53 protein-coding genes (2 of these 53 running past the window's edge) are annotated in these 56,260 nt (G+C 68.2%); 35 read left to right on the forward strand and 18 right to left on the reverse strand.

Going from position 1 to position 56,260, the window contains the following annotated elements:
* Positions 1-1,360: the 3' portion of a primary-amine oxidase gene (locus ACFYRU_RS15985; protein WP_387658716.1), read on the forward strand. The gene continues 512 nt to the left of window position 1, outside the view; the window shows 1,360 of its 1,872 coding nt (coding positions 513-1,872); its start codon lies off the left edge, out of view; the stop codon is at positions 1,358-1,360.
* Here the strand turns inward: ACFYRU_RS15985 and ACFYRU_RS15990 are convergent.
* Positions 1,353-2,519 (reverse strand): ROK family protein, encoded by a 1,167-nt coding sequence (locus tag ACFYRU_RS15990; protein ID WP_387658718.1) that lies wholly within the window; start codon positions 2,517-2,519, stop codon positions 1,353-1,355. The two genes, ACFYRU_RS15985 and ACFYRU_RS15990, sit on opposite strands and share 8 nt — an antisense overlap.
* A gap of 131 nt (positions 2,520-2,650) precedes the next feature.
* On the opposite strand from ACFYRU_RS15990, the gene ACFYRU_RS15995 reads away from it, so the two are divergent.
* The 11 genes from ACFYRU_RS15995 to ACFYRU_RS16045 all read left to right on the forward strand — a co-directional run bounded on the left by ACFYRU_RS15995 (position 2,651) and on the right by ACFYRU_RS16045 (position 15,280).
* A complete protein-coding gene (locus ACFYRU_RS15995; RefSeq protein ID WP_387658721.1) occupies positions 2,651-3,598 on the forward strand; it encodes a sugar phosphate isomerase/epimerase family protein in 948 nt (315 codons plus the stop codon).
* A gap of 13 nt (positions 3,599-3,611) precedes the next feature.
* Positions 3,612-5,075: an aldehyde dehydrogenase family protein gene (locus tag ACFYRU_RS16000; protein ID WP_387658723.1), complete on the forward strand. Its 1,464-nt coding sequence runs from the start codon at positions 3,612-3,614 to the stop codon at positions 5,073-5,075.
* Positions 5,075-6,019: an aldo/keto reductase gene (locus ACFYRU_RS16005; protein ID WP_387658725.1), complete on the forward strand. Its 945-nt coding sequence runs from the start codon at positions 5,075-5,077 to the stop codon at positions 6,017-6,019. Before ACFYRU_RS16000 ends, ACFYRU_RS16005 begins: the two co-directional genes overlap by 1 nt.
* A 76-nt stretch (positions 6,020-6,095) precedes the next feature.
* Positions 6,096-7,073, forward strand: a complete 978-nt coding sequence (locus ACFYRU_RS16010; RefSeq protein ID WP_387658728.1) for an ABC transporter permease — start codon at positions 6,096-6,098, stop codon at positions 7,071-7,073.
* On the forward strand, positions 7,074-9,017 hold the full coding sequence (locus ACFYRU_RS16015) for a dipeptide/oligopeptide/nickel ABC transporter permease/ATP-binding protein (protein WP_387658731.1): 1,944 nt from the start codon (positions 7,074-7,076) through the stop codon (positions 9,015-9,017).
* Positions 9,001-10,056: an ABC transporter ATP-binding protein gene (locus ACFYRU_RS16020; RefSeq protein ID WP_387658733.1), complete on the forward strand. Its 1,056-nt coding sequence runs from the start codon at positions 9,001-9,003 to the stop codon at positions 10,054-10,056. Before ACFYRU_RS16015 ends, ACFYRU_RS16020 begins: the two co-directional genes overlap by 17 nt.
* The gene (locus tag ACFYRU_RS16025) at positions 10,056-11,720 is read left to right on the forward strand and encodes an ABC transporter substrate-binding protein (RefSeq protein WP_387658735.1); all 1,665 of its coding nucleotides are present in this window, start codon (positions 10,056-10,058) and stop codon (positions 11,718-11,720) included. The genes ACFYRU_RS16020 and ACFYRU_RS16025 overlap by 1 nt, the downstream gene beginning before the upstream one ends.
* Entirely contained in the window at positions 11,717-12,397 is a 681-nt protein-coding gene (locus ACFYRU_RS16030) for a ThuA domain-containing protein (protein ID WP_387658737.1), read from the forward strand. Before ACFYRU_RS16025 ends, ACFYRU_RS16030 begins: the two co-directional genes overlap by 4 nt.
* Entirely contained in the window at positions 12,394-13,416 is a 1,023-nt protein-coding gene (locus tag ACFYRU_RS16035) for a Gfo/Idh/MocA family protein (protein WP_387658740.1), read from the forward strand. Before ACFYRU_RS16030 ends, ACFYRU_RS16035 begins: the two co-directional genes overlap by 4 nt.
* The gene (locus tag ACFYRU_RS16040; protein ID WP_387658743.1) at positions 13,413-14,531 is read left to right on the forward strand and encodes a Gfo/Idh/MocA family protein; all 1,119 of its coding nucleotides are present in this window, start codon (positions 13,413-13,415) and stop codon (positions 14,529-14,531) included. Before ACFYRU_RS16035 ends, ACFYRU_RS16040 begins: the two co-directional genes overlap by 4 nt.
* A complete protein-coding gene (locus ACFYRU_RS16045) occupies positions 14,528-15,280 on the forward strand; it encodes a sugar phosphate isomerase/epimerase family protein (protein ID WP_387658746.1) in 753 nt (250 codons plus the stop codon). Before ACFYRU_RS16040 ends, ACFYRU_RS16045 begins: the two co-directional genes overlap by 4 nt.
* A 10-nt stretch (positions 15,281-15,290) precedes the next feature.
* Here the strand turns inward: ACFYRU_RS16045 and ACFYRU_RS16050 are convergent, their stop codons facing one another.
* A complete protein-coding gene (locus ACFYRU_RS16050) occupies positions 15,291-15,614 on the reverse strand; it encodes a hypothetical protein (protein WP_387658748.1) in 324 nt (107 codons plus the stop codon).
* Positions 15,615-15,674: 60 nt separating this feature from the next.
* Between ACFYRU_RS16050 and ACFYRU_RS16055 the strand changes: the two genes are divergently transcribed.
* Positions 15,675-16,136, forward strand: coding sequence for a MarR family winged helix-turn-helix transcriptional regulator (locus ACFYRU_RS16055; protein WP_387658751.1), 462 nt, complete (start codon positions 15,675-15,677; stop codon positions 16,134-16,136).
* 15 nt (positions 16,137-16,151) lie between these two features.
* On the opposite strand, the gene ACFYRU_RS16060 is transcribed toward ACFYRU_RS16055, so the two are convergent.
* Complete coding sequence (locus tag ACFYRU_RS16060) at positions 16,152-17,489, reverse strand: MFS transporter (RefSeq protein WP_387658754.1); 1,338 nt, start codon at positions 17,487-17,489, stop codon at positions 16,152-16,154.
* A 69-nt stretch (positions 17,490-17,558) separates the two neighbouring features.
* Here ACFYRU_RS16060 and ACFYRU_RS16065 point away from each other — a divergent pair, with 69 nt between their 5' ends.
* Entirely contained in the window at positions 17,559-18,053 is a 495-nt protein-coding gene (locus tag ACFYRU_RS16065; protein ID WP_387658757.1) for a MarR family winged helix-turn-helix transcriptional regulator, read from the forward strand.
* A gap of 9 nt (positions 18,054-18,062) precedes the next feature.
* Here the strand turns inward: ACFYRU_RS16065 and ACFYRU_RS16070 are convergent, their stop codons facing one another.
* Both ACFYRU_RS16070 and ACFYRU_RS16075 read right to left on the reverse strand, forming a co-directional pair.
* Complete coding sequence (locus ACFYRU_RS16070; protein ID WP_387658760.1) at positions 18,063-18,737, reverse strand: class I SAM-dependent methyltransferase; 675 nt, start codon at positions 18,735-18,737, stop codon at positions 18,063-18,065.
* A gap of 4 nt (positions 18,738-18,741) precedes the next feature.
* A complete protein-coding gene (locus tag ACFYRU_RS16075) occupies positions 18,742-19,674 on the reverse strand; it encodes an aldo/keto reductase family oxidoreductase (protein ID WP_387658763.1) in 933 nt (310 codons plus the stop codon).
* Positions 19,675-19,903: 229 nt separating this feature from the next.
* On the opposite strand from ACFYRU_RS16075, the gene ACFYRU_RS16080 reads away from it, so the two are divergent.
* Complete coding sequence (locus ACFYRU_RS16080) at positions 19,904-20,842, forward strand: SGNH/GDSL hydrolase family protein (RefSeq protein WP_387658766.1); 939 nt, start codon at positions 19,904-19,906, stop codon at positions 20,840-20,842.
* 52 nt (positions 20,843-20,894) lie between these two features.
* Here the strand turns inward: ACFYRU_RS16080 and ACFYRU_RS16085 are convergent, their stop codons facing one another.
* Entirely contained in the window at positions 20,895-22,619 is a 1,725-nt protein-coding gene (locus tag ACFYRU_RS16085) for a hypothetical protein (protein WP_387658769.1), read from the reverse strand.
* 149 nt (positions 22,620-22,768) lie between these two features.
* A complete protein-coding gene (locus tag ACFYRU_RS16090) occupies positions 22,769-23,677 on the reverse strand; it encodes a helix-turn-helix domain-containing protein (protein ID WP_387658770.1) in 909 nt (302 codons plus the stop codon).
* A gap of 135 nt (positions 23,678-23,812) precedes the next feature.
* Here ACFYRU_RS16090 and ACFYRU_RS16095 point away from each other — a divergent pair, with 135 nt between their 5' ends.
* The 6 genes from ACFYRU_RS16095 (at position 23,813) to ACFYRU_RS16120 (ending at position 31,702) form a co-directional block, all read left to right on the forward strand.
* Entirely contained in the window at positions 23,813-24,946 is a 1,134-nt protein-coding gene (locus tag ACFYRU_RS16095; protein WP_387658773.1) for a glycoside hydrolase family 99-like domain-containing protein, read from the forward strand.
* Positions 24,946-26,739, forward strand: coding sequence for a DUF2264 domain-containing protein (locus tag ACFYRU_RS16100; protein WP_387658775.1), 1,794 nt, complete (start codon positions 24,946-24,948; stop codon positions 26,737-26,739). Before ACFYRU_RS16095 ends, ACFYRU_RS16100 begins: the two co-directional genes overlap by 1 nt.
* Before the next feature lie 109 nt (positions 26,740-26,848).
* Entirely contained in the window at positions 26,849-27,820 is a 972-nt protein-coding gene (locus tag ACFYRU_RS16105) for an ABC transporter permease (RefSeq protein ID WP_387658778.1), read from the forward strand.
* On the forward strand, positions 27,817-28,710 hold the full coding sequence (locus tag ACFYRU_RS16110; protein WP_387658781.1) for a carbohydrate ABC transporter permease: 894 nt from the start codon (positions 27,817-27,819) through the stop codon (positions 28,708-28,710). The genes ACFYRU_RS16105 and ACFYRU_RS16110 overlap by 4 nt, the downstream gene beginning before the upstream one ends.
* A gap of 22 nt (positions 28,711-28,732) precedes the next feature.
* Positions 28,733-30,364 (forward strand): hypothetical protein, encoded by a 1,632-nt coding sequence (locus ACFYRU_RS16115; RefSeq protein ID WP_387658784.1) that lies wholly within the window; start codon positions 28,733-28,735, stop codon positions 30,362-30,364.
* 15 nt (positions 30,365-30,379) lie between these two features.
* Positions 30,380-31,702 (forward strand): TIGR01777 family oxidoreductase, encoded by a 1,323-nt coding sequence (locus ACFYRU_RS16120; protein WP_387658787.1) that lies wholly within the window; start codon positions 30,380-30,382, stop codon positions 31,700-31,702.
* A gap of 6 nt (positions 31,703-31,708) precedes the next feature.
* Here ACFYRU_RS16120 and ACFYRU_RS16125 read toward each other — a convergent pair whose 3' ends face one another.
* Both ACFYRU_RS16125 and ACFYRU_RS16130 read right to left on the reverse strand, forming a co-directional pair.
* Positions 31,709-32,431, reverse strand: coding sequence for an HD domain-containing protein (locus tag ACFYRU_RS16125; RefSeq protein WP_387658789.1), 723 nt, complete (start codon positions 32,429-32,431; stop codon positions 31,709-31,711).
* Positions 32,428-32,784 (reverse strand): DUF4345 domain-containing protein, encoded by a 357-nt coding sequence (locus tag ACFYRU_RS16130; protein ID WP_387658791.1) that lies wholly within the window; start codon positions 32,782-32,784, stop codon positions 32,428-32,430. The genes ACFYRU_RS16125 and ACFYRU_RS16130 overlap by 4 nt, the downstream gene beginning before the upstream one ends.
* A gap of 95 nt (positions 32,785-32,879) precedes the next feature.
* On the opposite strand from ACFYRU_RS16130, the gene ACFYRU_RS16135 reads away from it, so the two are divergent.
* Positions 32,880-33,863, forward strand: coding sequence for a cytochrome c oxidase assembly protein (locus tag ACFYRU_RS16135; RefSeq protein WP_387658794.1), 984 nt, complete (start codon positions 32,880-32,882; stop codon positions 33,861-33,863).
* Between the two features lie 6 nt (positions 33,864-33,869).
* Here ACFYRU_RS16135 and ACFYRU_RS16140 read toward each other — a convergent pair whose 3' ends face one another.
* From ACFYRU_RS16140 to ACFYRU_RS16150, 3 genes are all read right to left on the reverse strand, one after another.
* On the reverse strand, positions 33,870-34,082 hold the full coding sequence (locus tag ACFYRU_RS16140; RefSeq protein ID WP_387658796.1) for a hypothetical protein: 213 nt from the start codon (positions 34,080-34,082) through the stop codon (positions 33,870-33,872).
* Positions 34,079-34,849 carry a COG4280 domain-containing protein gene (locus ACFYRU_RS16145; protein ID WP_387658799.1) on the reverse strand — a complete coding sequence of 257 codons (771 nt, stop codon included), beginning with the start codon at positions 34,847-34,849 and terminating at the stop codon, positions 34,079-34,081. The genes ACFYRU_RS16140 and ACFYRU_RS16145 overlap by 4 nt, the downstream gene beginning before the upstream one ends.
* A gap of 70 nt (positions 34,850-34,919) precedes the next feature.
* On the reverse strand, positions 34,920-35,489 hold the full coding sequence (locus ACFYRU_RS16150; RefSeq protein ID WP_387658800.1) for a Chromate resistance protein ChrB: 570 nt from the start codon (positions 35,487-35,489) through the stop codon (positions 34,920-34,922).
* Between the two features lie 43 nt (positions 35,490-35,532).
* Between ACFYRU_RS16150 and ACFYRU_RS16155 the strand changes: the two genes are divergently transcribed.
* The 4 genes from ACFYRU_RS16155 to mmsB all read left to right on the forward strand — a co-directional run bounded on the left by ACFYRU_RS16155 (position 35,533) and on the right by mmsB (position 40,238).
* On the forward strand, positions 35,533-36,141 hold the full coding sequence (locus ACFYRU_RS16155) for a TetR/AcrR family transcriptional regulator (RefSeq protein ID WP_387658802.1): 609 nt from the start codon (positions 35,533-35,535) through the stop codon (positions 36,139-36,141).
* Positions 36,142-36,320: 179 nt separating this feature from the next.
* On the forward strand, positions 36,321-37,457 hold the full coding sequence (chvE, locus tag ACFYRU_RS16160; RefSeq protein ID WP_387658805.1) for a multiple monosaccharide ABC transporter substrate-binding protein: 1,137 nt from the start codon (positions 36,321-36,323) through the stop codon (positions 37,455-37,457).
* 10 nt (positions 37,458-37,467) lie between these two features.
* Complete coding sequence (gene mmsA / locus ACFYRU_RS16165) at positions 37,468-39,006, forward strand: multiple monosaccharide ABC transporter ATP-binding protein (RefSeq protein WP_387658808.1); 1,539 nt, start codon at positions 37,468-37,470, stop codon at positions 39,004-39,006.
* Positions 39,003-40,238, forward strand: a complete 1,236-nt coding sequence (gene mmsB / locus ACFYRU_RS16170) for a multiple monosaccharide ABC transporter permease (RefSeq protein WP_387658811.1) — start codon at positions 39,003-39,005, stop codon at positions 40,236-40,238. The genes mmsA and mmsB overlap by 4 nt, the downstream gene beginning before the upstream one ends.
* 1 nt (position 40,239) lies before the next feature.
* Here the strand turns inward: mmsB and ACFYRU_RS16175 are convergent, their stop codons facing one another.
* Genes ACFYRU_RS16175 through ACFYRU_RS16190 form a run of 4 tightly spaced genes read right to left on the reverse strand, consistent with a single transcriptional unit; the run spans position 40,240 to position 45,105 of the window.
* A complete protein-coding gene (locus ACFYRU_RS16175; protein ID WP_387658813.1) occupies positions 40,240-42,168 on the reverse strand; it encodes a glycoside hydrolase family 127 protein in 1,929 nt (642 codons plus the stop codon).
* Between the two features lie 8 nt (positions 42,169-42,176).
* Complete coding sequence (locus ACFYRU_RS16180; RefSeq protein ID WP_387658816.1) at positions 42,177-43,001, reverse strand: carbohydrate ABC transporter permease; 825 nt, start codon at positions 42,999-43,001, stop codon at positions 42,177-42,179.
* A complete protein-coding gene (locus tag ACFYRU_RS16185) occupies positions 42,998-43,858 on the reverse strand; it encodes a carbohydrate ABC transporter permease (RefSeq protein WP_387658819.1) in 861 nt (286 codons plus the stop codon). The genes ACFYRU_RS16180 and ACFYRU_RS16185 overlap by 4 nt, the downstream gene beginning before the upstream one ends.
* Positions 43,855-45,105 (reverse strand): ABC transporter substrate-binding protein, encoded by a 1,251-nt coding sequence (locus tag ACFYRU_RS16190; protein WP_387658822.1) that lies wholly within the window; start codon positions 45,103-45,105, stop codon positions 43,855-43,857. Before ACFYRU_RS16190 ends, ACFYRU_RS16185 begins: the two co-directional genes overlap by 4 nt.
* 207 nt (positions 45,106-45,312) lie before the next feature.
* Between ACFYRU_RS16190 and ACFYRU_RS16195 the strand changes: the two genes are divergently transcribed.
* From ACFYRU_RS16195 to araA, 5 genes are all read left to right on the forward strand, one after another.
* Complete coding sequence (locus ACFYRU_RS16195) at positions 45,313-46,332, forward strand: LacI family DNA-binding transcriptional regulator (RefSeq protein WP_387658825.1); 1,020 nt, start codon at positions 45,313-45,315, stop codon at positions 46,330-46,332.
* A gap of 48 nt (positions 46,333-46,380) precedes the next feature.
* A complete protein-coding gene (locus ACFYRU_RS16200) occupies positions 46,381-47,403 on the forward strand; it encodes a LacI family DNA-binding transcriptional regulator (protein WP_387658828.1) in 1,023 nt (340 codons plus the stop codon).
* A gap of 82 nt (positions 47,404-47,485) precedes the next feature.
* The gene (gene araB / locus ACFYRU_RS16205) at positions 47,486-49,150 is read left to right on the forward strand and encodes a ribulokinase (protein ID WP_387658831.1); all 1,665 of its coding nucleotides are present in this window, start codon (positions 47,486-47,488) and stop codon (positions 49,148-49,150) included.
* Positions 49,147-49,824, forward strand: coding sequence for an L-ribulose-5-phosphate 4-epimerase (locus tag ACFYRU_RS16210; RefSeq protein WP_387658834.1), 678 nt, complete (start codon positions 49,147-49,149; stop codon positions 49,822-49,824). Before araB ends, ACFYRU_RS16210 begins: the two co-directional genes overlap by 4 nt.
* A gap of 25 nt (positions 49,825-49,849) precedes the next feature.
* Positions 49,850-51,343, forward strand: a complete 1,494-nt coding sequence (araA, locus tag ACFYRU_RS16215) for an L-arabinose isomerase (protein ID WP_387658836.1) — start codon at positions 49,850-49,852, stop codon at positions 51,341-51,343.
* Here the strand turns inward: araA and ACFYRU_RS16220 are convergent, their stop codons facing one another.
* The gene (locus ACFYRU_RS16220) at positions 51,344-51,868 is read right to left on the reverse strand and encodes a pyridoxamine 5'-phosphate oxidase family protein (RefSeq protein ID WP_387658839.1); all 525 of its coding nucleotides are present in this window, start codon (positions 51,866-51,868) and stop codon (positions 51,344-51,346) included.
* A gap of 128 nt (positions 51,869-51,996) precedes the next feature.
* On the opposite strand from ACFYRU_RS16220, the gene ACFYRU_RS16225 reads away from it, so the two are divergent.
* Positions 51,997-52,620 (forward strand): glyoxalase, encoded by a 624-nt coding sequence (locus ACFYRU_RS16225; protein ID WP_387658842.1) that lies wholly within the window; start codon positions 51,997-51,999, stop codon positions 52,618-52,620.
* Between the two features lie 19 nt (positions 52,621-52,639).
* Entirely contained in the window at positions 52,640-53,098 is a 459-nt protein-coding gene (locus ACFYRU_RS16230) for a GyrI-like domain-containing protein (RefSeq protein WP_387658844.1), read from the forward strand.
* On the opposite strand, the gene ACFYRU_RS16235 is transcribed toward ACFYRU_RS16230, so the two are convergent.
* Positions 53,079-53,915 carry a ZIP family metal transporter gene (locus ACFYRU_RS16235; protein WP_387658846.1) on the reverse strand — a complete coding sequence of 279 codons (837 nt, stop codon included), beginning with the start codon at positions 53,913-53,915 and terminating at the stop codon, positions 53,079-53,081. The two genes, ACFYRU_RS16230 and ACFYRU_RS16235, sit on opposite strands and share 20 nt — an antisense overlap.
* A 213-nt stretch (positions 53,916-54,128) precedes the next feature.
* On the opposite strand from ACFYRU_RS16235, the gene ACFYRU_RS16240 reads away from it, so the two are divergent.
* Both ACFYRU_RS16240 and ACFYRU_RS16245 read left to right on the forward strand, forming a co-directional pair.
* Entirely contained in the window at positions 54,129-55,709 is a 1,581-nt protein-coding gene (locus ACFYRU_RS16240) for a flavin monoamine oxidase family protein (RefSeq protein WP_387658849.1), read from the forward strand.
* Positions 55,706-56,260 carry the 5' portion of a Rid family hydrolase gene (locus ACFYRU_RS16245; RefSeq protein WP_387658852.1) on the forward strand. It continues 99 nt past the right edge of the window, so the window shows 555 of its 654 coding nt (coding positions 1-555); the start codon lies at positions 55,706-55,708; its stop codon lies beyond the right edge, outside the window. The genes ACFYRU_RS16240 and ACFYRU_RS16245 overlap by 4 nt, the downstream gene beginning before the upstream one ends.

Consider the following 56,260-nt stretch of genomic DNA (forward strand, 5'->3'; position numbering starts at 1 on the left):
GGCGGCGTACGTCGATCTGGTCGAGGGGCGCGTGTACCGGCTGATCGACGAGGCGGTCCTGCCCGTTCCCGGTGAGTCCGGTGACTACAGCCAGGTCGAGCCCCGCACGACGCTGCGGCCGATCGAGATCACCCAGCCCGACGGGCCGAGCTTCCGCCTCGACGGCAACCTGCTCGAATGGCAGGGATGGTCGGTGCGGATCGGCTTCGACGCCCGCGAGGGTCTGACCCTGCACCAGCTCAGCGTCGACGGACGGCCGGTGATCTATCGCGCCTCGGTGCCCGAGATGGTCGTCCCGTACGGCGATCCCGGCCCGGCGCGGTACTTCCAGACGTACTTCGACAACGGCGAATACCTGATCGGCAAGTTCGCGAACTCGCTCGAACTCGGCTGCGACTGCCTGGGCGAGATCACGTACCTGGACGCGACGGTCGCCGACGACCACGGCCGGCCGCGGACGATCCGCAACGCCGTCTGCCTGCACGAGGAGGACGTCGGCATCGGCTGGAAACACACCGACATCTTCGACGGCTCGTCGCGGACCCGGCGCCGCCGGCGGCTGGTGATCTCGTTCTTCACCACGGTCGGGAACTACGACTACGGGTACTACTGGTACCTGTACCTCGACGGCACGATCGAGCTCGAGGTGAAGCTGACCGGGGTGATCTGGACCTCCAGTCATCCCGGCGGCGACTACCCGTACGCCACCGAGGTCGCTCCTGGGCTCGGTGCCCCGGCCCATCAGCACCTGTTCGGCGCCCGCCTCGACATGATGGTGGACGGTACGGGCAACGCGGTCGACGAGATCGACGTCCACGGGCTGCCGATCGGCCCGGACAATCCGTACGGCAACGCGCTGACCCGGACGATCACGCGGCTGTCGCGGGAGTCCGGCGCGACCCGCCTGGCCGACCCGGCGCGCGGACGCGTCTGGCGGATCGCCAGTACCGAACGGAACAATCGGTTGGGGCAACCAACGGCCTACGTGCTGCATCCACAGCCGGCGCCGGTACTGCTCGCGGCCGAGGGTTCGACGCTGCACGGCCGGGCCGGGTTCGCGACCAAACACCTGTGGGTGACGCGGTACGACGAGGCCGAACGCTATCCGGCGGGCGACTACGTCAACCAGCATCCCGGTGGCGCGGGCCTGCCCGGCTATGTCGCGGCCGACCGGGATGTCGACGGGCAGGACATCGTGGTGTGGCACACGTTCGGGCCGACGCACTTCCCACGGACCGAGGACTGGCCGGTGATGCCGGTCGAGAGTTGTGGCTTCACGCTCCGGCCGGCCGGGTTCTTCGACCGCAACCCGACGCTCGACCTACCCGAGCCCGACCACTGCCACCGCCATGTCACGTAAGGCGATCCAGAGCCCGGGTGATGGCGAGGTGAACCGCGCCGAGCACGGTCGCGTGCTCGCCGAGCGCGCCGACGGTGATCTCGGTGTCCCAGGCCAGCGCCGTGGTCGCCCGCCGGACGCCGGGGAGGATGAGCTGGTTCTGGCCGACACCGCCGCCGAGCACGACCAGGCCCGGGTCCAGGACGCTCATCACGCCGACGGCCAGCCGGCCGATGTCGGTGGCGTGCTGGTCGACGAGCCGGCGCGCCGTCGTCTGCCCGCGGGCCGCGGCCTGGAACAACGCCTCCGCGTCCTTCGGTACGGGGCCGTTGCTGCTGGTCCAGACCTCGGCGCAGCGGGCCATCAGGGCCTCGGAACCGAGGTACACCTCGAGACCGGCGCGGGCCGGCTGCTCGTCCGGCGACCAAGGGAATGGCATCATCGCGACCTCGCCGGACGCACCGTGCGCGCCGTGCATCAGCTTGCCGTCGATCACGATGCCCAGGCCGATCTTCACGCCGACCTGCAGGTAGACGAAGGTGTCCTGGTTCTGGGCCGCGCCGAGACGGTGCTCGGCGATGGCCGCACAGTTCACGTTGTTCTCGACGATGACGGGTACACCCTCGGGCACCGGAAGCGCGGCCGCGAGTTGCTCGACGCCGTCGGGTTGCAGCCCGCTCGTGCTGACCGTGGCCGGCTTGTCGGTCGGCTTGGTCGGCGCGGCCACGACGACGTCGCGCAGGGGGCCGTGGTCGTGGCCGACCTCGGCCAGCACCTTCTCGCAGAGCTCCATCGTGGTCGACACTGCCGCGTCGGTGATGGTGCGCCGCCGGGCCGAGACGCGCTCCTCGCTCGCGGTGATCTGCTCACCGTCCAGCGAGTGCGCCACCACCCGCGCCCGGGTGGCACCGACCTCGACGCCGAGGACATGGCCGGCTCCGGGGGCCAGCGAGTACAGCACAGCGCTGCGGCCGGTGGCGCCGCGCGAGGAGCCGCTGCTGCTGACCAGGTCGAGGTTCATCAGCTCGGGCATGACCGCGGACATCGTCGGGCGGGACAGTCCGAGCACCTGGGCCAGCTGTGGCCGGGTCGCAGGTCCGTGGGTGGCCAGCCGCCGGAGCACACCACGCGAACTGTCCGGCAGGTCCAGTCGGCTCGGGGGCGTCGGCGCTGGGTTCACAACGGGCTCCTGACATCGAACGTCGGCAGGCACAGAAAAGCAGGCACTGAAACTTCATGTTAACGCAGGATCCGGCCATTGCTGCGACCGGCTGAGTTTGTTAAGCTACCGAACATTGAGCCTGGAGGTTCATGATGAAGACCGGAGTGTTCCTGGACTGTCTCCGCGGCTGGGCGCTCGACGACGCACTCACCTTCCTTGCCGGGCAGGAGATCCACTGCCTCGAGGTCGGGACGTTCGGTGAGCGGGTCGCCTTCGAGTACCGGCTGGACGAGTTGCTCGTCGACGGGAAGCAGCGCAAGCAACTGCTCACCCGGGTCGAGGCGGCCGGGCTCGAGATCACGGCGCTCGGTTGCTACGGCAATCCGTTGCACCCCGACGCGGGCCGGGCCGCGCGTCAGCAGAGCCTGTTCCGGAAGACGGTCGAGCTCGCGGCGCTGCTCGGCGTACGGACCGTCACGGAGTTCGCCGGCTGCCCCGGTGATTCGGAGCAGGCGCGGTTCCCGAACTGGATCTCGATGCTGGCGCTGGACGACTTCGCCCAGATCCTCGACTGGCAGTGGTCCGAGCGCGTCCTGCCGTACTGGGAACGGGCCGCGGCGTTCGCCGGCGAACACGACGTCAAGGTCGCGCTCGAACTGTATCCGGGCAGCGTCGTGTTCAATCCGCGCACCTTGATGCGGCTCCGGGACGCCGTCGGTCCGGCGGTCGGCGCGCTGGTCGATCCGAGCCACCTGTTCTGGCAGCAGATCGACATCCCGGCTGCCGTCCGGTACCTCGGTGCCGCTGTGCACCGCGTACACCTGAACGACAGTCAGCTCAAACCGCAGAACCTGGCCGTGGCCGGCGTCCTCAACCCAGTGGCGGGCCAGGACTGGGCGGACAAGACCTGGGTGCACCGCACCATCGGCTTCGGGCACGGACTGGACTTCTGGACCGACTTCGTGGCGAGCGTGCTCGAGGCCGGGTATGCGGAGGACCTCTGTATCGAGCAGGGCGATGCACTGTTCAAGGACGCCGACGGGATCGCCAAGGCGGCCGAACTCATCCGATCGATTGCCCCCAGCAACGAGTACTGACAGGGAGACGAGTGTGACGACCCAGGATCCGCGCTGGCAGCAGAACGTGTTCGTCGGCGGGCAGTTCCGGCGGCCGGCCGGCGCCGCCGCGATCGGCGTCCGGGACAAGGCGTCGGACGAGGTGTTCGCGACCGCCGGACTCGCCGAACCGGCCGACGTCGACGACGCAGTCGAGGCGGCCACCGCCGCACAACAGGTCTGGGCGCAACGAACGTACGCCGAACGCGCCGAGGTGCTGCGGCGGATCGCTGCGACCCTGATCGACCGCAGGCCGTACCTGCGCGAGCTCCTCATCCGGGAGACCGGGTGTATCGCGGGGAAGGCGGACTACGAGATCTCGGCGGCCGCGAGCGAGCTGATGGAGGCGGCGGCGCTGGCTTCGCGGCCCTCGGGTGAGGTGCTCGCTTCGAACCATGCCGGCCGGCTGTCGCTGTCGGAGCGCGTCCCGGTCGGGGTGGTCGGGGTCATCACCCCGTGGAACTTCCCGCTGGTACTGGGGATGCGCGTGATCGCGCCTGCGCTCGCGCTCGGCAACGCCGTCGTCCTCAAGCCGTCACCGGAGACCCCGATCAGCGGTGGGCTCGCGATCGCCGACGTCTTCGCCGCGGCGGACGCGCCCGCCGGGCTGCTGAACGTCGTACCGGGGGAGGAGAAGACCGGCCGCCGGCTGGTCGAACACCCGGGGATCGCGATGGTCCACTTCACCGGATCCACCAAGGTCGGACGCGAGATCGCCGCGACTGCCGGCGCTCTGCTGAAGAAGGTGTCGCTGGAGCTCGGCGGCAACAACGCGCTGCTCGTGCTGGACGACGCCGAACTCGAGCAGGCGACGATGATCGGGGCCTGGTCCAGCTTCCACTACCAGGGGCAGACCTGCATCACAGCCGGCCGGCACATCGTCCGGCGGGAGATCGCCGACGCGTACGTCGCGGGCCTGTCCGCGCGCGCCGCGGCGATCATCGTCGGGAATCCGCTCGATCCAGCGGTCGGGCTCGGGCCGATGATCAACGCCCGGCAACGGGCCCGGGCCGCGGAGTTGCTCGCCGACGCCGTCGCCGAGGGGGCGCGGATCGTGACCGGCGGCCCGGGTACGGCGCCGTACTTCGAACCGACCGTCGTCGTCGGCGTGACCGAGCGGATGCGGTTGTGGACCGAGGAGATCTTCGCGCCGATCGCTCCGGTGCTCGTGGTCGACGACGACGCGGAAGCGCTGCGGGTGGCGAACGACACCGGGTACGGCCTGGTCGACTCGGTGCTGACCGCCGACCTGGCGCGGGGTCTCGCGATCGCGCGGCAACTGTCCGCGGGGATGGTGCACGTCAACGACGCGACGCCGCAGGACGAGGCGCTGGCGCCGTTCGGCGGGACCGGCCAGTCCGGTCTCGGCGGCCGGGCCGGCGGCGACTCGAATCTGGACGAGTTCACCGAACGCCGCTGGCTGACCGTGGCCGGCGGCCCGGCGCACTATCCCTACTGATGGAGTACCAGGCGCTCGGCCGATCCGGCCTGCTCGTGTCGGAGGTCGGTCTCGGCTGCCTCAACTTCGGCAGCCGGATGGACGTCGACGCGAGCCGCAAGGTCGTGGACAGGGCGATCGAGCTGGGCGTGACGCTCTTCGACACGGCCGACATCTACGGGCCGGACGGTGGTTCCGAACGGGTGCTGGGGGAGGTGCTGGCCGGGCGGCGGGACCAGGTCCTGCTGGCCACGAAGTTCGGGCATCCAGGCGTGGACATGGGGTTCGGTCCCGCGGCCGGCGCCAAGGGCAGCCGGTCGTACGTCCGGCGTGCCGTGGAGGGGTCCTTGCGCCGGCTGCGAACCGACTACCTCGACCTGTACCAGATCCACCTGCCCGACCCGGCGACGCCGGTCCTGGAGACGATGGCGGCGCTGCACGAACTCGTTGTCGAGGGCAAGGTTCGCTACCTCGGGCATTCGAACTTCAAGGGCTGGCAGCTCGCCGAAGCCGATCATCTCGCCAGGGAGAACGGGCTGACCCCGTTCGTCTCCGCGCAGAACAACTGGTCGTTGCTCGTCCGCGACGCCGAGTCCGAACTCGTGCCGGCCGCCGAACACTACGGCGTCGGCGTGTTGCCGTACTACCCGTTGGCCGAGGGTCTGCTGACCGGGAAGGTCCGGCGCGGCGAACCGCTGCCCGGCGGCACCCGGATCGCGGACCGCAGTCACCTGGTCACCGAACACCGGCTCGACCAGGTCGACAGACTCGCGAAGTGGGCCGAGACGAACGGCTGGACCCTGCTGGAGCTGGCGATCGGCTGGCTCGCGGCTCAGCCCAGTGTCGGTTCGGTGATCGCTGGAGCGAGTACGCCGGAGCAGCTGGGCGCGAACGTGGCGGCGGCCGGCCGGCGCCCCGGGTCGGACGAACTACGGGCCGTCGACAACGTTCTGCGGACGGCCTGAACGCTGGGCCCAGAGTCTTGTCCTCACGTTCGGGAGTTTGTTAAGCTACCGAACACAGAGATGCAGGGAGGACCGAATGCGGTACCTTGCTCGGCGCTTCGCCTTCTACCTCGTCACCGCCTGGGCGGCGCTCACGCTGAACTTCCTGATCCCCCGGTTGATGCCGGGGAATCCCGCGCAGGCGCTGCTGTCGCGGTTCCGGGGCCGGCTGGACCCGCGGGCGACCGAGGCGCTGACCGCGATGTTCGGGCTGAACGACCAGTCGATGTGGTCGCAGTACCGGACCTATCTGGCGGACCTGGGCAAGGGTGACTTCGGACTGTCGTTCACCTTCTTCCCGACGCCGGTCTCGACGGTGATCATGGACAGCCTGTGGTGGACGATCGTCCTGGTCGGGATCTCGACCGTGGTCAGTTTCGTGGTCGGGACGCTGCTCGGGATCGTGGCCGGCTGGCGGCGCGGCTCGCGCTGGGACCACCTGCTGCCGATCACGACGTTCTTCTCGTCGATCCCGTACTTCTGGTTCGGGCTGATCGTGTTGTTCGTGCTCAGCGGCCAGCTCCGGCTGTTCCCGCTGTCCGGCGGGTACTCGTCCTGGCTGTCGGTGGACTTCTCCTGGGCGTTCCTGTCCAGCGCGTTCAAGCACGCGATCCTGCCCGGGCTGACGATCGTGATCGCTTCGGTGGCCGGCTGGCTGATCCCGATGCGGAACATGATGGTGACGACGATGTCGGACGACTACGTCGTACTGGCCGAGGCGAAAGGCCTGTCACCGCGCCGGGTGATGCTGAACTACGCGGCCCGGAACGCGATCCTGCCGTCGGTCGCGACGTTCACGATGTCGCTCGGGTTCGTCGTCGGCGGCGCGGTGCTGACCGAGATCGTCTTCGGCTACCCGGGGATCGGCAACAACCTGTACCAGGCCGTGATCAACGAGGACTTCCCGTTGATGCAGGGCATCTTCCTGATCATCACCTTCGTCGTGCTGCTGGCGAACTTCCTCGCCGATCTGGTCTACGTCTGGCTGGATCCGCGGACCCGGGTGGAGGCGTAGATGACTGCTCAAGCCCTGACCGACGCGGTGCCGGAGCCGGCCGCGCAGCCCAGTCCGCAGGCCGCCGCCCGTTCCCGGTTCGCCGGGTTGCGCTCGGCGAAGACCATGACCGGGCTGATCATGTTCGGTGTCTTCGTGGTGGCCGGCGCGGTCGGCCCGCTGCTCTGGCGCAAGGACCCGTCGGCGCTGTCGAACGACGTACTCCAACCGCCGTCCGGCGCGCACTGGTTCGGGACCACCCAGACCGGGCAGGACATCCTCGCCCAGGTGCTGGTCGGGACCCGGGTCTCGTTGCTCGTCGGCGTGACCGCGGCGGTCCTGGCGACGGCGCTGTCGCTGCTCGTCGGGTTGACCGCCGGCTACCTCGGCGGCCTCACCGACGAGCTGTTCTCCGCGCTGGCGAACGTGTTCCTGGTGATCCCGGCGCTGCCGCTCGTCGTGGTGCTGGCGGGCTACCTGCCGACCCGTGGCTCGTTGACGGTCGCGGTGGTGATCAGCCTGACCGGTTGGTCCTGGGGCGCCCGGATCCTGCGGGCGCAGACGTTGTCGATCCGGCGGCGTGACTTCGTCGAGGCGGCCCGGGCCACCGGCGAGCGGCCGATCCGGATCATCCTGTTCGAGATCCTGCCGAACGAGCTGGCGATCGTGGCCTCGAGCTTCCTGTTCACGATCGTGTTCGCGATCCTGACCCAGGCCGGCCTGGCGTTCCTCGGGTTGTCCGACGTCACCACCTGGTCGTGGGGCGGGATCCTGTACTGGGCGCAGAACAACCAGGCACTGCAGTCCGGCGCCTGGTGGTGGTTCGTGCCGCCGGGTTTGTGCATCGCGCTGATCGGGATGGCGCTCGCGCTGATCAACTTCGGCATCGACGAGTTCGTGAATCCCCGGCTCCGGGTCCAGAAGCGAAAGCGGGTCGCGCCGCTCGCCGCGGCGGCGCCCGAGATCCAGCGACGCGACGGTGTGGTGCTGGAGGTCTCCGGTCTCCAGGTGCATTACGGCGACGTACGTGCCGTGGACGGGGTGGACCTGGTCCTGCGTCGCGGCGAGGTACTCGGTGTCGCGGGGGAGTCGGGGTCGGGCAAGTCGACGCTGGCGTACGCGATCACCCGGCTGCTGCGTTCGCCCGGGGAGGTCGTCGCCGGAACGATCCGGTACTGGCCGCGGGACGGCGCGGAGCCGGTCGACGTACTGCGGATGTCGCCGGACGAGCTGCGCGCGTTCCGCTGGGCAGAGCTGGCCATCGTGTTCCAGAGCGCGCTGAACTCCTTGAACCCGGTGCTGACGCTGCGGGTGCAGATGGCCGACGCGCTGACCGCGCACCGTCCCGGGACGACCAGCGCGCAACGGGAGGCCCGGGTACGCGAGGTGATGACGATGGTCGGTCTGCCGGCCGACCGCGCCGATGCCTATCCGCACGAACTGTCCGGCGGTATGCGGCAGCGCGCGCTGATCGCGATGGCGCTGGTGCTGGAGCCGGACATCCTGGTGCTGGACGAGCCGACCACTGCGCTGGACGTCGTCGTCCAGCGGCAGATCCTGAACCAGATCATGAACCTGCGCGAGCAACTCGGGTTCGCGGTCGTGTTCATCACCCACGACCTGTCGCTGCTGATCGAGGTGGCCGACCGGATCTCGATCATGTACGCCGGTCGCGTCGTCGAGACCGCGTCCGCGGCGGAGCTCTACCGGGCGCCCCAGCATCCGTACAGCGACGGACTCTTGCACTCGTTCCCGCATCTGACCGGCCCGCGTCGCGTCCTGACCGGGATCCCCGGCGCCCCGCCCGACCTGCGGCTGCGATCCCCGGGCTGCCCGTTCCAGCCGCGCTGCGCCAAGGCGATGACGGCGTGTACGACGACCATTCCGTTGCTGTCAGCAACGAAGCCCGAACATCTCGTCGCGTGTCTGCTGCACCAAGGGAGTAGCGATGCGGAACAACACTGACAACACTGACAACACTGACGTTCCCGTCCTCGAAGCGCAGGGCCTGGTCAAGCACTTCCCGGTGCACCGGATCCGGCAGCGGCTCCGCGGCCGTGGCGAGGTCGTGCACGCCGTCGACGACGTCTCGCTGACGCTGCGGTCCGGCGAGGTCACCGCACTCGTGGGCGAGTCGGGGTCCGGCAAGTCCACGGTCGCCCGGCTGCTCGCCGGCCTGTACCCGGTCACCGGCGGCACGATCGCGGTCGGAGGTGTGACCGTACGGGCGACACGGGGCCGGCTGTTCCGGGAGCACGTCCGCCGTGTGCAGTTGGTGTTCCAGGACCCGTTCGGCTCGCTGAACCCGATCCACACGATCGCGTACCACCTGCGCCGGCCGCTGAAGGTGCACGGCCTGGCCAAGACCCGCGCCGAGGCCCGGGCGGCGACGGTCGAGTTGCTCGAACAGGTCAACCTCACCCCGCCGGAGCAGTTCCTGGCGAAGTACCCGCACGAGCTGTCCGGCGGTCAGTTGCAACGGATCGCGATCGCCCGCGCGCTCGCGGCCAGGCCGCGGGTACTGCTCGCCGACGAACCGGTGTCGATGCTCGACGTGTCGATCCGGCTCGGCATCCTCAACCTGCTCGCCGGGCTGGTCAAGTCGCTCGGCCTGGCGATGCTGTACATCACCCACGACATCGCCTCGGCCCGGTACTTCGCGACGACGACGCTCGTCATGTACGCCGGCCGGGTGATCGAGGGCGGCCCGTCGGAAGAGCTCGTCCGGCGTCCCGCGCATCCGTACACGCAGTTACTGCTCGCGTCCGCCCCCGACCCCGATCGCGCCGGCCGCGATCCGGACCTGGTCGACGCCGGCGAGCCGCCGAGCCTGGTCGACCCGCCCGCGGGTTGCCGGTTCCACCCGCGATGTCCGCACGCGATGGACATCTGCCGCACCGAGGCGCCCGGCACAACCGAGCTGCGTCCCGGCCATTGGACGAGGTGCTGGCTGTACAGCACAGGCGCCGAGACCACTTCAGCAGCCAGCAAGGAGTACCTGTGATGAAGATCCGACGTACCAGAACAATCGCCTGTCTTGCCGTCGCGGCGGCTCTCGCGCTGGGCGCCGCCGCGTGCACCGAGGAAGCGCCCGCGGCCAAGGCCGGTTCGCTGCCGACCCTCGAGATCACCGGCACCGGTGGCGGTCCGGCCGCCAACTTCAACCCGTTCCTGCCGACCAGCGCGCTGAACGCGTACAGCGCGGTGAACATGATCTACGAGCCGCTGGTGCAGTTCAACATCCTCAAGGAGGGCAGCACCTATCCCTGGCTGGCGACGGCCTGGAGGTGGTCCGACGGCGACAAGACGCTGACCTTCAAGCTCCGCGACGGCGTCAAGTGGTCCGACGGCCAGGCGTTCACCAGCGCCGACGTGGTCTTCACGTTCGAGCTGATCAAGAAGTACGCCGCTCTCAACGTCAACGGTGTGCAGTTCCAGTCGGTCACCGCCCCGGACGACAAGACCGTGGTGATGACCTTCGCGACACCGGCGTACACGCAGCTGTACGCGATCGCCGGGCTGACACCGATCGTCTCCAAGCACGAGTGGGAGAAGGTGCCGGATCCGACCAAGTTCCTGGATCCGAATCCGGTCGGCACCGGGCCGTTCGTCTACAAGTCGTACAACCCGCAGCTGCTGGTGCTGACCAAGAACGACAAGTTCTGGCAGCCGGGCAAGCCCGAGGTCCAGCAGCTGAACTACCACGGCCTGAGTTTCGAGACGGCCGGCATCCAGTTGCTGTCCGGCGAACTCGACTGGGCCGACTACTTCTACACGACCGGCAGCAACAAGGAGTTCGTGAACAAGAACAAGGACAACCACTTCTGGTACCCGCCGACCGGCGTCGTCTCGCTGGTGCCGAACAACACCGTCTGGCCGTTGAGCGAGCTGCCGGTACGGCAGGCGATCAGCGCCGCGCTCGACCGGCAACAGATCTGCGACCTAGGCCAGTACACCTTCAACCCGCCGGTGAAGACGCCGACCGGTCTGTTGCTGCCGAACTACGACTCGGCGCTCGATCCGAAGTACAAGGACCTGCGGATCGTCGAGGACAAGGCGAAGGCGAAGCAGCTGCTCGAGGGCGCGGGCTTCACGCTGAACAAGTCCGGCATCTACGAGAAGAACGGGAAGCCGATCTCGCTCACGCTCACCGTGCCGTCGGGCTACAAGGACTGGATGAACAGCTCCGGCATCATCGCCCAGCAGCTCAAGACGGTCGGCATCTCGGTCACCGTCAAGGGTGTCTCGGGTGACGACTGGTCGCAGCGGGTTGCCCAGGGCCACTACGACCTCACCCTCGGATCGTCCAACACCGGTGCGTCGCCGTTCGTGGCGTACCAGGGGTGGCTCGACAACAGTCAGTCCGGCCCGGTCGGGTCGAACGCGACGACCAACGTCGAGCGGTTCAACGACCCGGCCACGCAGAAGCTGCTGACCGACTACGAATCGGCGGGCACGGACGACGCACGGCTCACGGCGTTGCACGGCCTGCAGGGCGTCATGGTGGACAAGACGCCGATCATTCCGCTGGTCTACAGCGTCGACTGGGCGATGTACCGGTCGGCGAAGGTGACCGGGTGGCCGACCGCGGAGGATCCGTACGCCCCGGCCGCGCCGTACACCCCGGGTGCGGAGATCGTCGTCCTGCGACTGAAGCCGGCCGCATGAGAGTCCTCGTCTGGAACGAGAACGTCCACGAGTCCAAGGGCGAGGGCGTCTATCCGGAGGGCATCCACGAGGTGGTTGCCGACGGCATCAGGACCGGGCTGGGTCCGGATGCCGTCGTCCGGACCGCCACGCTGGACCAACCCGAACAGGGTCTGCCGGCCGAGCTGGTCCGGCAGACCGACGTCCTGGTCTGGTGGTCGCACATCGCGAACGACCAGGTCTGCGACGAGGTCGTCGACCGGGTGATCGCGCGGGTGGAGGCCGGAATGGGACTCGTCCTGCTCCACTCCGGGCTGTACTCGCGCGTCAGCCTCGAGCTGCTCGGCACGAGCTGCGCGCTCGACCACTGGGAGCCGAACAACGAGCAGCGGGTCTACACGGTCAAGGCCGGGCACCCGATCGCGGCGGGAGTGCCGTCGCCGATCGTCGTCCCCGCGGACGAGCTGTACGCCGAGCCGTGCGACTTGCCGGAACCGGATGAGCTCGTGTTCATCAGCTCCTACAGTGGTGGGGCAGTGTTCCGCAGCGGCTGTTGTTTTCGTCGCGGCAACGGGCGGATCTTCTACTTCAGTCCGGGAGATCAGCAGTACCCGGTGTACCGGCAGCCCGAAGTACGCAAGGTGATCGCGAACGCGGTCGGCTGGGCCGCACCTCGAAACGATGCGGAGGACGGATGACCGAACTACGGGTCGCCCTGGTGGGCATGGACCACTGGTATTCGGCTCTCCCGATCGCAGAAGGCGCACACGCGCGGGACCGGTTCAGCCTGGCCGGCGTCTGGGACAGCGATCCGGCCCGCGCCGCCTACGTGTCGGAGCGGTATGGCGGCCAGGTCGAGGCAGACTGGCGCACCCTGGTGGAGGATCCCCGGATCGACGCGGTGCTCAGCTTCGTCAGCCCGGACCTGAACCCCGAGGTCTGCGTCGCGGCCGCGAAAGCAGGCAAGCACATCATCGCCAACAAACCGATGGCCCTGCGACTGGAGGACGCGTCGCGCGTGGTCGAGGCCGTCCGGGCAGCGGGGGTCACGTTCTTGCCGGCCGAGTCCCGCCAACGACTCGGGCCCGGTCCGCAACAGCTCCGGCAATGGCTGAACGACGGACGCATCGGGCGGCTGATCAGCGCCTCGATGACGACCTGGGCCGGGTTGCCCCGGCAGTGGCCGGACGATCCGTCGCCCGGCTGGTTCGCCGATCCGGCCCGGACGGTCGGCGGCGGGTGGGTCGATCACTCCATCTACCAGCTCGATCTGCTGCGCTGGCTGCTCGGCGAAGAGGTCGTCGCGATCAGTGGGCAGACGGCGAAGCACCTGCGTCCGGACCTCGAGGTCGAGGACTACGGGGTGGCGACGGCGACCTTCTCCGGGGGAGCGGTGGCAACGCTGGAGGACACCTGGACCGCGCCGGACGGCGGGTTCCAAGCCAGCTACACGATCGTCGGCAGCACCGGCGCCGTACGACTGGACGGCGTCCAGGGCAGGTTGCTGATGATCGACGGCAACGGGCCGGTGGAGCTCGATCCGCCTGGAAAGCACGACCAGGCGGCCGACCTCGATCACTGGGCCGCCGTCATCGCCGGCGAATCGGTGCCGGTGGCAACGGTCGAGGACGCCTGGCACAACCTGGCCGCCTGCCTCGCCTTCTACGAATCGGTCGACGCGGGCCGGACGTTGAGCCCACAGGAGGGACCCGCATGAGCCCGTTGCGGATCGGCGTACTCGGTGCGGGCATGATTGCCACCGGGGCCGGTGGGGTGCTGCCGAACCTGGACCCGATCCGGGACAAGGCCGAGGTGGTCGCGATCGCCGACGTGGTCCCCGGTCTGGCAGCCGCTGTCGCCGAGCGGTTCGGGATCCCGTACGCCTTCACCAGCCTGGACGCGATGCTGTCCGGGGCCGAGTTGGACGCCGTCGTCAACCTCACGCCGATCCCTGTGCACGGCGAGACCTGCGCCCGGATCCTCGCGGCGGGCAAGCACCTGGCGACGGAGAAGCCGCTGGCGACCACCATGGCCGACGCCGACCGGATCTGCGCGCTCGCGGCCGAACGCGAGCTGACGGTCGTCTGCGCGCCGTTCAACATGCTCTATCCGGACCGGGCCGAGGCGCGCCGGCTGATCCAGGACGGTGCCATCGGCAAGGTCGCGTTCGCGCGGGTCCGGTCGTCCCACGGCGGTCCGGCCTCCGGAGCGTGGCCGGCCGATCCGACCTGGTTCTACCAGAAGGGTTCCGGCCCGCTGTTCGACATGGGCGTGTACGGAATCCACGAGATCACCGGGATCCTCGGCCCGGCCCGGCGGGTGACCGCGTTCGCCGGGATCACCGAGCCGACCCGGACGGTCCGTGGCGGGCCGTTCCAGGGCAAGACGATCGACGTCACCGCGGACGACAACGTCCTGATGCTGCTCGACTTCGGCGGATCCACGTTCGCCGTCGTGGACGGGACGTTCAACGTGAACGCCGCGCGCGGGCCGAAGCTGGAGATCTACGGCCGGGAGGGAACGCTGAACCTGAGCGGCCGGCCCTTCGGTGGCGACGGGCCGCCGCTGGAGATCTTCCGGCTGGACGCGATCGGCGGGCTGCGCGGCTGGACCGCGCCCGAACTGCCCGACGGCGACGCGCCGATGCGGCGGCTGATCGACCTGCACCGCGCGGTCCTGGTCGATCACCTCGCCGACTGCGTCGCCACCGGCACCCGGCCGCTGCTGAATCCCGACCACGCCCGGCACGTTCTCGAGATCATGCTCAAGGCCGACGAAGCGGCACGGACCGGCCAGGCGCAGGACCTCACGACGACCTTCTCACTGTCGTGAAGCGCCCGATCGCAGTACAGCTGTGGTCGGTTTTCGCGCTGGCCCAACAGGACTTCCCAGGGGTACTGCGGCAACTCAGCGAGATCGGGTACGCCGGCGTGGAGGCGTTCGGGTTGCACGGGATGGCACCTGCCGCCGTACGACGATTGCTCGACGACCTCGGACTCGAGCTGTGCAGTTCGCATGCGCCCTTCCCGGCCGGACCCGAGGCGCGGCGAATCCTGGACGAGCAGAGCGAACTGGGAGCTCCGGTGCTCGCGTGGAGTCTGGAGGCGGAGGAGTTCGCCACCGAGGACAGCATCGCGCGCGGGGTTCAGCGGGTGAACGAGGGCGCAGCGAACGCGGCGGCATACGGTCTGCGGATCGCGTACCACAACCACTGGTCGGAGTTCTCCCGCTTGCCGGACGGACGACGTGCGTACGACGTCCTGCTCGACCGGCTCGCCCCGGAGGTGCTGCTGGAGGTCGACGTGTACTGGGCCGCGCTGGCGGGGGTGGATCCGGCGGAGGTGGTCCGTGACCTCGGTGACCGGGTCCGGTTCCTGCATGTCAAGGACGGCCCCGCCACGGCACCGGAGGACGCGATGGTGGCCGTCGGCCAAGGCAGCCTGGACATCCCGGCGATCCTCGCGGCGAACCCCGCGGTGGCCTGGCACATCGTCGAGCTCGACCGCGCCGAGACCGATCTCATGACCGCCCTTTGTGACAGCTACGACTTCCTGTCGTCCCTCAACCCTGCAGAGCGGTGACGGCGGTCGGTCAGAAGATGTAGAAGCCGGTGACCGCGGTGGGGAGGATGCCGAGGAGGAGCCACGGGGAGAGAGCGCTGCGGCGGTGGATGGCGAGGATGCCTGCGGCGGTGAGGACGCCGATCACGCCGGACATGAACCACAGGCCGACGCCGCGGCCGAAGTCGCCGGACGCGACGCCGATGCTGTAGACGGCCAGCGTGACGGCGGGCACCGTACCGACGTGGAACAGGACGGCGGAGACGACCCAGCGCTGAACGGTCTCGATGTTCATCGGCCGAGGGGTGCGCCGCCGTCGTACCTTCCGCGGTTCGGCGTTCTGCGCCTGGTCCATCGTCTCTCCAATAGTTAGTGTACTAATCGTTAGTCTACACACGGTTGGTACGCTGATCGGATGGCAGCGACGAAGATCACGCCGGCGGACAACCCGTTGGCGCTCGAGCACCAGGTCTGTTTCGCATTGGCGGTGGCCGCGCGGACGGTGATCGCGCTGTACCGTCCGGTGCTGGAGCCGATGGGCCTGACGCATCCGCAGTACCTGGTGATGCTGGCGTTGTGGGAGTACGAGCCGGTGTCGGTGAAGGACCTGTCCCGGATGCTCCAGCTCGAACCGGCGACCCTCTCACCGCTGCTGAAGCGCCTCGAGGCCGCGGGCCTGGTGAGCCGCGGCCGCTCGGCGACCGACGAGCGTTCGCTGGCCGTCGTCCTGACCGAGGAAGGCCGCGCACTCCGCAACCAGGCGCTGAAGGTGCCACCCGCGATCGTCGACAGCCTCGGCATGGACGTCAACGAACTAATGGACCTGCACACCCGCCTGACCAGAGTCATCGCGGCGGCCACGGACGGCCGCGACTGAGGGTCGGTGAAGGGGTCAACGACTGATCACTCGGCCGGTCAGTGCTACCGCGGTCAGGCCCAGGGCCATCGATGCGGTTGCGGCGAAGGGGAGGCTTGCGTTGCCGGCGGCGTAGGTGGTGCCGGTGAGGGCGACGCCGAGTGCCGTGCCGACCTGGCGGCCCGCGTTGAGGATACCGCTGGCGAGGTTCTGTGTGTCCTGGGGTGCGGTGGCCATCACGGTGCTGACCTGCGGTGCGACGACCAGTCCGACTCCTGTTCCGATCAGCGCGAGTCCGGTTTCGAGGCCGGCCAGGGAGCTGCTCAGCGGTGTCGCCAGCAGGAGGCATCCGATGCTGAGGATCACGGCTCCGACGAGCATCAGCCGCGCGGGTCCGATTCTGATGCTGAGCGGTGCGCTGATCGCCGGCAGGGCGAAGATCGGCAACGCCGAAGGCAGGAACGCCAGTCCGGTGTCGAAGGCACTGAAATGGTGGGCCTGTTGCAGGTCGAGGGTGATCGCGAACACAAGGCCGTAGTAGGCGGCGAAAAGCATTGTCCCGCAAAGGATTCCGGAGCTGAAGCGGGGTGCTCGAAGTACCTGTACCGGGATCGGTGGGTTGCTCGACCGCTGCGTTGCGACGAAGACGGCCAATCCCAGCGCACCGATTGCTGCCGCGGACACCGTGAAGCTGGGGCGACCGCTTCGTGCCTCGATCAGCACGGCGATCACCGCGGCGCAGGTGACCACGAGAGAGCCTTGCCCGACAGGCGTCAGAGGCGTCGACCGCCGCTGGTCGCGAGGGAGTCGACGGCGAGCGAGCAGGAGCGTGCCCGCGGCGAGCGGCACGTTGATCCAGAACACCGCGCGCCACCCCAGCGCGTTGACGAGAAGTCCGCCGAGGACGGGCCCGAAGGCCTGCGGGCTTCCTGCGGCGGTGACGAAGATCGCTGTGGCTCGAGCCCGCGATGCCTGGTCGGGAAAGGCCTGCGAGATCATCGCAACGGCCGCAGGCGCGAGCAATGCCGCACCGATGCCCTGCGCAGCGCGAGCCGTGATCAGCGCGCCGACGGTCGGGGCCAGCGCGCAACCGACCGAGGCAGCCGTAAAGGCGATCATCCCGCCGACGAAGGTCCGGGCCGATCCCAGCCGATCTCCGAGCGCCCCGGCGCTGACGAGGAGCGCCGCGAAGACCAGTACGTACGCATCCACGACCCACTGCAGCGAACTCGATCCCGCGTGCAAGCTCGAACCGACCGACGGCAGCGCGACGTTGACCGCAGTCGTGTCCACCACCACGACGGCGTACCCCAAGGAGACCGCAGCCAGCACCGTGCGGGCCGACTGTTCGGAGCGGCAACTCGACGCCTGCATACCGGGACACTATCATTGGGTACCCAAGTATTGGAATCCCCTTCATAGGGGTTCGGTAGGATGGCGGTCATGGAACGCAGTCATCACGTCGAGCCGGGGCCGGCCGGTCCCGGGAGCAGCGCGGAGTCGCTGGTCCCACCCGAACTGCACGACCGTCTGGACTACCTGCTGTGCAAGCTCGCCGACGTCACCAAGAAGCGCGCGGATGACAGCTTCCTGGCCGCGACCGGGATCCGCGGTGCGCACCACGCCGTGTTGCGGGTCCTCAAGACCCAAGGCGGCATCTCACAACGCAACCTCGCGCAAGCGTTGTTCGTGGACCAGAGCACGATCGTCGATCTGATCGACCAGCTCCAGCGGCAGGGACTCGTCGAACGGGACCGGGACCCCGCCGACCGGCGTGCCTATCTGCTGCGACTGACCACCAACGGCACCCGGACCCTGCGAAAGGCGGATCGGACTGCTGTGTCGATCCAGGGCGAGACGTTCGGTGGGCTCGACGATGCGCAGCAGGCAGCGCTGCGCGAGGCCATCACCTCACTGCTCAGCCGCAAGCCCTCCTGACGGGCCTCGTTATCCGGGGTTCGTCCAGGCAATGGTGTGGCGGAAGCCGAGCTGGTGCCGCATCTTCGCACCTGGCATGACGGTGTCGACGAGAGTGCGCAGTTCGTCGAACGTCTGGGTCGGGTCCCGGACAGGGAACGGCGCGGGTTGCTTGCCTGACGGGCTCGGCCAGGGGTGTTTCACGTAGCCGATGATCGGGTTGGTCACGGCGGACGCGACGTCCCAGGCGTGGTCGCGGAGGTTCCGCGGGACCGCGAGGCCGACGGCCAGGAACTTGCCGTTCGGCGCGAGCAGCCGGCGTACGTCACGCAAGGCGTTCGCGACGTCGAGGTGGTGCAGTACCGCGATCATCGTCACGAGGTCGAACGGGCCTGGGCTGTCGGTCCAGTCGCCCTCACGAACGGCAACGTTGTCGTGGCCACTGCAACGTCGCGTCGCCTCGGCGCGCATGGCCGCGTCCGCGTCAGCTCCGTGCACGCCGGCGAAGTGTGGTGCGAGGGCTGCCAGGAGTTCACCGCGTCCGCAGCCGACGTCGAGTGCGGAGCGACGTCGCTCGGGCAGGTTCGCCAGGATCCAGCTGTGGAAGTGATCGTTGTGGCTCCACGGGTGCCGCGCATTCAGCCTCTCCAACCTCGCGGCCACGCTCCCGTTCGCAAACGACTGCGCCCATCGTCGAAAAGCCATCAGGTCAGGGAAGCCGGTGGCCGGCGGCGCGGAAGAGGTCGTACCACTCGGCGCGGGTGAGGGGGAGGTCGGAGCCTTGGGCCGCGCCGGTGACGCGGGCCGGGGTGGTGGTGCCGAGGACCACCTGCGGTTGGGCGGGGTGGCGAGTGATCCACGCGGTGGCGATCGCGATCGGGGGTACGTCGTACTGCTCCGCGAGGCGGTCGATGACGGCGTTCAGCTCCGGGTAGTCGGGGGAGCCGAGGAACGGGCCGGTGAAGAAGCCGGCCTGGAACGGGGACCACGCCTGGACGGTGATCTGGTGGATCCGGCAGTAGTCGAGGACGCCGCCGCCGTCGATCACCGTGGACTGGTCGACGCCGGCCATGTTCGCGGCAACGCCCTGGGCGACGATCGGCGCGTGCGTGAGGGACAGCTGTAGCTGGTTGACGACGAGCGGCTGCTGTACGGCGGTCTTCAGCAGCTCGATCTGCAGCGGCGTGTGGTTCGACACCCCGAACGCGCGGACCTTGCCGGCCGCCGACAGGTCGTCGAAGGCGCGCGCGACCTCGGCGGGTTCGACGAGCGCGTCGGGGCGATGGATCAGGAAGATGTCGAGGTAGTCGGTACGCAGCGCCCGCAGCGAGTCCTCCACCGAGCCGACGAGGTGCTCGTACGACGAGTCGTACCCGGCAGCCGGATCGATGCCCGCCTTGGTCTGCAGGGTGAGCTCGGCACGCTCCGACGACGTCAACCGGAGCGCGTCCGCGAACCGCTCCTCGGCACCGTGCAACGCAGCGCCGTACACAGCGGCGTGGTCGAAGAAGTCGATGCCGGCATCCCGCGCCGTCCGCACCAGCGTACGAATCTCGTCGTCCGTCTTGTCCCCGATCCGCATCACCCCGAGCGCAACGTTCGGTACGGACAGGCCGGTGCCACCGAGAGGCACAGTCTTCATCGCGAATCCTTACGGTTCTGGTGCCGATGACGACCCGAGCCTACGCGGTCGGAAATAATGTCCGGTGATTGGGCAATGGTGTCCAAGGACTGGGGTGATTGCGGTAGCTACGGTCCGTGGAATGGGATCTCTTTCTATGCAGGGGAAAGTCGGTCGGCGCCTGGTTCTCAAAGGCGCGTTGATCGTGGCCGGCGTGCCGGGGCTGGCTTGTGCCAGGGGTTTGGTTCCGATGAGCGATCGGAGCGTCCGGTATCACGGCCGTTGGCAGGAGCAGGCGAACGGCGACGTTCATGGCTACTTCCAAAGTGGGCTCGAGTTCGAGTTCACCGGGACTTCGGTTTCGCTGACGCTGGATGGCACTTGCCGGCTGCTCTATCGGGTCGACGGTGGCGTGGTGCAGCGGAACCTGACGGCGAACGGTACGTTGGCGCTCGCGACCGGTCTGCCCAGGGGACCGCATTCGGTGCAGGTCTATTCGGAGTACCAGCAGTCGTTCCCGAAGCTGCGGTACTTCGAGATCGATCGCGGTGCGAGTGCGAAACCCGGGATCAAGCGTCCGACGATGGAGTTCGTCGGAGACTCGATCTCGGTCGGGTACATCGGGCCGGGGCTGGTGAATTCGCTCGGCAGTTCGTTCACGTACAAGACTCCCGAATTGCTGGGGTTCTCGCACAACACCGTGGCGTTCGGCGGAATCGCGGCCGCCGCCGGCTCCGGTGCGCCGGATTCGTCCGGAATGGTGAGCCGTTACACCAAGCTGTCGGAGTACGTCCCTGGTGAATCGGCCGTTCCCACCTGGGACACGGCGAGGTACGTGCCCGACTACGTCGTGATCAATCTCGGGACGAACGATCCTTCCACCGGTACGAAGGCGCCGAACTTCAAGCCCGCCTACCTCAAATTCCTGGAGAACCTGCGAACGTACTACCCCGATGCGGTGATCTTCGCGATGACGCCGCTGAACACCGCGCATCGGACCGAGATCGCGGAAACGGTCAGTACCAGGACCGCGGCCGGCGACGCGAACGTGGTCTGTATCGACACCAGCGGGTGGATCGACACCGCGACCGAGACGACCGACGGCACGCATCCGACCATCGCCGCACACGAGAAGGTCGCCGCGAAGTTGGCGAATTGGATTCAGAACTACGTGGACGCGAGGAGCTGAGCACTCCCAGCAGTGCGAGCCAGGTCCAGCCTGGCTCGCACCCGCTCCCACTTCAGTCGGACGTGTGCGGTCCGCGGCCCTTGCGTTTGGCGGCGCTGTTCCGGGAGACTCCGGCGATGGCATCCAGGCGGAGCGGCCGGCCGGAGTCACGGAGCTCGTACAGGGTCGGGCAGATCCAGCCGCCTTCGTCGAACTCGTTCCAGGCGTAGATGAGCACGGCGTTGGCCGCCGCGTTCGCGGAGTGGGCGCCGTTCCACTGGACGGCTGCGCCGAGGTGGTTCGCGATCTCGGTGGGTGTCGCCTGCTGGACCCAGTTGTTCTTGAGGGACGCGTAGTCGGCGATCCACGACACCGGATAGTCGTACCTCGGCCGGTTGTCCCACCCGGTGGAGACCGTGGGTACGACCTGGCCGCCCGCGGTTGCGTAGTCGGTCCACAGGCCGGCCTCGGCGCTCGCGAGACTGGCGTACGTCGCGCCGTTCGTTCCGCCGGTCGCGTACCGGCTGACGGCGTCGGCTCCGACCGACGTCTTCAGGTCCGCTGCGCTCTGGGCGGTCCAGGCCATGACGACGATGTACGGGTCCGCCACTCCGAGCTCGGCCGCTTTGGCGCGTGTCGAAGCGACGTTGGTAGCGGTCGCGCCCGAGAGGAAGTAGAGCAGCGGACGATCGCCAAGCACCTTCTGGTAGTTCGACTCGGCGAAGTGTGGTGCCAAGGCGGCGAGATTCGCGTCGAACGCACCGGTGAAGTTGCCGTCCAGCAGTGCGCACCAGTTGACGTCGTTCTTGTGGGCACTCGACAGGTAGAAGTTCCTGGCCCGCGACAGCGGATCCTGCGGGTAGTAGACGAACGCCCAGTAGTCGATGCCGGCCGCGGCCGCGTACTGGATCTCCTGGTCCATGATCGCCTGGGTGGCGCCGTTGGAGTTCACCGACTCGGTCACCGCGACGCTGACGTTGTCGACGTACAGGTCCGAGGTCAGTGTCTCGTTGGTGCGCAACGTGAGGTTGTCGAAGGTCGCCCCGGACACGAGCAGCGCGGCGTGGCTGATCCGTCGTACGCCGTCGACGTACACGTCCACCCAGGGCGATTCCTGTGGCGGGGTCGGATCGGCGATCACCTTGATCGAGTACCAGGTGTTGTCGGCGACATCCTGCAATACCTTCCAGCTGCCGTCAGGGGCACGCATCACCAGGTGCTTGCCATTGGCATCGGTCGTGGTCGCGATGTCGACGGCCGCGGTCGAGCCGTCGACGAGCAGTGCGCGGGCCCACGTACCGGCGACCGTTTCCTTCCAGTCCCATTCGACCGTCACGGCGTGACTCTGCGAGGCGAACGTGTGCACCATCGAGGCCGGCGAGGTAGTGGAACCATCATGCAGGTGGACGATCTTGCCGGTACGGTCCGTCGCGGCCTCCACGGACACGGACGTACCGGTCGGCGCCGACACTGTCCACCCCGACGGTCCCGCGCCGGTCGTGTCCGAGTCGAAGCTCTGGTCGACGAGCAGACGATTGGGCACCGTGATCTGCGCGTAGTAGGGCAAGCGGAACTGGTACTCCTGTGGCGAAAGCGTGCGGTTCACAGTGCTACCGGTGTGCCAGTCCGCACCTACCCAAGCATCCCAACGGATCGCGCCGACCGCCGTCCGGGTGGCACTCACCCGAGGTCCGGCCGCGGCGGCCGTGCCGCCCGGCAGACCCACGACGGCACCACCACCAGCTACGACCGCGGCCGCCTTCAAGACATCACGTCGACGTAACCCATCAAGAGACATGACTCAACCCTTCAGTTGCCGGAGACGTGGAAGCTCTGGACCCAGCGGAACGGCCCAGCGACTTGGTGTCCGTGCATCATGGCGCGCAGCCGCCGTCAGCGCCTTCGCTCGGGTTGAGGGAATCTAGGACGAAGTTGTTGCGCGGAACGTCAGCCGACGACGCCGAAGCGGGCTCCGCTGATCGGCAGGGCGGCATCGGCCTCGGGGGAGGCGTGGTAGCGCGCCTCGCCGGTGCGGGCACGGTTGCGGTAGGCCGACGGGCTGAGACCGTACGCGTTCTTGAAGCGGCGCGCGAAGTACCCGGCGTCCTCCCAGCCGACGCGGGCTCCGATCTGGGCGACCGGGTCATCGGTCTGGACCAGGAGTCTCGCGGCCGCCTGCTCCCGGAGCCGGTTGAGGTACGCGATCGGTGGTGCGCCGAGCTCGCGCTGGAACAGCCGGACGAGGTGGGTGCGTTCGGTCGCTGTCGCAGTCGCCAGCTGTGACAGTGTCCAGGGCCGGCCCGGATCGTCCTCCATCAACTGGGCGGCGCGGGACACCGCCGGATGCAGCGACGCGGTCGAGCGGCGGTGGATCGCCTGCTCGGGGGTCCAGGAGCGGTTCAGGATGTCGAGGTAGATCAGCAGGTGGCCGACCAGTTCGATCCGGGACCTGCGGGCAGGCGTCGTGTCGCTCATGCTGTGCAGCTCGGCGATCGCCAGGCTCACGTCGTACTGGCCGAGCTGGATGCGCTGGGGCAACGACAGGCTCGACTTGTGCACGGACTGCATCAGCGGCAGCTCGGCATCGAGGAACGACAGCGTGCCGTAGACGAGCTCCGGAGCCACGAAGCTGTCGAACAGGACGATGTCGTCGCACTGCGCGTAGCCGTGCCACTGGTTCGGCGGGACCACGACGACGCTGCCGGGACCGATGGGATGGTCGCCGTCGGCCGCGATGTGCAGCCCGGAGCCTTGGGTGACAAGGGCGATCTCGAAGAAGTCGTGGTCGTGGGCCGCGACGTCGGCCGGCAGCCGATGGCGTTTCGCCCACACCGGCAGGCCGTCCGGATTGAACACGGCCGCTCTCTCGTAGCGGGGCTTGCTCCGGCTGCTGGCCACTTTTGTCCTACTTTCGCTCAATCCACGCGAAGGTGCGACGGCTTCGCCGTCAATAACATCACAGCACAGTAGATCCCACGAGGAGTGAACCCTGTGCCTGAACGCGACGTCACGATCGCGGCGTACTACTTCCCCAACTACCACGTCGATCCGCGCAACGAGCAGTGGCACGGCAAGGACTGGACCGAATGGGAGCTGGTGAAGCGCGCCGAGTCCCGGTTCGACGGGCATCTGCAGCCGCGGATCCCGCTCGACGGCTACCTGGACGAGGCCGATCCGGACGTGATGGCGGCCAAGATCGCGCTGGCGACCAGCCACGGGGTCGGCGCGTTCCTGTTCGACTGGTACTGGTACGGCGGCCGGCCGTACCTGGAGCGTCCGCTCGAGTCGGCGTTCATGCCGAACGCGCTCGCGGGCGACCTGAAGTTCGCCGTGATGTGGGCCAACCACCACTGGAGCAACATCCATCCGTGGAAGTCGGCCACCCCGCCGACGCACCTGGAGTCGGGTACGGTCGACGCGGAGCAGTTCGAAGCAGCCACCGACTACATCGTCGAGCGGTACTTCGGACATCCGGCGTACCTGCGCATCGACGGTGCCCCGTACCTCTCGATCTACGAGCTGGCGACCCTCGTGGAGGGGCTCGGCGGCATCGACGCGGCCAGGTCCGCGCTGGACGGCCTGCGGAAACGGGCCGCGCGCGCCGGGTACCCCGACCTGCACCTGAACGCCGTGATCCGGGAGCGGCAGGTGCTCCCCGACGACGGCATCACCCTCGACGGCCCGGCGCTGATCAGCCGGCTCGGCTTCGACAGCGTCACGTCGTACGTCTGGGTGCACCACCACCCGATGCCGACCCTGCTCACGCCGTACGCCGACATGCTCGAGCAGGCCGTGGACGGCTGGAAACGGTACGCCGCCGAGTACGACCAGCCGTACTACCCGAACATCACCGTCGGCTGGGACTCCTCGCCGCGCACCGTCCAGTCGGACAAGTTCAACCCGGCGTTCGGGTACCCGCACACCAACATCATCGCCGACGCCACCCCGGCGCATTTCGGCCGCGCGCTCGAGCAGGTCCGCGGTTTCGTTGCGCAGAGCAACGTTCCGCTGGTCACGATCAACGCCTGGAACGAGTGGACCGAGGGCAGCTACCTGGAACCGGACACGCTGCACCGGCACGGTCATCTCGAGCAGATCCGGCGTGTGTTCGGAGCGAAGAGCTGATGGCGTACACCCGGCAGCACCTGATCGACCTGGCGGACGAGTCGCTGCTGGCCCTGCGGCCGTGGGCGACGCCAGGTCACGCGCGGTTCGACCTGCCGGGGCCGGCGAGTCAGTCGGGTCCGAGCTCCGACGGACTCGAGGCGTTCGCCCGGTCGTTCCTGGCGGTCGGCTTCCGGCTGTCGACAGCGGAGTCCGATCCGCACGACCATGCCGGTTGGTACGCCCGAGGTCTGATCGCGGGTACCGATCCGGACTCGGCCGAACGGTGGCCGTCCCTGGCGGACACGGCGCAGGCGCGCGTCGAGGCGGCAGCGATCTCGATCGCACTGCACGAGACCCGCCGGTGGATCTGGGACCGGCTGTCGTCCGTTGCTCAGGAGCGGATCGTCGACTGGCTGGCCGGGTCCATCGGCGCGTGGTATCCCGAGAGCAACTGGCAGTGGTTCCACAACGTCACCCAGGCGTTCCTGCGTTCGGTAGGCGGTCCGCACGACCAGGCGAGGGTCGACGAGTTCCTCGAGTACCTCGACAGCTGCTACCTGGGTGAAGGCTGGTACAGCGACGGTCGGCCGGACGGCCGCGGCGGGAACGTCGACTGGTACGCCGGCTTCGTGATGCAGCTGTTCTCGTTGTGGTACTGCCGCATCGCCGCCGGCGAACCGGGAGTCGCGGAGCGTCAGACCCGGTACGCCGAGCGGCTCAAGGCCTATGTAGCGGATGCGGTGGAGCTGTTCGGCGCAGATGGTGCACCGCTCTACCAGGGCAGGTCGTTGGTGTACCGGCACGCGGTGGTCGGCGCGCTGTGGACCGGCGCGGTCTTCGACGCGAATCCGCTCCCACCCGGGCGGCTCCGCCGTACGTGCCTCGGGGCGATCGAGTACTTCGTCGAGCGTGGAGCGTACGACAAGAACGGCCTGCTCAGTCTCGGCTGGCTCGACCGCTTCGAGCCGATGCGGCAGCCGTACTCCGGTCCGGGCAGTCCGTACTGGGCCAGTCTCGGTCTGGCCGGGTTGTTGCTGCCCGAGACGCATCCGGTGTGGACGGAGCCCGCGCCCGACGACGCCTGCGACCAGGTGCGGGCGATCCGCCCGATCGGCTGGCTGGTTTCGCGTACGGCCTCCGACGGCATCGTCCGGGTGATCAACCACGGCGTCGATCACAGTACGGCGACGCCGGGCGCCGAAAGCCCGCTCTACAACAGATTCGCGTACTCCACCGTGACGGCCCCGGTGCCGTTGCCGGACGGCTCGGCGGGAGAGTCGGTGGACAACCAGGTCGCCGTGGTCGACCGTACCGGACGCTGGTCGCAGCGGCCGACGATCGAGCTCGTTGCCGTCGGCGACAACCGCGCCGAGAGTCTCCACATCGCACGATTCGCCAAGCCGGACGGGGACTTCGACGACGGACCGGTTCTGGAGTGCGTGTCGGTAGTGCGCGGATCGGTCGAAGTTCGCGCGACCCGGATCGAGTCCGTCGGTGCGGTAGTGGCGTTGGTGATGTCGGGTTACGCCGTCCCACGCAAGCCGGCGGCGGGAGCTCGGCTTGAGCTGGTCAGTGCGGTGCAGCCGATCACACCCGGTGCGGTGACCGGCAGTTCGGTGCATGCACTCGAGACTCCGTTCGGAGCCGATCTCGAAGTTCCCTGGTGCCGCTTCGACAACCCCGGAGCGGGCCGGTGGTACGTGGTCGCGTCGAGCCTGGGAACCGCCATCCCGGACTGGCCGGTCGCGGAGGTGTCCGGATCCGGCCGCCCGGCTGTCGTCTGGCCGGACGGAGCCGTCGACTGCCTCTGATCGGCGTGCCAATCCTGTCCTAGTTTCGCTCAATCCAGCCGGTGGTGCCCTCTCGGCCACGGTCAATAACATCCGGAAAACTGCGCCGACCGCCGGCGAGGAGGAGTTCATGGCAATGACCGTCAAGCAACGGTCCGCGGCCGCCCACAGGCCCGTGGTCGCGGCCGAGTCGGCACGACGGTTCCCGCGGCTGCGGCGGGACCGGGTGCTGGTGGCGCTCGGCGTACCCGGTGCGACGGCGCTGATCCTGTTCCAGTACGTTCCACTGCTCGGCAACGTCATCGCGTTCAAGGACTACCAGCCGTACCTGGGGATCAAGGACGCGCCGTTCGTCGGGCTGCAGAACTTCTCGTTCCTGTGGGACGGGAACCCCGCGTTCCTGAACGCGCTGGCCAACACGTTGATCCTGACCGTGGTCCAGGCCGTGTTCGTCTTCCCGATCCCGCTGGGGATCGCGCTGGTGCTGAACAGCCTGGCCGGGGAGCGGCTCAAGCGGCTGCTGCAGTCGATTCTCTACCTGCCGCACTTCCTGTCCTGGGTCATCGTGGTCGCGATCTTCCAGCAGATGCTCGGCAACGCGGGGATGCTGAACACGTTCCTGATCCAGAACGACCTGCCGATGTTCCACATCATCGGCGTACCCGACCTGTTCAAGGTGCTGTTGACCACGCAGGTCATCTGGAAGGACGCCGGCTGGGGGACGATCATCTTCCTCGCCGCGCTCGCCCAGGTGGACCAGGAGCAGTACGAGGCGTCCGCGGTGGACGGCGCGAACGGTTGGCAGCGGCTCTGGCACATCACCCTGCCCGCGCTGAAAGGGATCTTCGTCCTGCTGCTCATCCTGCGGCTCGGCGACAGCCTGTCGGTCGGCTTCGAGCAGATCATCCTGCAGCAGGGACCGGTCGGCGCCGACTCGAGTGAGGTGCTGGACACCTGGGTCTACAACAACGGCGTCATCGGCGGCGACTGGGGTATGTCCGCGGCTGCGGGACTGGTGAAGAGCGTTGTCGGCATCCTGCTCGTGATCGGTGCGAACAAGCTGGCCCATCTGTTCGGCGAACAGGGGGTCTACAAGAAATGAGTACCCGTCCGATCTGGATGGAGCGGCCGCATCCGCTGACCCAGTTCGTGAAATCGATCGCGCTCGGGATCGCCGTCCTGCTCGTCGTCGTCCCGTTCTGGTCGGTGATCGCGACGTCGCTCGCGAACCAGCAGACGATCGACAGCTCGGGTGGCGGCATGGTGCTGTGGCCGAGCGGCGCGTCGATCGAGGCCTACAAGGCGATCCTGTCCGGGGGAGTGGTCACGCGGGCGCTGACCATTTCGGTCGGCGTGACGGTCGTCGGTACGTTGCTCTCGTTGACGGCCACCGCCGGACTGGCCTACTGGCTGTCCCGGCGCGGGGCAGCCGGCGCGAAGCCGATGCTGATGGTGGTGCTCGGGGCCGTACTGTTCAGCCCCGGGCTCATCCCGAGCTATCTCGTGGTGAAGCAGCTGGGGCTGCTGGATTCCTGGTGGTCGTTGATCCTGCCGGTCGCGGTGAATGCCTTCAACGTGCTGGTGATGCGGGCGTTCTTCCAGCAGTTGCCGCAGGAGCTGTTCGAGTCGGCGGCGATCGACGGAGCCTCCAGCGCGACCACGCTCGTCAAGATCGTGCTGCCGCTGTCCAAAGCGGTGCTGGCCGTCATCGGCCTGTTCTACGCGGTCGGTTATTGGAACGCGTTCTTCAACGCCATGTTGTACATCCAGAGCACGGACAAATGGCCGATGTCTCTGGTACTGCGGACCTTCGTCGTGAACCAGACGACGATCGGCGGTGACCAGGTCGGCGCCGGAGCCGAGGCGATGCCGCCGCAGCTCCCGCTGCAGATGGCGATCCTGGTCGTCGCGCTGGTCCCCATCCTGGTCGTCTATCCCTTCCTGCAGAAGCACTTTGCCAAGGGAGTCATGGTCGGCGCCGTCAAAGGTTGAGTCGTTCAGTCAGGAGAAAGCAATGTCGTACAGAGCAATCGGGCGCCGGTCCTTCCTGGTGGGTGCCGGCGGTGGGGCAGCGGCCCTGCTGGGCATTTCCGGCTGCAGCACCGGGGGTGGCGGCAGTCAGGCGAACTCGGTCGAGTCGAACAGCAAGGTCCAGCTGCCGTCGTACGTTCCGTACGCCGGGATCACGCCTGATCTTCCGGCCACCGCCGAGGGGGTCGACCCGGCCTTCCGGCACTTCCCGAAGGACCGTCCGAAGTCCGTGCCGGACAAGCCGGGGAACGGCGAGACGGTCACGGGGATGACCAACATCTTCCTGCCGGTGCCGCCCGGTCCGGGCAGTAACAGCTACTGGGCGGGCCTGAACGACCGGCTCGGCGTCGACCTGAAGCTGCAGATGGTCGCGGCGGCGGACTACGAGCAGAAGTTCGCGACCACGATCGCCGGCAACGAGTTGCCCGATCTCTTGCAGATGCGGCCGGTGGCCAACCTGCCGGCCCTGCTGGACAAGCGGTTCACCCGCCTGGACGAGTACCTGGCCGGGGATGCGATCAAGAAGTACCCGAACCTCGCGAACATTCCCACCCGGACCTGGAAGTCGGCTGTGTACAACGGGGGCATCTACGGCGTACCGATCCCGCGTGGCGCAGTTCAGCTCTACAGCTTCATCCGTCTCGACCTGTTCGAGGCGGCCGGGGTGTCGCCGGAGCCGAAGAGCTTCGCCGAGCTCACCGAGACCGCGAAGGCGCTGACCGACCCGAAGGCGCGGCGCTGGGCGTTCGGAGCCTGGAACCAGGTGCGGGACTACCTGCAGATGATGAACAGCGCGCCGAACGGCTGGCGGGAGGAGGGTGGCAAGCTCACCCATCAGTACGAGACGCAGGAGTACAAGCAAGGCATCACGGATCTCGCAGCGCTGTGGGCCGCGGGGTTGATGCACCCGGACGCGTTCTCGGACCAGCTCCCGTTCAAGAACCTGTTCAACGCCGGGACGATCGCGATCAACGCGATCGACGGGTACCTGGGCTGGAACCAGTACATCCAGACCGGCGCCGCGAACCCGAAGTTCAAGCTGGGCGTGATGCCGGCCTACACCCGCGAGGGTGGTGAACTCGCTCCGTGGTGGCAGGGCAGCGGCAGTTATTCGATCACCGCGCTGAAGCAGCAGACCGACCCGAAGAAGATCGAGCTCAGCCTGCGGGTACTGAACTGGCTGGCCGCCCCCTTCGGCACCGACGAGTACGTCTACCGGGTGTTCGGCAAACAGGGTGTCGACCACACCGTCAACAGTGACGGAGACCCGACGCTCACACAGGCCGGCCAGACGAACACCGCGGTCCCGATTCGCTATCTGGCTGACGCGCCCGCGGTCGTGTACCAGCCCGGCAGGCCGCAGGATGCCGACGTCCAGCACGCCTACCAGACGAAGCTACTCGCGAAGGCCGCGGTCAACCCGACGGTCGGCCTGTTCTCCAACACCAACGCCACCAAGAACGCCACGATCGACAAGGCCTTCAACGACGGGATCAAGGACATCGTGCAGGGACGCAAGCCGATGACGACGCTCGACGACGTGGTGAAGTCGTGGCGCACGGGCGGCGGTGACGCGATGCGGAAGGAGTACGAGTCACAGTTGCAAAGCCGGTAGGTATTGTGAATGTCGATGGGACTGACCGGTAGTGCGATCGTGCAGGCGCCGCGGGACGAGGTGTTCGCGTGGTACGGGCGGCCGGGTGCGGTCGTTCGGCTGACGCCGCCCTGGATGCCGGTGCGGGTTGTCCAGGAGGCGGCTGATCTCGCGGACGGGACCGCTGTACTGGGGTTTCCGCTGGGGCTGCGGTGGGTCGCGCAGCACCGGGGCGCGGAGCCGCCGGAGCGGTTCGTCGACGTGCTCGAGTCGGCGCCGTTGAAGTGGGTCGTGCGGTGGCGGCATACGCACGAGTTCGAGGAGGTCACGCCGCAGACGACGCGGGTGATCGACCGGATCGACAGCAACGTGCCGGCGGTGCTGCTGCGGTCGATGGTCGCGTACCGGCACCGGCAGTTCGCGGACGACCTCGCGGCGCACCAGCGTGCGGTCGAGGGCGGGATGCGGCCGTTGACGGTGGCGATGACCGGGAGCCATGGCACCATCGGTACGGCGTTGAGCGCGCTGCTCACGACCAGCGGGCATCGGGTGATCCGGCTCGTACGGGGGCAGGCGAACGGGCCGGACGAGCGGGTCTGGGACGTCGACGCGCCGGCACCGACGCTGCTGGAGGGTGTGGACGCCGTCGTCCACCTGGCCGGTGCGTCGATCGCGGGCCGGTTCACGGCGGAGCATCGCAAGGCGATCAGGGACTCGCGGATCGGGCCGACCGCCGCACTCGCACGGCTCGCCGCGGAGAGTTCTCCCGAGGTGTTCGTCTCGGCCTCGGCAATCGGGTACTACGGTCCGGATCGCGGCGACGAGCTGCTGCCCGAGTCCGCCGGCCGCGGGGAGGGCTACCTCGCCGAACTGGTCGAGGACTGGGAGAACGCGACCCGTCCGGCCGTCGACGGTGGGCTCCGCGTGGTCAACGTTCGTACCGGACTCGTCCAGACACCGGCCGGAGGCGTACTGCGGCTCCAATACCCGTTGTTCGCGGCCGGGTTGGGTGGTCCGCTGGGATCCGGCCGTCAGTGGCAGGCGTGGATCGGCATCGACGACCTCGCCGACATCTATCACCGGGCCTTGTACGACGCCGACCTCAGCGGACCCGTCAACGCTGTCGCGCCCGAACCGGTGCGCAACGAGGAGTACACGAAAACGCTGGCCCGAGTACTGCACCGACCGGCCTTCCTGCGCGTACCCGCCTTCGCGCCGCGCGTCCTACTGGGACAGGAGGGCACCGACGAACTAGCCCTCGCCTCGCAACGCGTCGTACCCACGCGCCTCACCGACCTCGCCCACACCTTCCGCCACCCCGCCCTGGAACCCACCCTCCGCCACCTCCTCGGCCGCTAGCACGAGCTACCACGTCCCGCTGTGGAAGCGGTGGATCGCGCGTTCCATGCCCAGTCGCCACAGGACGCCCGCACGGGAGTTGCGGCGATGTGCGGCCTCCTCGCGCATTGCAGTGATGAAGTGGTCCGGGAAGCCGTCGCGGGGAGCTCGGGTGTGTACGTCGGCGACGGTGCTGCGGGCGAGTTCGGTGATGCGCAGGCCGACGACGTCGAGATGAGTGCCAGCATGGAGCAGATGGGCCTCGGGTCCCCACGGCAGCGGCACCTCGACGTTGAAGTGCGCCGCGATCGCATCCGCCACCGCGTCCGCGAACAGGTCGGTGCCGCCGGCATCGATCACCACCCTGTGCGCAACCCGCGATCCGTGGACGGCGAAGCATGCCGCCTCTGGACCCGGCCGGTCCGCCAGGCCGACGTCGTGCAGCAGCGCGGCGACGTACAGGCGCTCCTCGTCGTACTCGATCCGATCGACCTCGGCGAGCATGCAGCCCCACAACCAGGACCGAATACTGTGCTGCAGCAGCGGATCCGGCAGGGTCGAACGCGCGTACGCATCGATGCGCTGGGCAACCATCGACGACGGCGGCACCCGATCGGCAGCCAGTACGGCACCCGCACCACGCGGGTCGCGCCGCAGCTCCCGGCGGACGGCCTGCGCGGCGAACCGGACCTGATCCCACGCGCTCAACGCCCCACCCGTACGCGCGACCCACTCCGGCGAACCGATCACGCAGCGACCCACAACACGGCGGCGAGCACAACCTCGACGCCGAAGTAGAACCAGTTCGGGTAGAAGCCCCGCGGCCGCTCGGCCAGGCAACCGGCCAGCCGGCCGGCAGCCATCCCCGCCAGCGCGACCGCCACCGCGATCACCGCGCCCCGCCGGATACCGTCGTCGAACGCGGCCACCGTCAGCAACCCGGCGACTGCCACCCCGTAGCCGCCGTACACCGCCCGCACCTCACCGCGTGCGTTCGCCCCGTCCGCCACTTGCCCGAACGGCCGCACCAACGCCGCCGGCGCCACCAGCCCGTACAGCCCCATGCCGGCGAAGAATACCGCCACAACGACTATTGCAACCATTGCAACAGAGTAGGGCATCCCCTCCCGGCAACACCGGGTTCGGGGTGTGTAATCCTGGCAGCGACGATGTGTGGACGAGTGGATGGTGACGTGGTATGCCGATGGACGATCCGGGTGCGTTGACCTGGAGTTCTTTCATCAGCAGTTGGCGGCTGGAGCTGGGCTGGCTCCTGGTCGGTCTGCTGCTCGCGTTCGGGTACTGCGTGCTGTTGTTCCGCGGCCGCTCCACGGTGCATCCGTGGCGGGCGGTGTCGTTCGTGCTCGGCTGCGTGGTGCTGTGGGTGTGCGTCGCCTCGGGGATCGGCGCATACGCGATGGACGTGTTCTGGATGCACATGATCCTGCATCTGCTGCTGATCATGGTGGTGCCGATCCTGCTCGTCCTCGGCCATCCGATCACCGTCGTGCTCGAATCCCTTCCCGCCGGCAGACAGACCCGGGCGCGACGGTTCCTCACCTCGCGACCGATTGGGCTCTTCACCTTGCCGACGACCGGGCTGGCCGTCTACACCCTGGTGATCGTCGCGACCCACCTCACCGGCTTCATGGACCAGATGGTGATGCATCCGTGGCTGATGACCGGTGAGCAGGTGCTGTACGTGGCGGCCGGCTACCTGTTCTTCCTGCCGCTGCTGGGGGAGGAGCCGCTCCGCTCGGACCCGGGGTACCTGCTGCGGCTGGTGCTGTTCCTGATCGGGATGTTGCCGGACACCGTCGTCGGCATCGTGCTGCTGCAGACCGACCGGGATCCGTTCCCGATGATGATGAGCCACCACCCGTCCTGGGCGCCCGATCCGTTGACGGACATCCACACCGCCGGCGGCTTGATGTGGGCGGGCGGCGACGGGCTGATGATGTTCGCCGCCGTCGGCCTGATGATCAGCGTCGTGGTGTCACCGGCCAAGCGCGACCGGATGGCGGGCAGTTGGCTGGACGGCGTCCGCCGGACGGTGATCGCGTCCGAGGTCGGCGCCGACCCGGCCCGGCAGCTCGATCCCGACAGCGACGAGGCGTACGAAGCGTACAACCGGATGCTCCAGCGGCTCGCCTCCGACGACCGCCACCCGAAGTCCCCCTGAGCCGGCCTACTTCTTCCGTACGTCGATCACGAGGCTGATGCTGAACGCGGCGAGGACGAGCGCCCCGCCGATGAGCGTCAGGGCCGTGTCGCTGAAGCCTCCGCTCAGCATCGCGACGACCAGCACGCCCAGCGTGACGACGACAGCGGCCGCGATCTTCCAGTCGTCACCGATGATGAAGTCGTACCAGAACTGGCCGAACGCCTTCAGGTACTTCACTTGTACGCCTCCACTCGGACGGGTTTGCGTAGTGCGGCGACGAAGACCCGGCTGAGCAGCAGCCAGGCCGCGATCAGGACCAGGATCATCAGGTCGTGGCCCGGCCAGGCGAGGCTCTCGCGGCCGGAGCGGAAGATCCCGATGCCCTCGACGGCCCAGTAGGTGCCGAACGAGGCGAGCAGCAGACCGACGCCGTACTTCAGCAGGTTCTCGTTGATCATCGACAGCGGGCGCCGGAGTGCGACGGCGATCGCCAGTACGACGACGACCGCGGCGGCGGCGCCCGCGGCCGCGATCGGGATGTTGTTCGCGTTCAGGCCGAAGGTGAGGACGATGAACACGACCTCCATGCCCTCGAGGAACACGCCCTTGAACGAGACCATGAAGCCGAACAGGTCGATGCCGCCCCGGGTCTCGCCGGCGGCCTTCGCCGCCTCGACCTCTTCGCGGTAGATCGCGTCCTCGTCGTGCACCGACTTGCGGCCGGACGATCTCAGGATCGCCTTGCGCAGCCACTGCAGACCGAAGATGAGCAGCAGCCCGCCGATCGCGAGCTGCAGTGCCGACTCCGGCAACCAGGTCGTCAGTGCGTAACCGGCCGCGAACGTGACCACGGCGAGGACGACGAGTGCCGCGAACGTCCCGGCCATCGCCGACCGCCAGCCACGCGTGTACCCCATCGCCATCACGATCGTGGTGGCTTCCACCATCTCCACGAAGCACGCGACGAACGTCGCGATGACCAGTCCCCAGGTTGCCGCGTCCATGCGCCACGTCCCATCAGAGCGGGATGAAACATCTGCTGCATGAAACGCTAGTTACATCAGCGGGTGGGTGTCAAGGCCGGCCCTCGGTGCGGTCGTAGACGTCGGCCTCGAACTCCTCCAGCATCCGCTCGCAGTCGGCGACCTTGCTCCGGGCGAGTTCCTTGCCCTCGGCACCCATCCAGTCCCGGCCCTCGACCTTGGCCAGCCAGCGGCGGAGCTTCTCCAGGTCCTGCCGGATCTCCTCGGCCTCCTCGAACGTGTAGTTCTCCCGGAACCGCTCGAACTCGATCTCCTTGACGAACTTGGTGTCGCACTCCTCGACGATCTCGGCGTACTCCTTGGCCGACTGGTCCCGGAAGCCCTCGACGAACTGGTCGCGGACGTCGTCCTCGACCTCGGTCAGCGTGAGGAAGACGCTCGATCCGCCCAGCTCGGTGACCCGCCCGCGGACCTTCTCCAGACCGGCCCGCAACTCCCCGCGGTCCGGGAGGACACAGACCGCCTGCTGTACGTAGTACCCGCCGAGCCGCTTGAGGTCCCGCCACACCGCGACGCGCGCCCGCGACGAATCGCTGGGCACCTTGTAGATCAGCATCAGCCAGCTGTCCTGGTTGTTCGCGCCGCTACGTCGGGTTGCCATGCGCTCAGGCTAGCGTCGATTCCGCACTGTTAACGTGGCGGTCGTGGACCCGAGGGCGCAGCGGACGATCGAGGCGTTGCTCGACGCCGCGGAGAAACTCTTCACGACCAGGGCTGTCGCGGACGTGACGGTCGAGGAGATCGCGGAGACCGCCGGCGTCGCCATCGGTTCGGTCTACAACCACTTCGGTTCGAAGGCCGGCCTGCACGCGGCACTCATGGAGAAGGCGCTGGTGACCGACCGCCGCTTCATGGACCTCGCGTACGTCGAAGGCCGGAGCCCGGTCGAGCAGCTGTACGCGGCCGCGGACGAGTACCTGGCTTTCTACCTGGCGAACCCGGAGTACTTCCGGATGCTCGCGTTTCCGGCCGAGCCCGGGAGCTACGCCGCGGGGCAGGACCTGGCGGATCGGCTGGCGGACTCGGTCGACGAGCAGAACAAGCGGATGGTCGAGGCGCTCCGGCGCGGGATGAAGGCCGGCACCATCCGCAAGGTCAACGCCCAGGAGCTGGCGACCGTGCTGTGGTCGTCCTGGAACGGAATCATCAGCCTCGCCTGGCGCCAGGACCGCCTGCGACGCAATCCCAGGCAACTCAAGCGCCTGCTCCGCGCCGCCACCGACGCCTTCGCCCACGGCTTGCTGAAGGACTGACGAGCAGTCCATCTCGTGAGTTTCTTTCAGTTGTTAGCGTGTCCATAGAAGACTGGCGACACGTCCTGTTACGAGACCGTGATGGCCGGATGCTCCGCTGATCTATTGACCGGATGCTGGTCGGGCGTCAGCATGTGAGCGCTAACAATCCGGTCGTGCCCAGAAGGGACGGGTTTGTGATGAAGAGGTTTCTGGCGACTTTGAGCGGCGCGCTGCTGGTGATCGGGCTCGCCGCCTGTGGGGGACAGGGCGCGGGCGGGACGACCGATACCGCCAGTCAGCAACCCAAGGACCTGACCATCGGGGTGTCGATGCCGACGCAGACCTCGGAGCGGTGGATCGCCGACGGCAAGGCGGTGAAGGAGAAGCTCGAGGCCAAGGGCTACAAGGTCGATCTGCAGTACGCCAACGACGACATCCCGACCCAGTCCCAGCAGGTCGACCAGATGATCACCCAGGGCGCGGACGTGCTGATCATCGCCGCGATCGACGGCACCGCGCTGAGCAGCCAGCTGCAGGCGGCCGCCGACAAGAAGATCCCGGTGATCTCGTACGACCGGCTGATCCGCGGAAGCAAGAACGTCGACTTCTACGTCAGCTTCGACAACTACAAGGTCGGCGTCGCCCAGGCGAAGGCGTTGCTGCGTGGCCTCGGGCTGGAGAACGCGGACGGTTCGAAGGGCACCAAGACCGGGCCGTTCAACATCGAGCTGTTCGCCGGTTCGCTGGACGACAACAACACCCACTTCTTCTTCAACGGCGCGATGGACACCTTGAAGCCGTACTTCGACAGCGGCGCGCTGGTGGTGAAGTCGAAGCAGACCAAGATGGAGCAGATCGCGATCCTGCGGTGGCAGCAGGAGCCCGCGCAGAAGCGGATGGAGGACCTGCTCACCTCGACCTACAACGACGGCAGCAAGGTCGACGGCGTGCTCTCGCCGTACGACGGGATCTCCCGCGGCATCATCACCGCGCTGCAGAACGTGGGCTACGGCACGGCGGCCAAGCCGATGCCGGCGATCACCGGGCAGGACGCGGAGATCGCGTCGGTCAAGCTGATCAACACCGGCGTGCAGAGCTCCACGATCTTCAAGGACACCCGGCTGCTGGCCGAGCAGGCCGTCAACGCGTCGGTGGCGTTCCTGCAGAAGAAGACGCCCGAGGCGAACGACACCAAGTCGTACGACAACGGCGTGAAGGTCGTCCCGGCGTACCTGCTGCCGATCCAGACCGTCTTCAAGGCCGACATCCAGAAGCAGCTCATCGACTCCGGCTACTACACGGCTGCCGAGGTCGCCGCCGGTCAAGCGAAATGACTCGGGCGAAATGACCGACGTACTCCTCGAGATGCGAGGCATCACCAAGAGCTTTCCCGGTGTGAAAGCTCTCGAGGATGTCTCGCTGGTCGTCCGGCGCGGTGAGATCCACGCGATCTGTGGTGAGAACGGCGCCGGCAAGTCGACGCTGATGAAGGTGCTGTCCGGCGTGTACCCGACCGGGAGCTACGCCGGACAGATCAGCGTCGACGGCCGGCCCGTCCGGTTCGCCGGCATCCGGGACAGCGAGGCGGCCGGGATCGCGATCATCCATCAGGAGCTGGCGCTGGTGCCGTACCTGTCGATCGCGGAGAACATCTTTCTCGGCAACGAACGCCGCGGGCGCGGCGGGCTGATCGACTGGAACCGGACGAACGCCGAGGCGCGCGCCCTGCTGCGGCAGGTCGGGCTGGACGAGAATCCGGTCGCACCCGTGATCCAGCTCGGTGTCGGCAAGCAACAGCTGGTCGAGATCGCGAAGGCGTTGTCGAAGGACGTCCGGCTGCTGATCCTGGACGAGCCGACGGCCGCGCTGAACGACGTCGACTCGGCGCACCTGCTCGACCTGCTCCGGACGCTGCGGGACCGGGGGATCACCTGCATCATGATCTCCCACAAACTCAGCGAGATCACCGCGATCGCGGACTCCACCACGGTGCTCCGCGACGGCCGTACGGTCGAGACCTTCGACATGACCTCGGGCGACGTGACCCAGGAGCGGATCATCCGCGGGATGGTCGGCCGTGACCTCGACAGCTTCTACCCGGCGCGTGACTCGAGCCCGGGCGCCGAGGTGCTGCGGATCGAGGACTGGACGGTCTGGCACCCGACGCAGCCGCGCAAGGTCGTCGACGGTGCGTCGCTGAACGTCCGTGCCGGTGAGGTCGTCGGGATCGCCGGCCTGATGGGTGCCGGCCGGACCGAGCTCGCGATGAGTGTCTTCGGGCATTCGTACGGGCGCAACATCAGCGGCCGGTTGTACGTGCACGGCAAACAGGTCCGGGCCCGTACGGTGGCGGAGGCGATCGCGAACGGCATCGCGTACGCCACCGAGGATCGCAAGCGGTACGGCCTGAACCTGATCGCCGACGTTCGCGCGAACGTGTCCGCCGCCGCGCTCGGCAAACTCGCCCGGGCAGGGTGGGTGAACGGCAACGAGGAGATCAAGGTCGCCGAACAGGGCCGCCGGGACCTGAACATCAAGACCCGGACCGTGCTGGACGTCGTCGGCACGTTGTCCGGCGGCAACCAGCAGAAGGTCGTGCTGTCCAAGTGGCTGTTCACGGATCCGGACGTACTGATCCTGGACGAGCCGACCCGTGGCATCGACGTGGGCGCCAAGTACGAGATCTACACGATCATCAACCGGCTGGTCGCCGACGGGAAGGCGGTCGTCGTGATCTCCTCCGAACTGCCCGAACTGCTCGGCACCTGCGACCGGATCTACACCCTGTCGGCCGGCCGGATCACCGGCGAGCTGCCGGTGCAACGGGCGACCCAGGAAGAACTCATGGCGCTCATGACGAAGGAGAAGGAGCTCGCCGGATGACCAGCACCAAACCCGCACCGACGGAGCAGACCGCCTCCGCTGCCGCTCTGCACGTGGGGACCAGCGATCCGCTCACGCTGATCATGCGCAACCTGCGGCAGAGCGGCATCTACATCGCGTTCGTGGTGATCGTGGCGCTGTTCGCCTCGCTGACCCACGGCGTACTGCTCAGCCCGGGCAACATCACCAACATCGTCCTGCAGTACTCGTACATCCTGGTGCTCGCGATCGGCATGGTGATCCTGATCATCGCGGGTCACATCGATCTGTCGGTCGGGTCGATCGTGGCGTTGACCGGCGCGGTGTCCGCCGTACTGGTCATCCAGCACGACCAGCCGTGGTGGATCGGTGTGCTGGCGGCGGTGGCGGTCGGCACAGCGGTCGGTGCGTGGCACGGCTTCTGGGTCGCGTACGTCGGGATGCCCGCGTTCATCGTCACGCTCGCCGGCATGCTGCTGTTCCGCGGTCTGACGTTGCAGGTGCTGGACAACGTGTCGCTGTCGCCGTTCCCGGCCACCTACCAGAAGGTGGCCAGCGGCTTCCTGAACGGGCTGATCGGCGGTCAGGGGTACGACGCGTTCACCTTGCTGATCGCCGCGATCGCGGTCGCCGGGTATGCGGTCAGCGTGTTCCGCACACGGCTCGCGCGGATCCGGTACGAGCAGCCGGTCGAGTCGTTCCCGCTCTTCGTCGCGCGAGTAGTGGCGGTCGCCGCGGTCGTCATGTGCTTCGCCTGGCAGTTGGCGCACGCGCGGGGGCTGCCGATCGTACTGATCATCCTCGCCGTGCTGGTGATCGCGTACGGGCTCATGACGAAGAGCACCGTGTTCGGGCGGCAGGTGTACGCGATCGGCGGCAACCTGTCGGCCGCGATGCTGTCCGGGGTGAAGGTCCGCAAGGTGAACTTCTGGATCTTCGTCAACATGGGGTTCCTGGCCGGGATCGCCGGCGTCATCTACTCGTCCCGCTCGAACGGCGCGCAGCCCGCGGCCGGCAACATGTTCGAACTCGACGCGATCGCGGCCGCGTTCATCGGTGGCGCGGCCGTGGCTGGCGGTGTCGGTACGGTCGTCGGCGCGATGGTCGGCGGCCTGATCATGGCGGTGATGAGCAACGGCATGCAGCTGATGGGTGTCGACCAGGCGACCCAGTCCGTGGTGAAGGGCCTGGTGCTGTTGCTGGCCGTTGCCTTCGACATCTACAACAAGCGCCGCGCCGGGGCCACCCGCTGATTCACGTTGCCAGCGGCAACCACACGCGCATCGTCGAGGGACCCCGCTCGGCCCAGTCGTGGTACGGGACGAGCGGGACCTCGACCGCGTCGGCCGCTGGTTGCTCACCGGGCCTCGCGGCGTACGGCCAGTCGGCGTCGTCAGGCCGTACGACCAGAACCCGGACGATCGGTACGCCGTCCTTCGTGACGATCGGCGCCGCCGGATCCAGCCGGACGTTCGCGACGTCGCCGACCCCCACGAGGTCGACGGACTCCAGGCAGAACACCTCCGGCCCGCGTTCGACCGCGACACAGCCACGGACGGCGTCGATCCGGCCGTCCGGGTGGACGACCCGCGGTTCGATCGGCAGGTCGAGCTCGACGCGGTCGCCGGCCAGGAAGGCCCGGCGTACGACGGCCCATCCAGGCTGTACGACCTCCGACGTCACGACCTCGCCCGCGGAGTGCACCCGGAGCTCGGCGTCGACGGCCCACTGCGGGATCCGCAACGACAACGTGATCGGCTCGTCGATCGCGACCGGGGCCGTCACCCGGATGCTGCCGGAGCGCGGGTAGTCGGTGTCGACGTCGAACGCGACCACCTGTCCCGCGACCTGGGTCCGGATCGTGCCGGCGGCGTACTGGTGGAGTTGCAGGCCGTCCTCGTCGGCCGTTGCGACGAAGGCATCCAGGCTGGCCAAGGTGCGGGCGACGTTCGGGGGACAGCAGGAGACCTCGAACCACGGCGCGCGCAACGACGACTCGGCGCGCGGCGAGACCGCGTCGTCGGCGGCCGGTGCACCGGGCGTGCGCTGGTGCAGCGTGTTCGCGTAGTAGAACGCCGTACCTGTCTTCGACGGCGACGTGGCCACGACGTTGAAGAGCGTCCGTTCGACGAGGTCGCTGTAGCGGGCGTCGCCACGGGCCAGTGCCAGGCGCCAGCTGAACATGACCGACGCGACGCCCGCACAGGTCTCGGAGTACGCGCGGTCCGGCGGGAGCACCCAGTCCTCACCGAACGCCTCGTCCTGATGGTGCGATCCCTGGCCGCCGGTGATGTAGGTGCGGCGGGCAACTGTGTTCCGCCACTGTGTCTCGAGGGCCGCCATGAGCTCGTCGTCACCGGTGTCCACGGCGACGTCGACCGCTCCGGCGGCGAGGTAGTTCGCCCGTACGGCGTGGCCGCGGGACACAGTCGCCGTACGGATCGGTACGTCGTCCTGGAAGTACTGCTGTCCCCACTCGATCGGCTTCAACGTTCCCTGACCGCGGCGCTCCACGAAGAGCCGCGCCTGTTCCAGGTACCGGGGCTCGCCGACCACGCGCGCAAGTTCGGCCAGACCGGTCTCGACCACCGGGTGACCGCAGACGCTCTGGAGCCCGTCGGCACCGAAGGCCTCGCAGACGAGGTCGGCGGCTCGGGTGGCGACGGCGAGCAGGCCCTCGTCGGCTTCCGGGCGGGTCCGGACACGAGCGACCGCGGCCTGGAAGAGATGGCCGAAGCAGTACAGCTCGTGTCCCCACTCCAGGTCCGACCAGCGCGCCGGCTGACCCGGACGACCGGTGTAGGTGTTGAGGTAGCCGTCCGGCTCCTGGGCGGCCGCGACCCGCGCCACGATCGACCGGAAGAGAGCTTCCAGTTCCTGGTCGTCGCTGCGGCCGATCTCCCAGGCGAGCGCTTCGAGGTACTTGTAGATCTCGGAGTCCGAGAACTCGCGGCCGCGGCGACCGGCCGGCAGCGAGCCCTCGGTGGCGAGGTCGAAGTTCGGGAGCCAGCCCTCGCGTTCCAGCCAGTGGTTGATGTGCGGCAGCGTGTTGCGGGCGTTGATCCGCTGCCGCTCGGCCCAGAAGCCGCCGGTGATGTGGACGTCGTCCGACCCGAGCGGCCGAAACCGGCCCGAGCTCGGTGCGACTGGTACGAAGCCGGGCTGGTGGTCAGTGAGTTTCATCCGGTGTCTTATCCCTTGAATGCGCCCGACATGAAGCCGCGGACGTAGTGACGTTGAAGGAGGAGGAAGAGCACGAGGCAGGGCAGCGCCAGCACGACGACGCCCGCCTCGGTCGCGCCGTAGTCGACCACGCCCTGCACCTGGACCCGCAGGTTCGAGACGGCCAGCGGCAGCGTGAGCTTGCTCGAGTCGTTGATCAGGATCAGCGGCGCGAAGAAGTCGTTCCAGGCGGAGAGGAACGCGAACAGCCCGACGGTGATCAGCCCGGGTTTGACCGCGGGCAGCAGGACCCGCCACAGCGCCGTCCAGGTCGAGCAGCCGTCCACCATCGCCGCCTCGTCGAACTCGCGCGGGATCGCCTCGAACGAGATCCGCATCATGAAGGTTGCGAAGGGCAACTGGAACATCGTGAGCACGAGCGCGACGCCGAGCAGCGAGTTCTGCAGCCCGAGCTGGTTCAGCAGGACGTACAGCGGGATCAGCAGCGTCGCGTACGGGACCATCAGGATTGCGAGCGTGCTGAGGAACAGCAAGTTCTTGCCCGGGAACGAGAACCGTGCGAACGCGTAGCCGCCCAACAGCGAGATCAGCAGCGTCAGCAGCACCGTGGTGAGGGACACGAACGCCGAGTTCGCCAGGTACTGCCAGATGCCGGCCTGGTACCTCGACAGCGTGGCGTAGTTGCCGAATCCCCACCCGCTGCTCTGGCTCGTCCCTGCCTGCGGCGACACCGACGACACGGCCGTCCACACCAGCGGGAACAGGAAGAGGATCGCCAGCCCGCCGGTGAAGATCCAGTACGGCGTCCGGAGCGCGAGCTTCGAGATCGTCATCGGTCCTCCGGGGTCCGGAACGCCCGCAGTTGCAGGACGTTGACGAGCACCAGCACGACGAGCACGATCACCGACAGCGCGGCCGCGGCGCCGAGGTCGTTCTGCCCTTGGAAGGCGACGATGTAGATCAGTTGTACGACGGTGATCGTGCTGTTGTCGGGTCCGCCCTTGGTGAGGATGTAGAACTGCTCGAACGCGAGCAGCGACCCGGTGACGCACAGGATCGTGGTCAGCGCGAGCGTCGGGCGCAGCAACGGAAGCGTGATCCGGCGGAAGGTCTGCCACCGGGACGCGCCGTCGACCCGGGCCGCCTCGTAGACGTCGCCTGGAATGCCCTGCAGGCCGACCAGCATCAGCAGCATGTAGAAGCCGGCGAAGCGCCACACGATGAGGAACGTGGTGGAGTACAGCGCGGCGTTCGGCGTACCGAGGAAGGACAGGCCGAGGCCGCGGAGCGGCCCGACCAGGGGCGAGTACAGCACGTAGAAGAGCAACGACGCCGAGGCGAGTCCGAGTGCGCTCGGAACCAGGAAGGATGCCCGGAGCAAGTTCTTCCAACGGCTGGATTCCTGGACGAGCAGGGCAAGCCCGAGTCCGAGGCCGATCAGCAGCACGGTCGCCAGCACGGTGTACTTGGCGGTGAAGACGACCGAGTCGGCGAAGAAGCGGTTGTGGATCACCTTCACGTAGTTGTCCGGGGCGTTGAACCCCTGGTTGCCGGTCAGCAGCGGCCAGCGGGACAACGACATCCGGATCACCAGGAACAGCGGAACCAGGAACAGGACGACGACGAAGACCGTGGTCGGGGTGGCGTAGAGCCACCCCTGCACGGCATGGCGACGGGTTCTGTCGGTCACTGCGACGCCAGAACGCTGGTGACCTGCTGGTTGTCGGCGTCGAGTTTGCCGGCGTCGCCGAGGACCTGATCCCGGACCAGGGTCAGCCACGGGCTGTTGGCGGCGTTGTAGGCCTGCTGGAAGTTCAGCGCGACCGGCGTCTGGCCCTTGCCCGCGACCTGGTTGATGGTGACGAGCCGCGGGTCCTTCGCGGCGTACTTGTTGTTCGCCAGGTCGGTGCGCGACACGACGTCGTTGTCCTTGGCAAGGACCTCCACCTGGGCGTCCTCGCTCATCATCCAGTTCAGGAAGCTCCAGGCCTGGGCCGCCTTCTTCGAGTCCTTGGAGATGCCGATGCCGTCACCGCCGACGAAGGTGGACGAGCCGCCACTGGGACCGGGGATGCCTGCCACCCCGGCGTCGAACTTGGTGGTCGACGACAGCAGCGTCGCCGGGTAGAACATCAGCCCGACCTTGCCCTGGGTGAAGCCCGCGGTCCAGGTCGCGCCGGTCTCGTCCTTCGAGGACGGCAGCACGGCGCCGGACTTCCACAGGTCGCGCCAGGTGCCGAAGATCTTCTTGCTCGGGTCGTTGGTGAAGTTCGACTGGTTGCCGTCGGGGTTCATCACCTGGTCGCCGGCCGCCCACACGCTCGGGAACCAGGTGAAGACCAGGCAGCCGCCGCAGTTCAGACCGGTCGCGGTGCCGTACACGTCCTTCTTGTTCAGCGCCTGGATCTTCTTGGCGTCGGCGGCGTACTCGTCGAGCGTGGCCGGCGCCTTCTCCGGGTCGAGCCCGGCCTCCTTGAACAGGTGCTTGTTCCAGAACAGCATCGACAGGTCGAGGACGAACGGAAGCACATAGTTCTTGCCGTCCAGCGTGCCGGCCTTCATGTGGCCCTGGTTGATCTGGTCCTTGAAGCTGAGTTGGCGGACGTTCGAGCTGATGTCCTTGAACAACCCCTGCTTGACCCAGTTCGGTACGTAGACGATGTCGGCGGCGAACAGGTCCGGCAGCCCGCCCGAACCGGCCGCGGCGCCGACCTTGGCGACGTAGTCGTCGTTCGGCACGACGGTCAGCTGGACCTGGTTCTTGTGGTTCTGGTTGTACGCCGCGACCAGGAGCTTCGCCTGCTTCTCGAGCGGGGCCCGGGTCCACAGCGTCAGCGTGGTCCCGTCGTCGGTTCCGGCGGCCGGGACGTCGACCGCCTTCTGGGCGCCGCCGCCGTTCCCGCCGCACGCGCTCAGCGCCAGCACCGTGGTGGTCACACCGATTGTCAGCAAGGCCCGCAGACGGCCTCCTTGCGGCCACGACATCATTCCTACTCCTCAGGCTGGTTGAAAACGGTTTCTTCGCCCCGGAGGCGCGAGGTTCACCAATCTCCGAAAGATGCCGAAAAGGTTTTCGGTTGCGTGTAAGGTAAGGGCGGGTCGCGGGGGCGTCAAGATCTCGGCACCGGTCGGAGACGAGGGAGCATGGCGGGTACGGACGCGAAGGTGGTCACCCTCAGCGATGTCGCACGGCTCGCCGGGGTGTCGGTGGCGACCGCGTCGAAGGCGCTCAACGGCCGCAGCCAGGTGGCCGCCCGGACCCGCGCCCGGGTGGAGGCCGCCGCCGAGCAGTTGTCGTTCGTCCCGAACCGGATGGCCCAGGGGCTGCTCGCCGGCCGGACCGGCACGGTCGGTCTGCTGACCAGCGACCTGCAGGGCCGCTTCGTGATCCCGATCCTGATGGGCGCCGAGGACGCTTTCGGGGCAGGCCGGGTGAGCGTGTTCCTGTGCGACGCACGCGAGGACACGATCCGCGAACAGCATCACCTGCAGGCCTTGCTCAGTCGCCGCGTCGACGGCCTGATCGTGGTGGGCAGCCGTACCGATCCGCGCCCGACGCTCGGCTCCGACCTGCCCGTCCCGGTGGTCTACGTCTACGCGCCGTCCGACGATCCGGCCGACGTCTCGCTCGTCCCGGACAACGTCGCCGCCGGCCGGCTCGCCGTCGAGCATCTGGTGGCCTGTGGCCGGCGCCGGATCGCCCACGTATCAGGCGATCCGGGCTATGACGCCGCTCTCGACCGGGGCAAGGGCGTCGCGGAAGGACTCGCGGCTGCCGGTCTGGAGTTGGTCGGCGACAGCATGTACGCCGACTGGTCCGAGCGCTGGGGCCGCGACGCGACCGCCGTACTGCTCGACCGGCATCCCGACATCGACGCGGTCGTCTGCGGATCCGACCAGATCGCCCGCGGTGCGCTGGACACGGTCCGGGACCGCGGTCGCGTCGTACCGGACGACGTGGCGGTGATCGGATTCGACAACTGGGAACCGATGGTGGAGCACTCCCGCCCGGAGCTGACCAGTATCGACCCCAACCTGGAACTGCTCGGACGGGCCGCCGCACAACGGGTGTTCGCCGCGCTGGCCGGGGACGAACAGGTCGGCGGCATCCACCATCAGGCGCCGCGGCTGGTGATCCGCGGATCCACTGTCCCGCGCAGCTGAGCCGGACACGTCCCACCGTCCGGCGATGGTGGAACCTACTATTTGCTCATGGCGAGAGCGAGCGACGGCCTGGGACGAGCGCCGAGCATGACGGACGTGGCGGCCGCGGCCGGGGTCTCGCACCAGACGGTTTCGCGGGTACTGAACGGGTCCGAGCTGGTCAAGGACGAGACTCGCACGCGCGTACTGGCAGCGATCGCGGAGCTCGGGTACCGGCGGAACAACGCGGCCCGGCTGCTCGCGACGAACCGGTCGCATCGGATCGGCATGATCTCGGCGCATCTCGTCCTGCACGGGCCGAGCATGATCGCGGTGTCGGTGCAGGACGCCGGCCACAAGGCGGGGTACGACGTGTCGCTCGTCGCCGTCGAGGACTTCTCGTCGCAGTCGTTGCGGGACGCGGTCGGCCGGCTGCTCGACGAGGCGGTCGAAGCGATCGTGGTGGCGGTCGCGCATCGCGACGCCCAGGAGCAGGTCGGGTTGCTCGAGGTACCGGTCCCGATCATCGTCGTGCAGGGTGTGAGTGAGGGCCAGCGGATGGCCGTCGGGATCGACCAGGAGGCGGGTGCTCGGCTGGCGGTTGAGCATTTGCTCGACCTCGGCCATCGTCATGTCGCCCACGTCACCGGCCCGTTGGAGTGGGTCGAGGCGGGGCAGCGGCGGGCGGGCTGGCAGCGTGCGCACGAGGACCGGCACGTGCTGCCGGGGCCGGAGCTTGCCGGTGACTGGTCGCCGGGGAGCGGCTACGAAGCGGGACTGCGGATCGCCGAGGACCCCGACGTGACGGCGGTGTTCGCGGCCAACGACGGGATGGCGATGGGGCTGATGTACGCGTTGCACGAGAAAGGCCGCGACGTACCGGGTGAGATCAGCGTGGTCGGATTCGACAACGTGCCCGAGGCGCCGTACGTCTGGCCGGCGCTGACGACGGTCGACCAGGAGTTCTCGCTGCTCGGCCGGCGCGCTGTCGAGCTCACCCTGCGGGCCCTGGAGGGGGAGCCCGATCCGTCCACCCGGCTGATCCGGCCGGCGCTGGCCCTGCGCGACTCGACGGCCGCTCCGCGTAGCTGAAAAGTTAGCGTTAACAAGATAATGTCCGCATAGAGATCACCGTTCTTGACAAGGTAGAATGTTAGCGCTCACACTCGGCCCCATGAGCTCCGATGAACACTATGTCGTCGGCGTCGACTTCGGCACGCTGTCCGGCCGTGCGGTCGTCGTCCGCGTCTCCGACGGTGCCGAGCTCGGCACGGCCGTCCACGAGTACGCGCATGCCGTGATCGACGACCGGCTGCCGGCGACCGGGCACCGGCTGCCGCCGGAGTGGGCACTGCAGGTTCCGGACGACTACCGCGACGTGCTCAGGACCGCTGTACCGGCGGCCGTCGCCGCGTCCGGGATCGACCCGGCGCTGGTGATCGGCATCGCCACCGACTTCACCGCCTGCACGATGGTCCCGTGCCTGGCCGACGGCACCCCGCTGAACGAGGTCGACGGACTCGCGGACAATCCGCACGCGTACGTCAAGCTGTGGAAGCATCACGCCGCACAGCCGCAGGCCGACCGCATCAACGAGCTCGCCCGCGAGCGCGGCGAGGCCTGGCTGCCGCGGTACGGCGGACTGATCTCCTCGGAGTGGGAGTTCGCCAAAGGCCTGCAGTTGTTCGAGGAGGACCGCCCGCTCTACGACCGGATGGAGCGCTGGGTCGAGGCTGCCGACTGGATCGTGTGGCAGTTGTGCGGCCGCTACGTGCGCAACGCCTGTACCGCGGGCTACAAGGGCATCCTGCAGGACGGGCACTACCCGTCGCCGGAGTTCCTCGAGCAGCTCGCGCCCGGTTTCGGCGGGTTCGTCGCGGCGAAGCTGGAACACCCGATCGGTCAGCTCGGCGCCGCGGCGGGACAGCTGACCGCCGAGGCCGCCGCCTGGACCGGCCTGCCGGAAGGCATTGCGGTTGCCGTCGGCAACGTCGACGCGCACGTCACCGCACCGGCCGCGCAGGCCGTCGACGCGGGCCAGATGGTCGCGATCATGGGTACGTCGACCTGCCACGTGATGAACGCCGACACGCTGCGCGAGGTGCCCGGCATGTGCGGTGTCGTCGACGGCGGCATCGTCGCGGGCCGCTGGGGCTACGAGGCCGGCCAGAGCGGCGTCGGCGACATCTTCGGCTGGTACGTCGACAACGCCGTGCCGCCGTCGTACCACGAAGCCGCGGCCGCCGCCGGTGAGTCGCTGCACGAGCACCTGACCCGGCTCGCCGCCGACCAGGCGGTCGCCGAGCACGGGCTCGTCGCGCTCGACTGGCACAGCGGCAACCGGTCGATCCTGGTCGATCACGAGCTCTCGGGTCTCGTCGTCGGCCAGACGCTGGCGACCCGGCCCGAGGACGGCTACCGCGCGCTGCTCGAAGCGACCGCCTTCGGCACGCGGGTGATCGTCGAGACCTTCGCGAGCAGCGGCGTACCGGTCAAGGAGCTGATCATCGCCGGTGGCCTGGCGAAGAACGCGCTGCTGATGCAGATCTACGCCGACGTCACCCGGCTCCCGCTGTCGATCATCGACTCCGAACAAGGCCCGGCGCTGGGGTCGGCGATCCACGCCGCGGTGGCGGCCGGCGCCTATCCCGACGTCCCGGCCGCGGCCAAGAGCATGGGCAAGGTCCGGCGTGCCGTGCATGTCCCCGACGAGGAACGGGCCAAGGCGTACGACCAGCTGTTCGAGCTGTACCTCGAACTGCACGACAACTTCGGGCGGCACACCCGGCTGATGCGGAAGCTGAAGTCGATCCGGCGTCATGCCGTGGAGGCGAAGTGAGCACCGTCGCGGCCGCCGCCGCCACGATCACCCAGCTGCGCGCCGAGGTGTCGCGGCTGCACGCGCACCTGCCGGCGTACGGGCTGGTCGTCTGGACCGCGGGCAACGTGTCCGCGCGCGTTCCCGGCCACGACCTGATGGTGATCAAGCCGAGCGGGGTCGCGTACGACGAACTGACGCCGGAGAACATGGTCGTCTGCGACCTGTACGGCCGGGTCGTCGAGGGTGAGCACGCCCCGTCCTCGGACACCGAGGCGCAGGCCTACGTCTACCGGGAGCTGCCGCAGGTCGGCGGCGTCGTCCACACCCACTCGCCGTACGCGGTCGCGTGGGCCGCTCGCGGCGAGGCGATCCCTTGTGTCACGACGATGTGCGCCGACGAGTTCGGCGGGCCGATCCCGGTGGGGCCGTTCGCGGTCATCGGCGACGACTCGATCGGCCGCGGGATCGTCGACACGCTGCGCGGCTCGCGGTCGCCGGCCGTCCTGATGCAGAACCACGGTGTCTTCACCGTCGGGCCGAACGCCAAGTCCGCCGTCAAGGCTGCGGTGATGTGCGAGGACGTTGCCCGCTCGGTGCACCTGGCCCGGCAGCTCGGCGACCCGATCCCGATCGAGCAGTCGGCCGTCGACAGCCTCTACGACCGCTACCAGAACGTCTACGGACAACGATGACTCTGCCTGAAGTGGGAAGGACCACATGTCTGTGAACAACCCCGAGGTCTGGTTCCTCACCGGCAGCCAGGGACTCTACGGCCCCGAAACTCTCGAGCAGGTCGCCGAACAGTCCCAGGCGGTGGCGAAGCGGCTCGCGGACTCCGGTCTGCCGGTGCAGATCGTCTGGAAGCCGGTGCTGCTCGACGCCGAGGCGATCCGCCGGCAGATGCTCGACGCGAACAGCTCCGCGGACTGCGTCGGCGTGATCGCGTGGATGCACACGTTCTCGCCGGCGAAGATGTGGATCGCCGGGCTCGACGCGCTCCGCAAACCGCTGCTGCACCTGCACACGCAGGCGAACGTCGCGTTGCCCTGGGCAACGATCGACATGGACTTCATGAACCTGAACCAGGCCGCACACGGCGACCGGGAGTTCGGGTACATCCAGTCCCGGCTGCACGTTCCGCGCAAGACCGTGGCCGGGCACGTCGAATCGGCTGCTGTCCAGCAGCGGGTCGGGTACTGGGCGCGTGCGGCGCTCGGCGTCGCCGAACTCCGCTCGCTCAAGCTCGCCCGCTTCGGTGACAACATGCGCGACGTCGCCGTGACCGAGGGCGACAAGGTCGAGGCGCAACTGCGGTTCGGTGTATCGGTCAACACATACGGCGTCAACGAGCTCGTGGCCGCGGTCGACAGCGTCGACGGTGCTGCGATTTCCACGCTGGTGGACGAGTACGTGGAAACGTACGACGTCGCGCCCGAGCTGCTGCCCGGCGGGGACCGGCACGAGTCGCTGCGCTACGGCGCGCAGATCGAGCTGGGGCTACGGGCGTTCCTGACCGATGGCGGGTTCCGCGCGTTCACCTCGAACTTCGAGGATCTGGGCGGCCTGCGCCAGCTGCCCGGCCTGGCCGTGCAGCGGCTGATGGCCGACGGGTACGGGTTCGGCGGCGAGGGCGACTGGAAGACGTCGGTGCTGCTGCGGGCCAGCAAGGCGATGGCCGCCGGGCTGCCGGGCGGTACGTCGTTCATGGAGGACTACACGTACCACCTGGTGCCGGGGGAGGAGAAGATCCTCGGCGCGCACATGCTCGAGGTGTGCCCGTCGATCACGTCGGCCCGTCCGTCGCTGGAGATCCACCCGCTGTCGATCGGCGGCCGCGAGGATCCGGTCCGGCTGCGCTTCGTCGCCGACCCGGGGCCGGGCATCGTGGTCGGGATCGCCGACCTCGGTGATCGCTTCCGATTGACCGCGAACGTCGTACAACTCGTCGAGCCCGACGAGGCGCTGCCGAAGCTGCCGGTCGCCTGCGCGGTGTGGAAGCCCGAGCCGTCGCTGTCCACTTCGGCCGAGTCGTGGTTGGTCGCCGGCGCGCCGCATCACACCGTGCTGACGACGGCGCTCGACCGCGAGGTGTACGAGGACTTCGCCGACCTGCTGTCGGTCGAGCTGGCGGTCATCGACTCCTCGACCACGGTCCGCGAGTTCCAGCGCGAACTGCACTGGAACGACGTCTACCACCGGCTGACCAGGTAGTCAGCTCCAGAGGTACCGAGTTTGCGATGAGTCCTTGCCCGTGGTGAAAGCCAAGGCCTTCGTCGGACGGAGGCTGTAGAGCTGAACGGTGCCGGCGCGGACGGCATCGCCCAGCTGATACCAGGTCCCGTCCTCGCGGGTGAGGTGCCAGCCATAGGACTGTTCGAAGGCGGTGGCCACGCTCTGTCTGGTGGGCTCGTCGGTGACCAGGCTCGCGACGCCTTCGATGACGTAGTCGGTGCCGTTGAGGCCCGCAGTGCCGGCGGTCAGGGCGCACTGCGGGTTGGCGGCGAGGTTCACGGCCTTCTGCTCGGCGTCGCCGGTGGTGAACCACATCGCGTCCATGGCCCAGATCGCCAGCAACGGCGTCACGTGCGGCCGGCCGTCACGCCGCACCGTACAGAGCTGGAACTTCTGCACCTGGCGCAGCGCCCACTCGGTGGCCTCCCACGGCGTCGGGCTCGCACCTGGCGATGAGAACCCGGTGTGGAGCTTGGTCCGGGGCGTCGTCGTCGGAGTAGTCATGACTTCCTCCTGATAGGTCGTTCATCACAAGCTACGTCGTACCCGATTGGGCGGTCTCGGCATGCGCTCGGCCGGGTTGGTCAGGAATCGAGAAGCGTGGGTGGGCGCCGGGTTTCTAGGTTTGAGGCATGACAAACCTTCAGAGTGTGGTTCTGGAAGTAGCAGACGTCGAGGCGACCGAGCGGTTCCTGGCGGAGGCGTTCGGGCTGAGCGGGCAGGTGCGGGTACGCGCGGCTGCCGCGGAGAGCAGTGGATTCCGTGGGTTCACGTTGTCGCTCATTGTGGGGCAGCCGAGTACGGTCAGCTCCTTGTTCGACTCGGCTGTCGAGGCCGGGGCGACGGTGGTGAAGCCGGTGACGAAGTCGTTGTGGGGGTACGGCGGTGTCGTACAGGGGCCGGATGGAACCATCTGGAAGATCGCCACGTCCGCGAAGAAGGACACCGGCCCGGCGACGCGGGCGATCGATTCGGTCGCACTGCTGATCGGCTGCGAGGATGTTGCCGCAAGCAAGAAGTTCTACCTCGAGCAGGGGCTGACGGTGGCGAAGAGCTTCGGGCGCAAGTACGTCGAGTTCGACGGCACCGGTCAGGTGAAGCTGGCGTTGTACGGGCGCAAGGCGCTCGCCAAGGACGCGGGGGTGCCGGTGGACGGGAGCGGTTCGCACCGGATCGTGCTGACCGCGACCGGTACCACCTTCACCGATCCGGACGAGTTCGCCTGGGAGCCGGTCCGCGCGGCCTCGACGCACTGAAGCCGCGTACGATCGACGCGTGGATGTCGACGTACAGCTCGTCGTTCCCCGCCGGCTGGCATCGGTCCGGCGGGAGGTTGTGGCGGGCGAGGTCGGCTCGGCCTGGCGCCCGGCGCTGGACCTGGTCTGGGCCTTCGTCCGGACCCAGCCAGGTCTGTGGACCGACGGTCACAACGTCTTCGTCTACCACCACAGCACTGACGCACCGCTGCGCTGTGAGTTCGGCGTCGAGGTGACGCGGACGTTCGACCCCGCAGGAGAGGTCTACCCCACGGAGACACCGGCCGGCGAGGCAGCAGTCGCCGTCCACCGCGGGTCGTACGACCTGACCGAGGCCTACGACGCAATCACCCGCTGGATGGCCTCGAACGATCGCGAGCCCGCCGGCCACAGCTGGGAGATCTACGGCGACCCGACCCCGGACCCGGCCGGCAACGAGACAACCGTCTTCCAGTTGCTCAGGCCCCGGCAGCCGTGACGATCGCGTCGGTCGCGAATCCGGCCAGGAGGCCGAGCAGGATGCACCAGGTGGTGAGTTCCTTCAGGCCCGTCTTGCGGGCGACCGAGAGCAGTTCGATCACGACGTACAGGATCGAGCCGGCGGCGAGGCCCAGGAACGCGACCGACAGGGTGTCGTTGACGAACCGCTGACCGACGAGCGTGCCGACGAAGGTCGGGCCGCCGCCGATCAGGCCGAGGAGTGCGAGCGTCGGCCAGCTCGGCCGTTCGCCGGCCGCCGCGAGCGGTGCGACGATGCCGAAGCCTTCGGTGGCGTTGTGCAGGGCGAAGCCGACGATCAGCAGCACGGCGAGCGACACCTCACCGGTCGCGGCGGAGTTGCCGATCGCGAGACCCTCGGCGAAGTTGTGCAGGCCGATCCCGGTCGCGATCATCGTCGCCAGGCCGGCCGCGGCGGACTTGGTGCGCGGCTGGAGCGCGGGATCGCCGGTCGCCGCGGCGCCGGGTCCGATGCTCGACGACGACGCAGCCGCCCGGCGGCGCGCGGTCCAGCGGTCGTAGTACACGAGTCCGAGCAACCCGATCCCCAACGCGGCGGCGAGGACGAGGCCGTTGCCGAGTGCCGTACTCCAATGCTTGTCGGCGAGCGCTCCGTCGACCGGCTCCCAGGCGTGCGCGAGGACGTCCCAGAACAGGAACAGCAGGATCCCGATGGCGAGCGCGTTCAGCCCGGCCTTGAGCCTGGGCGCCGGGGCGCGCAACCGGCCGATCGGCAGGCCGAGGTAAATGGTGAAGCCGGCGATCGCGCCGAGAACGGCGACCTGTGAGCTGGACATCGAGACTCTCCGAGACGTGGTTGAGCACAGAAATACAGCTCGGAGGGTAGATGAGGGCAGCCTGACCTAACAACTCCTCGGTGCTGGGAAGTTTGTTACCTCGAAACATACCTGCCGGTACGAGTGTCTTGCCGTTACGGTGCTGACACGCTCCGAAAACATCATGTCCTTACCTTTCTGGTCAGCTAACCGTTGCCCAGTGAGGAGTAAGGCATGGCGCAGACCAGACGTCAGTTCCTGCAGCAGGTCGGAATCACCGGTGGGGCCGGAGTGCTGTACTCGACGATGTCGGCGCTCGGTCTCACGAGCGTGGCCGAGACCCCCGCGTACGCCGCCCCGGCGCGGGTCGAGCTGGACGGGCGGAAGAAGCACGTCGTCATCCTCGGCGCAGGCATCGCCGGACTCACCTCGGCGTACGAGTTGCTCAAGGCTGGCTACAAGGTCACGTTGCTCGAGGCCCGCAACCGCCCCGGCGGCCGGAACTGGACGGTTCGCGGCGGCACCGTGGAGACCGACCTGGCCGGCAACACCCAGCGCGCGACGTTCTCGCCGGGCCAGTACATGAACGCCGGCCCGGGCCGGTTGCCGCAGCACCACGTGACGCTGGAGTACTGCCGCGAACTGGGCGTCGCGATCGAGCCGTTCGTCAACCAGAACGCCGACGCGTACCTGTACCGCGAGGGCTCGACAGCCCTGTCCAACAAGGCGATCCGGCACCGCACCGCGAAGGCCGACGTGTACGGGTACGTCGCCGAACTGCTCGCGACCGCGACCGATCAGGGCGCGCTCGACGCGCTGCTGACCGAGACCGACAAGCAGGCGCTGATCAGCTTCCTGGGCAGCTTCGGGTCGATCGGCAACAAGGCGTCCGGCTTCGCCTACACCGGCACCGACGGCCGGCGCGGTTACACCGTCGAACCCGGCGCCGGTCTGGAGGGCGGTACGACCGCCGCCCCGTACGCGTTGAGCGATGTCTTCGCCAGTGGCGTCGGCAACTACTTCTCGTTCGAGTTCGGCTGGGACCAGGCGATGATGATGTTCCAGCCGGTCGGCGGGATGGACCGGATCCCGTACGCGTTCGAGCGGGCGATCGGCAAGGACAAGATCCGGTACGGCTCCGAGGTGACCGGACTGCGCAACACCACCACGGGCGTCGAGGTGACGTACGTGACCGGCGGCCGGACTCGTGTGATCACCGCGGACCTCGCGATCTGCGCGCTGCCGCCGCACCTGGCCGCGAAGGTCCCGTCGAACCTGCCGGCCCCGATCATCGAGGCATTGAAGTACGCCCGGCCGACGAACGCGGGCAAGATCGGCATCGAGTACGGCCGCCGCTGGTGGGAGGAGGACCACCGGATCTACGGCGGCATCACCAACAGCAGCCTGGACACCGTCAACACCTGGTACCCGTCGTACAACTTCCACGGCGAGCGCGGGACGCTGATCGGCTACTACAACACCGGCACGAACGCGAACACGTACGGCGCTCTGACCCCGCCGGCCCGGTTGCAGCGGGCGCTGATGCAGGGCGCGAAGATGCACGGCGACGTGTACACGAAGGACGTGAAGGCGGCGTTCTCGGTGAACTGGCTGGGGACGAAGTACTCCGAAGGTTCCTGGGTCAGCTGGCCGTCGCAGACCGACGGGATCTACGCGCGGCTGCTCGATGCCACCGGCAACATCTACTTCGCCGGCGACCACCTGTCCCATGTGATCGCCTGGCAGCACGGTGCGATCACGTCCGCGCGGGCGACCGTCACGGCGCTGCACAGCCGGGTGGTGGCGGGCCGATGAAGACACGCCTGATCGCCGGAGCCGTCGCACTGGTCGTCTCGTTCACCGCCGGAGCGGGTACGGCGGCCGGCTGGTGGGACCGGCCGAAACCGCCGAAGCCCGGTACCGTCGTGCCCGCGTTGCCGGCCGGGCAGTCGAATCCGCTGATCGCGACCGGGGTCGGCATCGGCGCGAACACACCGGTCTACAAGACGAGCGGGATCGGTCCGTCGGCGCTGAACACGGGAGCTCCGGCCGGGAGCGAGGCGTCGTACATCGACACCGCGATCTTCCCCGGCGGCACGCTTCCGGCGGGCGTCACGATCACGGAAGCCCAAGGAATCAACGTACTCCGGCGCATCGGGGAGAACCTGGCGGCCGCGGGACTGTCGTACGCAGACGTCTACACGATGCGGGTGTTCCTGCAGAACCCGTCGGGTGCGGCCACCGCCGACTTCGCCGGCTGGAACCGCGCGTACCGCCAGTACTTCGCGAACACCGACCTGACCACTGGTGCGTACGTACCGGTTCCGTTGGGTACGGCGGCGCCCGCGAAGCCGTTCGTGGTGAAC

Source organism: Kribbella sp. NPDC004536 (assembly GCF_042873835.1).
GTDB lineage: Bacteria > Actinomycetota > Actinomycetes > Propionibacteriales > Kribbellaceae > Kribbella.

Bases quoted from the DNA above. Each gene is read 5' to 3' on its own strand.
- ACFYRU_RS15995 (WP_387658721.1), top strand. From the start codon at position 2,651: ATGATGAAGACCGGAGTGTTCCTGGACTGTCTCCGCGGCTGGGCGCTC.
- ACFYRU_RS16005 (WP_387658725.1), top strand. From the start codon at position 5,075: ATGGAGTACCAGGCGCTCGGCCGATCCGGCCTGCTCGTGTCGGAGGTC.
- ACFYRU_RS16010 (WP_387658728.1), top strand. From the start codon at position 6,096: ATGCGGTACCTTGCTCGGCGCTTCGCCTTCTACCTCGTCACCGCCTGG.
- ACFYRU_RS16015 (WP_387658731.1), top strand. From the start codon at position 7,074: ATGACTGCTCAAGCCCTGACCGACGCGGTGCCGGAGCCGGCCGCGCAG.
- ACFYRU_RS16020 (WP_387658733.1), top strand. From the start codon at position 9,001: ATGCGGAACAACACTGACAACACTGACAACACTGACGTTCCCGTCCTC.
- ACFYRU_RS16025 (WP_387658735.1), top strand. From the start codon at position 10,056: ATGAAGATCCGACGTACCAGAACAATCGCCTGTCTTGCCGTCGCGGCG.
- ACFYRU_RS16030 (WP_387658737.1), top strand. From the start codon at position 11,717: ATGAGAGTCCTCGTCTGGAACGAGAACGTCCACGAGTCCAAGGGCGAG.
- ACFYRU_RS16035 (WP_387658740.1), top strand. From the start codon at position 12,394: ATGACCGAACTACGGGTCGCCCTGGTGGGCATGGACCACTGGTATTCG.
- ACFYRU_RS16040 (WP_387658743.1), top strand. From the start codon at position 13,413: ATGAGCCCGTTGCGGATCGGCGTACTCGGTGCGGGCATGATTGCCACC.
- ACFYRU_RS16050 (WP_387658748.1), bottom strand. From the start codon at position 15,614: ATGGACCAGGCGCAGAACGCCGAACCGCGGAAGGTACGACGGCGGCGC.
- ACFYRU_RS16055 (WP_387658751.1), top strand. From the start codon at position 15,675: ATGGCAGCGACGAAGATCACGCCGGCGGACAACCCGTTGGCGCTCGAG.
- ACFYRU_RS16060 (WP_387658754.1), bottom strand. From the start codon at position 17,489: ATGCAGGCGTCGAGTTGCCGCTCCGAACAGTCGGCCCGCACGGTGCTG.
- ACFYRU_RS16065 (WP_387658757.1), top strand. From the start codon at position 17,559: ATGGAACGCAGTCATCACGTCGAGCCGGGGCCGGCCGGTCCCGGGAGC.
- ACFYRU_RS16070 (WP_387658760.1), bottom strand. From the start codon at position 18,737: ATGGCTTTTCGACGATGGGCGCAGTCGTTTGCGAACGGGAGCGTGGCC.
- ACFYRU_RS16075 (WP_387658763.1), bottom strand. From the start codon at position 19,674: ATGAAGACTGTGCCTCTCGGTGGCACCGGCCTGTCCGTACCGAACGTT.
- ACFYRU_RS16080 (WP_387658766.1), top strand. From the start codon at position 19,904: ATGAGCGATCGGAGCGTCCGGTATCACGGCCGTTGGCAGGAGCAGGCG.
- ACFYRU_RS16085 (WP_387658769.1), bottom strand. From the start codon at position 22,619: ATGTCTCTTGATGGGTTACGTCGACGTGATGTCTTGAAGGCGGCCGCG.
- ACFYRU_RS16100 (WP_387658775.1), top strand. From the start codon at position 24,946: ATGGCGTACACCCGGCAGCACCTGATCGACCTGGCGGACGAGTCGCTG.
- ACFYRU_RS16105 (WP_387658778.1), top strand. From the start codon at position 26,849: ATGGCAATGACCGTCAAGCAACGGTCCGCGGCCGCCCACAGGCCCGTG.
- ACFYRU_RS16110 (WP_387658781.1), top strand. From the start codon at position 27,817: ATGAGTACCCGTCCGATCTGGATGGAGCGGCCGCATCCGCTGACCCAG.
- ACFYRU_RS16115 (WP_387658784.1), top strand. From the start codon at position 28,733: ATGTCGTACAGAGCAATCGGGCGCCGGTCCTTCCTGGTGGGTGCCGGC.
- ACFYRU_RS16120 (WP_387658787.1), top strand. From the start codon at position 30,380: ATGGGACTGACCGGTAGTGCGATCGTGCAGGCGCCGCGGGACGAGGTG.
- ACFYRU_RS16130 (WP_387658791.1), bottom strand. From the start codon at position 32,784: ATGGTTGCAATAGTCGTTGTGGCGGTATTCTTCGCCGGCATGGGGCTG.
- ACFYRU_RS16135 (WP_387658794.1), top strand. From the start codon at position 32,880: ATGCCGATGGACGATCCGGGTGCGTTGACCTGGAGTTCTTTCATCAGC.
- ACFYRU_RS16145 (WP_387658799.1), bottom strand. From the start codon at position 34,849: ATGGACGCGGCAACCTGGGGACTGGTCATCGCGACGTTCGTCGCGTGC.
- ACFYRU_RS16150 (WP_387658800.1), bottom strand. From the start codon at position 35,489: ATGGCAACCCGACGTAGCGGCGCGAACAACCAGGACAGCTGGCTGATG.
- chvE (WP_387658805.1), top strand. From the start codon at position 36,321: ATGAAGAGGTTTCTGGCGACTTTGAGCGGCGCGCTGCTGGTGATCGGG.
- mmsA (WP_387658808.1), top strand. From the start codon at position 37,468: ATGACCGACGTACTCCTCGAGATGCGAGGCATCACCAAGAGCTTTCCC.
- mmsB (WP_387658811.1), top strand. From the start codon at position 39,003: ATGACCAGCACCAAACCCGCACCGACGGAGCAGACCGCCTCCGCTGCC.
- ACFYRU_RS16175 (WP_387658813.1), bottom strand. From the start codon at position 42,168: ATGAAACTCACTGACCACCAGCCCGGCTTCGTACCAGTCGCACCGAGC.
- ACFYRU_RS16180 (WP_387658816.1), bottom strand. From the start codon at position 43,001: ATGACGATCTCGAAGCTCGCGCTCCGGACGCCGTACTGGATCTTCACC.
- ACFYRU_RS16195 (WP_387658825.1), top strand. From the start codon at position 45,313: ATGGCGGGTACGGACGCGAAGGTGGTCACCCTCAGCGATGTCGCACGG.
- ACFYRU_RS16200 (WP_387658828.1), top strand. From the start codon at position 46,381: ATGGCGAGAGCGAGCGACGGCCTGGGACGAGCGCCGAGCATGACGGAC.
- araB (WP_387658831.1), top strand. From the start codon at position 47,486: ATGAGCTCCGATGAACACTATGTCGTCGGCGTCGACTTCGGCACGCTG.
- araA (WP_387658836.1), top strand. From the start codon at position 49,850: ATGTCTGTGAACAACCCCGAGGTCTGGTTCCTCACCGGCAGCCAGGGA.
- ACFYRU_RS16220 (WP_387658839.1), bottom strand. From the start codon at position 51,868: ATGACTACTCCGACGACGACGCCCCGGACCAAGCTCCACACCGGGTTC.
- ACFYRU_RS16225 (WP_387658842.1), top strand. From the start codon at position 51,997: ATGACAAACCTTCAGAGTGTGGTTCTGGAAGTAGCAGACGTCGAGGCG.
- ACFYRU_RS16235 (WP_387658846.1), bottom strand. From the start codon at position 53,915: ATGTCCAGCTCACAGGTCGCCGTTCTCGGCGCGATCGCCGGCTTCACC.
- ACFYRU_RS16240 (WP_387658849.1), top strand. From the start codon at position 54,129: ATGGCGCAGACCAGACGTCAGTTCCTGCAGCAGGTCGGAATCACCGGT.